General features: G+C 31.3%; 64 protein-coding genes, 8 tRNA genes and 2 riboswitches (2 of these 74 running past the window's edge). Of the genes, 65 read left to right on the top strand and 7 right to left on the bottom strand.

The annotated features are described in order from the left end of the window. Positions 1-483: the 5' portion of a sulfite exporter TauE/SafE family protein gene (locus tag GSH19_RS00915; protein ID WP_237026035.1), read on the bottom strand. The gene continues 366 nt to the left of window position 1, outside the view; 483 of the gene's 849 nt are visible here — the first part of the coding sequence; its start codon is at positions 481-483; its stop codon lies beyond the left edge, outside the window. Positions 484-622: 139 nt separating this feature from the next. Here GSH19_RS00915 and GSH19_RS00920 point away from each other — a divergent pair, with 139 nt between their 5' ends. The 16 genes from GSH19_RS00920 to rpoC all read left to right on the top strand — a co-directional run bounded on the left by GSH19_RS00920 (position 623) and on the right by rpoC (position 16,778). Further along, a complete protein-coding gene (locus GSH19_RS00920; protein WP_237026036.1) occupies positions 623-1,285 on the top strand; it encodes a phosphatase PAP2 family protein in 663 nt (220 codons plus the stop codon). Between the two features lie 52 nt (positions 1,286-1,337). Continuing rightward, a riboswitch (Lysine riboswitch) is annotated at positions 1,338-1,514 on the top strand. Between the two features lie 85 nt (positions 1,515-1,599). Further along, a complete protein-coding gene (locus tag GSH19_RS00925; protein ID WP_237026037.1) occupies positions 1,600-3,069 on the top strand; it encodes an amino acid permease in 1,470 nt (489 codons plus the stop codon). A 19-nt stretch (positions 3,070-3,088) separates the two neighbouring features. Then, positions 3,089-3,721, top strand: a complete 633-nt coding sequence (locus GSH19_RS00930) for a deoxynucleoside kinase (RefSeq protein ID WP_237026038.1) — start codon at positions 3,089-3,091, stop codon at positions 3,719-3,721. Positions 3,722-4,002: 281 nt separating this feature from the next. Continuing rightward, complete coding sequence (gene serS / locus GSH19_RS00935) at positions 4,003-5,277, top strand: serine--tRNA ligase (protein ID WP_237026039.1); 1,275 nt, start codon at positions 4,003-4,005, stop codon at positions 5,275-5,277. Positions 5,278-5,431: 154 nt separating this feature from the next. Continuing rightward, positions 5,432-5,504: transfer RNA gene (locus tag GSH19_RS00940), tRNA-Val, on the top strand. A gap of 2 nt (positions 5,505-5,506) precedes the next feature. Further along, positions 5,507-5,579 (top strand) — tRNA-Lys (locus GSH19_RS00945). 32 nt (positions 5,580-5,611) lie between these two features. Continuing rightward, positions 5,612-5,693 (top strand) — tRNA-Leu (locus GSH19_RS00950). A gap of 15 nt (positions 5,694-5,708) precedes the next feature. Beyond that, positions 5,709-5,782: transfer RNA gene (locus GSH19_RS00955), tRNA-Thr, on the top strand. A gap of 4 nt (positions 5,783-5,786) precedes the next feature. Then, positions 5,787-5,858 (top strand) — tRNA-Gly (locus tag GSH19_RS00960). A 25-nt stretch (positions 5,859-5,883) separates the two neighbouring features. Continuing rightward, a tRNA-Leu gene (locus GSH19_RS00965) sits at positions 5,884-5,969 on the top strand. 18 nt (positions 5,970-5,987) lie between these two features. After that, positions 5,988-6,061: transfer RNA gene (locus GSH19_RS00970), tRNA-Arg, on the top strand. A gap of 5 nt (positions 6,062-6,066) precedes the next feature. Then, a tRNA-Pro gene (locus tag GSH19_RS00975) sits at positions 6,067-6,140 on the top strand. Positions 6,141-6,232: 92 nt separating this feature from the next. Next, a complete protein-coding gene (locus tag GSH19_RS00980) occupies positions 6,233-6,745 on the top strand; it encodes a CtsR family transcriptional regulator (RefSeq protein WP_237026040.1) in 513 nt (170 codons plus the stop codon). 18 nt (positions 6,746-6,763) lie between these two features. Beyond that, positions 6,764-9,241, top strand: a complete 2,478-nt coding sequence (locus GSH19_RS00985) for an ATP-dependent Clp protease ATP-binding subunit (protein WP_237026041.1) — start codon at positions 6,764-6,766, stop codon at positions 9,239-9,241. A gap of 248 nt (positions 9,242-9,489) precedes the next feature. Next, positions 9,490-13,113, top strand: coding sequence for a DNA-directed RNA polymerase subunit beta (locus tag GSH19_RS00990; protein ID WP_237026042.1), 3,624 nt, complete (start codon positions 9,490-9,492; stop codon positions 13,111-13,113). Positions 13,114-13,127: 14 nt separating this feature from the next. Further along, entirely contained in the window at positions 13,128-16,778 is a 3,651-nt protein-coding gene (rpoC, locus tag GSH19_RS00995) for a DNA-directed RNA polymerase subunit beta' (RefSeq protein ID WP_237026043.1), read from the top strand. A 125-nt stretch (positions 16,779-16,903) separates the two neighbouring features. Here the strand turns inward: rpoC and GSH19_RS01000 are convergent, their stop codons facing one another. From GSH19_RS01000 to GSH19_RS07235, 3 genes are all read right to left on the bottom strand, one after another. Continuing rightward, the gene (locus GSH19_RS01000) at positions 16,904-18,181 is read right to left on the bottom strand and encodes a nucleobase:cation symporter-2 family protein (protein ID WP_237026044.1); all 1,278 of its coding nucleotides are present in this window, start codon (positions 18,179-18,181) and stop codon (positions 16,904-16,906) included. Between the two features lie 2 nt (positions 18,182-18,183). Further along, positions 18,184-18,762: a xanthine phosphoribosyltransferase gene (locus GSH19_RS01005; protein WP_237026045.1), complete on the bottom strand. Its 579-nt coding sequence runs from the start codon at positions 18,760-18,762 to the stop codon at positions 18,184-18,186. A 56-nt stretch (positions 18,763-18,818) separates the two neighbouring features. Next, a riboswitch (purine riboswitch) is annotated at positions 18,819-18,914 on the bottom strand. An 18-nt stretch (positions 18,915-18,932) separates the two neighbouring features. After that, a complete protein-coding gene (locus GSH19_RS07235) occupies positions 18,933-19,610 on the bottom strand; it encodes an A24 family peptidase (RefSeq protein WP_370636114.1) in 678 nt (225 codons plus the stop codon). Positions 19,611-19,846: 236 nt separating this feature from the next. Between GSH19_RS07235 and rpsL the strand changes: the two genes are divergently transcribed. The 39 genes from rpsL to GSH19_RS01205 all read left to right on the top strand — a co-directional run bounded on the left by rpsL (position 19,847) and on the right by GSH19_RS01205 (position 42,211). After that, entirely contained in the window at positions 19,847-20,260 is a 414-nt protein-coding gene (gene rpsL / locus GSH19_RS01015) for a 30S ribosomal protein S12 (RefSeq protein WP_237026047.1), read from the top strand. Between the two features lie 28 nt (positions 20,261-20,288). Then, positions 20,289-20,759 (top strand): 30S ribosomal protein S7, encoded by a 471-nt coding sequence (gene rpsG / locus GSH19_RS01020; protein ID WP_237026048.1) that lies wholly within the window; start codon positions 20,289-20,291, stop codon positions 20,757-20,759. A gap of 99 nt (positions 20,760-20,858) precedes the next feature. After that, positions 20,859-22,958 (top strand): elongation factor G, encoded by a 2,100-nt coding sequence (gene fusA / locus GSH19_RS01025; protein ID WP_237026049.1) that lies wholly within the window; start codon positions 20,859-20,861, stop codon positions 22,956-22,958. A 304-nt stretch (positions 22,959-23,262) separates the two neighbouring features. Beyond that, positions 23,263-23,571 (top strand): 30S ribosomal protein S10, encoded by a 309-nt coding sequence (rpsJ, locus tag GSH19_RS01030; RefSeq protein ID WP_237026050.1) that lies wholly within the window; start codon positions 23,263-23,265, stop codon positions 23,569-23,571. Positions 23,572-23,601: 30 nt separating this feature from the next. Further along, positions 23,602-24,237, top strand: coding sequence for a 50S ribosomal protein L3 (gene rplC, locus GSH19_RS01035; RefSeq protein WP_237026051.1), 636 nt, complete (start codon positions 23,602-23,604; stop codon positions 24,235-24,237). Between the two features lie 17 nt (positions 24,238-24,254). Further along, positions 24,255-24,878 (top strand): 50S ribosomal protein L4, encoded by a 624-nt coding sequence (gene rplD / locus GSH19_RS01040; protein ID WP_237026052.1) that lies wholly within the window; start codon positions 24,255-24,257, stop codon positions 24,876-24,878. Continuing rightward, entirely contained in the window at positions 24,878-25,165 is a 288-nt protein-coding gene (rplW, locus tag GSH19_RS01045) for a 50S ribosomal protein L23 (RefSeq protein ID WP_237026053.1), read from the top strand. The genes rplD and rplW overlap by 1 nt, the downstream gene beginning before the upstream one ends. Positions 25,166-25,187: 22 nt before the next feature. Continuing rightward, positions 25,188-26,027, top strand: coding sequence for a 50S ribosomal protein L2 (gene rplB / locus GSH19_RS01050; protein ID WP_237026054.1), 840 nt, complete (start codon positions 25,188-25,190; stop codon positions 26,025-26,027). 47 nt (positions 26,028-26,074) lie between these two features. Beyond that, positions 26,075-26,350 carry a 30S ribosomal protein S19 gene (rpsS, locus tag GSH19_RS01055; RefSeq protein ID WP_237026055.1) on the top strand — a complete coding sequence of 92 codons (276 nt, stop codon included), beginning with the start codon at positions 26,075-26,077 and terminating at the stop codon, positions 26,348-26,350. Between the two features lie 16 nt (positions 26,351-26,366). After that, positions 26,367-26,714, top strand: coding sequence for a 50S ribosomal protein L22 (gene rplV, locus GSH19_RS01060; RefSeq protein WP_237026056.1), 348 nt, complete (start codon positions 26,367-26,369; stop codon positions 26,712-26,714). A gap of 21 nt (positions 26,715-26,735) precedes the next feature. Next, positions 26,736-27,401, top strand: coding sequence for a 30S ribosomal protein S3 (gene rpsC / locus GSH19_RS01065; protein WP_237026057.1), 666 nt, complete (start codon positions 26,736-26,738; stop codon positions 27,399-27,401). 2 nt (positions 27,402-27,403) lie between these two features. Further along, on the top strand, positions 27,404-27,838 hold the full coding sequence (gene rplP, locus GSH19_RS01070) for a 50S ribosomal protein L16 (RefSeq protein ID WP_237026058.1): 435 nt from the start codon (positions 27,404-27,406) through the stop codon (positions 27,836-27,838). Further along, positions 27,828-28,022 carry a 50S ribosomal protein L29 gene (rpmC, locus tag GSH19_RS01075; RefSeq protein WP_237026059.1) on the top strand — a complete coding sequence of 65 codons (195 nt, stop codon included), beginning with the start codon at positions 27,828-27,830 and terminating at the stop codon, positions 28,020-28,022. Before rplP ends, rpmC begins: the two co-directional genes overlap by 11 nt. A 29-nt stretch (positions 28,023-28,051) precedes the next feature. Further along, a complete protein-coding gene (rpsQ, locus tag GSH19_RS01080) occupies positions 28,052-28,318 on the top strand; it encodes a 30S ribosomal protein S17 (protein WP_237026060.1) in 267 nt (88 codons plus the stop codon). Between the two features lie 53 nt (positions 28,319-28,371). Further along, a complete protein-coding gene (gene rplN, locus GSH19_RS01085) occupies positions 28,372-28,740 on the top strand; it encodes a 50S ribosomal protein L14 (protein WP_237026061.1) in 369 nt (122 codons plus the stop codon). A 31-nt stretch (positions 28,741-28,771) separates the two neighbouring features. Continuing rightward, positions 28,772-29,080 (top strand): 50S ribosomal protein L24, encoded by a 309-nt coding sequence (gene rplX, locus GSH19_RS01090; protein ID WP_237026062.1) that lies wholly within the window; start codon positions 28,772-28,774, stop codon positions 29,078-29,080. 28 nt (positions 29,081-29,108) lie between these two features. After that, positions 29,109-29,651 carry a 50S ribosomal protein L5 gene (gene rplE, locus GSH19_RS01095; RefSeq protein WP_237026063.1) on the top strand — a complete coding sequence of 181 codons (543 nt, stop codon included), beginning with the start codon at positions 29,109-29,111 and terminating at the stop codon, positions 29,649-29,651. Between the two features lie 21 nt (positions 29,652-29,672). After that, positions 29,673-29,858, top strand: coding sequence for a type Z 30S ribosomal protein S14 (locus GSH19_RS01100; protein ID WP_237026064.1), 186 nt, complete (start codon positions 29,673-29,675; stop codon positions 29,856-29,858). A 29-nt stretch (positions 29,859-29,887) separates the two neighbouring features. Next, the gene (rpsH, locus tag GSH19_RS01105) at positions 29,888-30,286 is read left to right on the top strand and encodes a 30S ribosomal protein S8 (protein ID WP_237026065.1); all 399 of its coding nucleotides are present in this window, start codon (positions 29,888-29,890) and stop codon (positions 30,284-30,286) included. Positions 30,287-30,314: 28 nt separating this feature from the next. Continuing rightward, positions 30,315-30,854 (top strand): 50S ribosomal protein L6, encoded by a 540-nt coding sequence (rplF, locus tag GSH19_RS01110; RefSeq protein ID WP_237026066.1) that lies wholly within the window; start codon positions 30,315-30,317, stop codon positions 30,852-30,854. 22 nt (positions 30,855-30,876) lie between these two features. Next, positions 30,877-31,239, top strand: coding sequence for a 50S ribosomal protein L18 (gene rplR, locus GSH19_RS01115; RefSeq protein ID WP_370636115.1), 363 nt, complete (start codon positions 30,877-30,879; stop codon positions 31,237-31,239). Between the two features lie 19 nt (positions 31,240-31,258). Beyond that, positions 31,259-31,762 carry a 30S ribosomal protein S5 gene (rpsE, locus tag GSH19_RS01120; RefSeq protein ID WP_237026068.1) on the top strand — a complete coding sequence of 168 codons (504 nt, stop codon included), beginning with the start codon at positions 31,259-31,261 and terminating at the stop codon, positions 31,760-31,762. Between the two features lie 18 nt (positions 31,763-31,780). Continuing rightward, a complete protein-coding gene (gene rpmD / locus GSH19_RS01125) occupies positions 31,781-31,963 on the top strand; it encodes a 50S ribosomal protein L30 (protein WP_237026069.1) in 183 nt (60 codons plus the stop codon). 32 nt (positions 31,964-31,995) lie between these two features. Beyond that, entirely contained in the window at positions 31,996-32,430 is a 435-nt protein-coding gene (gene rplO / locus GSH19_RS01130) for a 50S ribosomal protein L15 (protein ID WP_237026070.1), read from the top strand. Next, entirely contained in the window at positions 32,430-33,743 is a 1,314-nt protein-coding gene (gene secY, locus GSH19_RS01135) for a preprotein translocase subunit SecY (RefSeq protein WP_237026071.1), read from the top strand. The genes rplO and secY overlap by 1 nt, the downstream gene beginning before the upstream one ends. Positions 33,744-33,764: 21 nt before the next feature. Beyond that, on the top strand, positions 33,765-34,427 hold the full coding sequence (locus GSH19_RS01140) for an adenylate kinase (protein ID WP_237026072.1): 663 nt from the start codon (positions 33,765-33,767) through the stop codon (positions 34,425-34,427). A gap of 100 nt (positions 34,428-34,527) precedes the next feature. Next, entirely contained in the window at positions 34,528-34,746 is a 219-nt protein-coding gene (infA, locus tag GSH19_RS01145) for a translation initiation factor IF-1 (RefSeq protein ID WP_237026073.1), read from the top strand. Positions 34,747-34,782: 36 nt separating this feature from the next. Further along, positions 34,783-34,902, top strand: a complete 120-nt coding sequence (gene rpmJ / locus GSH19_RS01150; RefSeq protein ID WP_237026074.1) for a 50S ribosomal protein L36 — start codon at positions 34,783-34,785, stop codon at positions 34,900-34,902. A 25-nt stretch (positions 34,903-34,927) separates the two neighbouring features. Beyond that, positions 34,928-35,290 carry a 30S ribosomal protein S13 gene (gene rpsM / locus GSH19_RS01155; RefSeq protein ID WP_237026075.1) on the top strand — a complete coding sequence of 121 codons (363 nt, stop codon included), beginning with the start codon at positions 34,928-34,930 and terminating at the stop codon, positions 35,288-35,290. 27 nt (positions 35,291-35,317) lie between these two features. After that, a complete protein-coding gene (rpsK, locus tag GSH19_RS01160; protein ID WP_237026076.1) occupies positions 35,318-35,707 on the top strand; it encodes a 30S ribosomal protein S11 in 390 nt (129 codons plus the stop codon). 66 nt (positions 35,708-35,773) lie between these two features. Beyond that, entirely contained in the window at positions 35,774-36,730 is a 957-nt protein-coding gene (locus GSH19_RS01165; RefSeq protein ID WP_237026077.1) for a DNA-directed RNA polymerase subunit alpha, read from the top strand. A gap of 18 nt (positions 36,731-36,748) precedes the next feature. Further along, the gene (rplQ, locus tag GSH19_RS01170) at positions 36,749-37,132 is read left to right on the top strand and encodes a 50S ribosomal protein L17 (protein WP_237026078.1); all 384 of its coding nucleotides are present in this window, start codon (positions 36,749-36,751) and stop codon (positions 37,130-37,132) included. Between the two features lie 160 nt (positions 37,133-37,292). Further along, positions 37,293-38,132, top strand: coding sequence for an energy-coupling factor transporter ATPase (locus GSH19_RS01175; protein WP_237026079.1), 840 nt, complete (start codon positions 37,293-37,295; stop codon positions 38,130-38,132). Beyond that, positions 38,111-38,977 (top strand): energy-coupling factor transporter ATPase, encoded by an 867-nt coding sequence (locus GSH19_RS01180; protein WP_237026080.1) that lies wholly within the window; start codon positions 38,111-38,113, stop codon positions 38,975-38,977. The genes GSH19_RS01175 and GSH19_RS01180 overlap by 22 nt, the downstream gene beginning before the upstream one ends. 2 nt (positions 38,978-38,979) lie before the next feature. Further along, positions 38,980-39,768 carry an energy-coupling factor transporter transmembrane protein EcfT gene (locus GSH19_RS01185; protein ID WP_237026081.1) on the top strand — a complete coding sequence of 263 codons (789 nt, stop codon included), beginning with the start codon at positions 38,980-38,982 and terminating at the stop codon, positions 39,766-39,768. Positions 39,769-39,778: 10 nt separating this feature from the next. Then, positions 39,779-40,579, top strand: a complete 801-nt coding sequence (gene truA, locus GSH19_RS01190) for a tRNA pseudouridine(38-40) synthase TruA (protein WP_237026082.1) — start codon at positions 39,779-39,781, stop codon at positions 40,577-40,579. 120 nt (positions 40,580-40,699) lie between these two features. Then, the gene (gene rplM, locus GSH19_RS01195; RefSeq protein ID WP_237026083.1) at positions 40,700-41,143 is read left to right on the top strand and encodes a 50S ribosomal protein L13; all 444 of its coding nucleotides are present in this window, start codon (positions 40,700-40,702) and stop codon (positions 41,141-41,143) included. A 13-nt stretch (positions 41,144-41,156) separates the two neighbouring features. After that, positions 41,157-41,549, top strand: coding sequence for a 30S ribosomal protein S9 (gene rpsI, locus GSH19_RS01200; RefSeq protein WP_237026084.1), 393 nt, complete (start codon positions 41,157-41,159; stop codon positions 41,547-41,549). Between the two features lie 80 nt (positions 41,550-41,629). Continuing rightward, entirely contained in the window at positions 41,630-42,211 is a 582-nt protein-coding gene (locus GSH19_RS01205; RefSeq protein ID WP_237026085.1) for an ECF transporter S component, read from the top strand. Between the two features lie 29 nt (positions 42,212-42,240). On the opposite strand, the gene GSH19_RS01210 is transcribed toward GSH19_RS01205, so the two are convergent. Continuing rightward, positions 42,241-42,510, bottom strand: a complete 270-nt coding sequence (locus GSH19_RS01210) for a DUF2187 domain-containing protein (RefSeq protein WP_237026086.1) — start codon at positions 42,508-42,510, stop codon at positions 42,241-42,243. 117 nt (positions 42,511-42,627) lie between these two features. Here GSH19_RS01210 and GSH19_RS01215 point away from each other — a divergent pair, with 117 nt between their 5' ends. From GSH19_RS01215 to rlmD, 10 genes are all read left to right on the top strand, one after another. Continuing rightward, positions 42,628-43,239 (top strand): glycoside hydrolase family 73 protein, encoded by a 612-nt coding sequence (locus tag GSH19_RS01215; RefSeq protein ID WP_237026087.1) that lies wholly within the window; start codon positions 42,628-42,630, stop codon positions 43,237-43,239. Between the two features lie 22 nt (positions 43,240-43,261). After that, a complete protein-coding gene (locus tag GSH19_RS01220) occupies positions 43,262-44,299 on the top strand; it encodes an ATP-grasp domain-containing protein (RefSeq protein ID WP_237026088.1) in 1,038 nt (345 codons plus the stop codon). 111 nt (positions 44,300-44,410) lie between these two features. After that, positions 44,411-46,648 (top strand): DNA helicase PcrA, encoded by a 2,238-nt coding sequence (pcrA, locus tag GSH19_RS01225; RefSeq protein WP_237026089.1) that lies wholly within the window; start codon positions 44,411-44,413, stop codon positions 46,646-46,648. Positions 46,649-46,674: 26 nt separating this feature from the next. Beyond that, positions 46,675-48,702, top strand: a complete 2,028-nt coding sequence (gene ligA / locus GSH19_RS01230) for an NAD-dependent DNA ligase LigA (RefSeq protein ID WP_255700219.1) — start codon at positions 46,675-46,677, stop codon at positions 48,700-48,702. Positions 48,703-48,704: 2 nt separating this feature from the next. Further along, positions 48,705-49,853 carry a CamS family sex pheromone protein gene (locus GSH19_RS01235; RefSeq protein ID WP_237026090.1) on the top strand — a complete coding sequence of 383 codons (1,149 nt, stop codon included), beginning with the start codon at positions 48,705-48,707 and terminating at the stop codon, positions 49,851-49,853. Positions 49,854-49,871: 18 nt separating this feature from the next. Further along, the gene (gene gatC / locus GSH19_RS01240) at positions 49,872-50,174 is read left to right on the top strand and encodes an Asp-tRNA(Asn)/Glu-tRNA(Gln) amidotransferase subunit GatC (RefSeq protein WP_255700220.1); all 303 of its coding nucleotides are present in this window, start codon (positions 49,872-49,874) and stop codon (positions 50,172-50,174) included. Continuing rightward, entirely contained in the window at positions 50,174-51,634 is a 1,461-nt protein-coding gene (gene gatA / locus GSH19_RS01245; protein WP_237026092.1) for an Asp-tRNA(Asn)/Glu-tRNA(Gln) amidotransferase subunit GatA, read from the top strand. Before gatC ends, gatA begins: the two co-directional genes overlap by 1 nt. Before the next feature lie 3 nt (positions 51,635-51,637). Continuing rightward, the gene (gatB, locus tag GSH19_RS01250; RefSeq protein ID WP_237026093.1) at positions 51,638-53,059 is read left to right on the top strand and encodes an Asp-tRNA(Asn)/Glu-tRNA(Gln) amidotransferase subunit GatB; all 1,422 of its coding nucleotides are present in this window, start codon (positions 51,638-51,640) and stop codon (positions 53,057-53,059) included. 14 nt (positions 53,060-53,073) lie between these two features. Next, the gene (locus GSH19_RS01255) at positions 53,074-54,081 is read left to right on the top strand and encodes a diacylglycerol kinase (RefSeq protein WP_237026094.1); all 1,008 of its coding nucleotides are present in this window, start codon (positions 53,074-53,076) and stop codon (positions 54,079-54,081) included. Between the two features lie 47 nt (positions 54,082-54,128). Further along, the gene (gene rlmD, locus GSH19_RS01260) at positions 54,129-55,493 is read left to right on the top strand and encodes a 23S rRNA (uracil(1939)-C(5))-methyltransferase RlmD (RefSeq protein ID WP_237026095.1); all 1,365 of its coding nucleotides are present in this window, start codon (positions 54,129-54,131) and stop codon (positions 55,491-55,493) included. Between the two features lie 48 nt (positions 55,494-55,541). Here rlmD and GSH19_RS01265 read toward each other — a convergent pair whose 3' ends face one another. Both GSH19_RS01265 and GSH19_RS01270 read right to left on the bottom strand, forming a co-directional pair. Next, positions 55,542-56,876, bottom strand: a complete 1,335-nt coding sequence (locus GSH19_RS01265) for an APC family permease (protein ID WP_237026096.1) — start codon at positions 56,874-56,876, stop codon at positions 55,542-55,544. A 63-nt stretch (positions 56,877-56,939) separates the two neighbouring features. Further along, positions 56,940-57,671, bottom strand: partial view of an APC family permease gene (locus tag GSH19_RS01270; protein WP_237026097.1) — the 3' portion only. It continues 591 nt past the right edge of the window; only the last 732 of its 1,323 coding nucleotides appear in the window; its start codon lies off the right edge, out of view; its stop codon occupies positions 56,940-56,942.

A 57,671-nucleotide genomic window follows, 5' to 3' on the forward strand; every position in this document is an offset into this window, starting at 1 on the left:
TGGAACATTTTGAATTTTATAATTAATTGTTTGATTTGAATTTTTATCATAATACGAACTATTAAGTTTTAATTTTTCCGCTAATTTATCGTCTTTATCACTAATTTCATCTTTTTGTTTTTTTAATTTTTTAATCATATTAAACCCAGAATAAAAAAGTAATAATCCAAATAAAACGTAAAGAAATACGGGATTAAAAAGACCAGTTAATAAAGCACCTGCAATTGCACCAGTTGTAGTTGCAATTTCTAAAAACATGGCTACTCTTAAATTTAAAATATTATCTTTTAAATAAGCAATTGTTGACCCAGAGCTTGTTGCAATAACTGCAATAATACTGGCTCCAATTGCATATTTTATGTCTAAACCGAAACCAATTGTTAAAATTGGAGTAATGATCATACCGCCGCCAATTCCGAGGATTGAGCCTAAAATTCCTACGAAGATTCCAACTAGTAGCATGATTAATAGTGAATAAATCATCATAAGGTCTCCTTTTATATTTATATTCACATTTTAAACTATATTTTTAAAATTTGATAATGATTTTGTTAATTACAACCATTGTTTTATAAATATTATGATATACTTTTCACTACATATTAATCGGAGGTAATTTTAAATGATTGAAAGAGACATTAGTCGTCCGTTTAGATTTATTTTTTCTGTAATTCTAACAATTGTCTTAGCGGTTGCTGTAAAAATAAATGCAGGATATCTAAATTTTTTAGATTCTTCTGTTAGAGGAACACTTCAGAGTCATCATTCTAATTTTCAAGATATCTTATATAAGTCTATTAGTTTTATAGCAAGTCCTAAAATGACGCTACTGTGGGTTTTTATAATTGCATTTATTTTATGGGGATTTAAGTTTAAACTACCAGCAGTATTTTCAATTGGACTAGTTTTAGGTGGAGATTTTATTGGCTTTATTCTTAAAGAAATTATTCAAAGACCAAGACCAACATTACATTTACCATCTGATGATGGATATAGTTTTCCAAGTGGACATACATTAGGATTTGTATTATTGGCTGCAGTGTTTTGGGTAGTTATTATTCCATTGATAAAAAAACAATTTACTAGATTTATTCTTAAATTGTTTGTTTTGATTTTGGTTATTTTAGTAATGATTTCAAGAATTTATTTAAGTGCACATTTCCCATCTGATACTGTTGCTGCATTTTTAGTTGCTTATGCATGGTTGCAGTTTAGTAAAGCATTTTATATTAGACATTCAAGAAAAATGAGTCAGATGAAAATATTTAGAAACTCGTATTTTTAATTTGTAATAATTAATTAAATTAGTTATAATCTAATCTGAAATTAAATAAAAAATTTAAAGAAGAGGCGCATTTCACATTAGTAAAATTTATGAAATGGAATTACATTTATGATTAAATTTAAAAGGGTGCATTGCCGAAATCAGTTGATTTAATTCAATTAATTGGTTGGGTCTTGATTTAATAAATCAAGGACTGTCGCATTTTTTAATGCGAGGAGCTTTTATTATCAATTTTATCTCTTGATACCCTCTCTTTTTGGAGGGTATTTTTTTATTTTGATACAGGCTTTTTTCTGAATTTAAGGAGGATTTTTATGTCTGCAAAAAAGAATGAAAATGCAGCAACTGAAGTAAAAAGAGAATTGAAATCAAGACATATTTCGATGATTGCACTAGGTGGTTGTATTGGAACAGGGTTATTTGTAACGAGTGGTGCAACAATTCATGATGCTGGTCCTGGTGGAGCGTTAATCGCATATATTTTGATGGGAGCAATGGTTTACTTCTTAATGACTAGTTTAGGTGAAATGGCAACAAATATGCCTGTTTCAGGCTCATTTTCAGTCTATTCTGCTAAATATGTTGATCCTGCGCTAGGATTTGCGATGGGATGGAACTATTGGTTTAACTGGGCAATTACTGTAGCAGTTGATATTTCTACAGCTGCGTTAGTTATGAAATTTTGGTTACCGGATGTACCAATGTGGATTTGGAGTGCAATTGCTTTAGGTTTAATTTTTTCTATCAATATTATGTCTGTTTCTGCTTTTGGTGAAACAGAATTTTGGATGTCTTTAATTAAAGTAGTGACAATTATAATCTTTTTAGTTGTTGGAGTTTTAACAATTTTAGGAATTATGGGTGGTCATGCAGTCGGGTTTAGTAATTTCACTTATAAACAAGCTCCATTTGTTGGTGGAATTCCTGCGATTATATCAGTCTTTGTAGTTGCTGGATTTTCATTCCAAGGAACTGAATTGGTTGGAATTACAGCTGGAGAAACTGAAGATCCACATAAAAGTGTTCCAAAAGCAATTCATGAAGTATTTTGGCGTATTATTTTATTTTATATTTTTACGATTGTTATAATTGCAGCGATTATTCCATATACTTCTCCAGATTTATTAGGTTCTAGTGAATCTAATGTGGCAATTTCGCCATTTACAATTGTTTTTCAAAGAGCTGGATTAGCTGGTGCAGCAAGTATAATGAATGCTGTTATTTTAACTTCAGTAATTTCTTCTGCAAATTCTGGAATGTATGCATCAACTAGAATGCTATATTCAATGGCCGATTCTAAGGATGAAAAATATGCTCCTAAAATATTTGCTAAAACATCCAAAAATGGAATTCCTATTTATGCTTTATTAGCTACAACATTAGTTTCATTATTAACTTTCCTTACAAGTTTTATTGGACCTAAAATTTATATGTGGTTAGTTGCAGCATCTGGTTTGACTGGATTTATTGCTTGGATGGGAATTGCAATTTCACACTATCGCTTTAGAAAAGCTTTTGTAAAACAAGGACATCAATTAAATGAACTTAAGTATCATGCAAAATGGTTCCCATTGGGTCCAATCTTAGCTTTGTTGTTAAGTTTGGTTGTGATAGCTGGTCAGAACGTAAATGCATTTGCTAATTTCAATTTATTCGAAATTGCGATAACATATATGAGTGTCCCACTAGTGGTTATTTTATATTTAGGATACAAATTTATTAAAAAGACTAAAGTTGTACCACTTGATGAAGTTGATGTGTCACCAAGTAAGGTAGAAAAATAGACAAATAGGAGTTTTTATTATGATCGTCCTTTCAGGTACAATTGGTGCCGGCAAAACATCATTAACTAATTTTTTAACTGACCATCTTAATTCAACTGGATTTTATGAATCAGTGGATGATAATGAAATATTGCCTTTATTTTATAAAGATCCAAAAAAATATGCTTTTTTATTACAAATCTATTTTTTAAATAAAAGATTAGATGCAATTAAAGAGGCAAATGGTAATCATTTTAATGTAATGGATCGTTCAATATATGAAGATTCACTACTGTTTCATTCTAATGCTGATTTAGGGCGAGCTACTGAAGTTGAGGTAGATACTTATGATTCATTGCTAGATAATATGATGGAACAATTAGAAAATTCCAATTATCAAAAGAATCCAGATTTACTTATCTATATCGATATTTCATTCGAAACAATGTTATCAAGAATAAAGAAAAGGGGTCGTTCTTTTGAACAAATTGATAATGACCCAAGTCTTTACGATTATTATAAAACTTTGAATAGTCGCTATAGTGAATGGTTTGATAATTACAATTATTCACCTAAATTAAAAATTGATGGTGATAAATATGATTTTGTTGAAGATTCTGAAGCAAAAGAACAAGTTATAAAAATGATTGATGATAAGTTAAAGACAATTTAAGATAATTTGGTTGTTATTTGATTTTAAATGTAATAGTATTAATTACAAATAGAAAAACAATATGTGCCAAAGTAGATTTTCAGAGAAGTAGCGGTTAGTGAAAGCTATTAAGTCGAAATTCCAGTACATTAATTCAATGGGCAGTTAATCCTGCACGGTTAATAACCGTTACCAATTATACGAGGGCTTATTTAGTTAAGAACTTGGGTGGTACCGCGAAAAGACATTCGTCCCAATTATTGTGGATGAGTGTCTTTTTTATTATAAGGAGGAAAATAAATATGTTAGATATGAAAATGATTCGACAAAATGTAGAATATGTAAAAGAAAAGTTAGCAACAAGAAACGTTGATGCTAGTACAATTGATGAACTAATAAGTTTAGATGAAAAAAGAAGAGATTTAATTGTAAATACTGAAAAATTAAAAGCTGAAAGAAATGAAGTTTCAGATAAAATTTCTCAATTAAAAAGAAATAAAGAAAATGCTGATGAACAAATTACTAGAATGAGAGAAGTTGGACAACAAATAAAAGATTTTGATGCTCAATTATTAGAAGTTAAAGAAAAACAAAACAATATTGAAACTCATCTTCCTAACATTCCAGCTGATGATGTACCAGTTAGTTTAACTGAAGAAGGCTCAATTGAATTAAGAAAAATTGGAGAACCAAGAAATTTTGAGTTCAAACCAAAAGCTCATTATGAAATTGGAGAAGATTTAAATATTCTTGATTTTCAAAGAGGAGCTAAAGTTTCTGGATCAAGATTTTTATATTATGTTGGAAAAGGTGCAATGCTTGAAAGAGCAATTTATAATTACTATCTAGATCGAAATGATGCAGCTGGATACACTGAAGTGATTCCACCTTATATGGTTAATTCAGAATCGATGTTTGGTACAGGTCAATTTCCAAAATTCAAAGAAACTCAAGCCGGTTTTGAAATCAAAGATACAGATTTGACAATGATTCCAACTGCTGAAGTTCCATTGGTTAATTATTATCGCGATGAAATATTATCTGATGAACAACTACCAACCAAATTCACTGCGTTATCACCAGCTTTTAGATCTGAAGCAGGAAGTGCTGGTAAAGATACTCGAGGACTAATTAGACTACATCAATTTAATAAAGTTGAAATGGTTCAATTTACTAAACCAGAAGATTCATGGAATGCTTTGGAAGAAATTACAGCACATGCTGAAAGTTTATTAAAAGAATTAGAAATTCCTTATCATGTTATCGAATTAACAACTTCAGATATGAGTTTTACAGCAGCTAAAACATATGATTTAGAAGTATGGATGCCAGAGCAAAATCGTTATCGTGAAATTTCGAGTTGTTCAAATACATTAGATTTTCAAGCAAGAAGATCACATATTCAATATCGTGATGAAAATGATCAATTACAATATGTTCATACACTAAATGGTTCTGGATTAGCTGTAGGTAGAACAGTTGCTGCAATTTTAGAAAACTATCAAAATGAAGATGGTTCAGTTAATGTTCCTAAAGTTTTACAACCATATATGAATGGATTAGAAAAAATTCAATAAATTGAAAAAAAGTATAGCTTTTTAAATATGTTTAAGATATAATAATTAATGTACTTCAGAAGAGGTTGTTAATAACGTTTTGAAAAGTTGTTGACAGTAAAGTTTTTATTTGTTACTATTAAGTAGTTGCGTTGATATATGTAACTACTTCAATGGGGGATTAGCTCAGTTGGGAGAGCATCTGCCTTACAAGCAGGAGGTCACAGGTTCGAGCCCTGTATCCCCCATTGAGCCGTTAGCTCAGCCGGTAGAGCATCTGACTTTTAATCAGAGGGTCGGCAGTTCGAACCTGCCACGGCTCATTGCCAGAGTAATTAAATAAAAACTTTTTCATGCGGGCATGGCGGAACTGGCAGACGCGCTAGATTTAGGTTCTAGTGTCTTAGGACGTGGGGGTTCGAATCCCTTTGCCCGCATTGTTTCATTTTTTTGCCGACTTAGCTCAGTTGGCTAGAGCGCATCACTAGTAATGATGAGGTCGGGCGTTCGAATCGTCTAGTCGGCATATTGCGGAAGTAGCTCAGGGGTAGAGCACAACCTTGCCATGGTTGGGGTCGCGGGTTCGAATCCCGTCTTCCGCTTTTTTTGTTTATATTATATTAGTTTGCCGGGGTGGCGGAATTGGCAGACGCACAGGACTTAAAATCCTGCGGTTAGTGATAACCGTACCGGTTCGATCCCGGTCCTCGGCATTTTTTCATATTATATATGCACCTATAGCGCAACTGGATAGAGTGTCTGACTACGAATCAGAAGGTTGTAGGTTCGAGTCCTACTAGGTGCATTTTTCGGGAAGTGGCTCAGCTTGGTAGAGCACCTGGTTTGGGACCAGGGGGTCGCAGGTTCGAATCCTGTCTTCCCGATAGTATATAAAATCGGAATTAGAATTTATTCTAATCCGATTTTTTTGTTTATTAAGCATTTATGCTTTTCTTTTTTTATCTTTCTTTGTATAATGAATGTCAACATTAGTCAAAGTTGGGGTGAGTTATCTATTATGGAAGGTAAAAATGCTTCTGAGGTAATTGAAAATTATTTAAAGAGCCTTTTCGAAAATGATGACTGTGAATGGATTGAAATATGTAGGTCTGATGTCGCTGATTTATTTGATGTTGTACCTTCTCAAATAAATTATGTGATTAAGACAAGATTTTCCATTCAAAACGGATACTTAGTTAAAAGTAAACGTGGAGGAGGAGGGTACATCAAGATTGAAAAAGTTAATATAGTAGATAATTTTTCATTTCTTGATGATTTGATACAATATGTTGGAAATTCGATTTCGCAACAAGAGAGTTTCAAAATTTTGCAAACTTTATTTAATAATCAATTAATAACTAATCGTGAAAAAACACTATTATCTGTTAGTTTAGATAAAAGAATTTTTTCAAAAGAACCAATTGATGAGAATAAGATAAGAGCAAAAATTTTGATTTCTATAATTGAAAGATTAAAATATGAATGTTAAATAGAGGAGGAATTTTTAATGGATAATTTGTATACTCCTAGTGCGCAAAATGTTTTGAATATTGCACAAGTTCAAGCGAGATTTTTTAAACATCAATCGGTTGGAACAGAACATATTCTATTGGCGCTAACAATTGAAAAAAGTGGTGTTGCTTACTCAACAATCCAACAATTAGCTTTAACTCAGGATGATGTAAGAGATGAGATTGAAACACTTGTTGGTTATGGTAATTTAGATGCTGATAAAGACACTTATTTACAATTTTCACCAAAAACTAAAGAGTCATTAATGCTTGCTAATGACCTATCAAAAAAATTGGGTTCTAACCGAGTTGGAACTGAACATTTACTTTTAGCTATTACAGCTGATAGAAATACTTTTGCTTCAAAAATACTTGTAGCATTAGGTATTGATGGCGATAAAATTAGTCAAGTTATGCTAAGAAAAATGGGTGTCCCAGAAATTTTCAAGAGTGTAAATGCAACTGAAAGTAATAATGGAAACCAAGATAGTACTTCAACTCTAGACGAATTTGCTAGAGATTTGAATAAAATGGCACGTGATAATCATTTGGATCCAATTATTGGTCGTGATAAGGAAATTAAGCGTGCAATTCAAATTTTAAGTCGTAGAACCAAAAATAATCCGGTTTTAATTGGTGAACCTGGTGTAGGTAAAACTGCGATTGCTGAAGGACTAGCCCAAAAAATTATTAATAAATTGGTACCAAGTGACATGCTTAATAAAAGAGTTATGATGCTTGATATGGGTAGTTTAATTGCAGGAACAAAATATCGTGGTGAATTTGAAAATAGATTGAAAAAAATCATTCAAGAAATTAAAGATAGTGGAGACGTTATCTTGTTCATCGATGAATTGCATACATTGATTGGTGCTGGTGGTGCTGAAGGCGCAATTGATGCGGCTAATATTTTAAAACCAGCATTAGCTCGTGGTGAAGTTCAATTAATTGGTGCTACAACACTAGATGAATATCAGAAGAATATTGAAAGTGATGCTGCATTAGAAAGAAGATTTGCAACTATTACGGTTGATGAACCAACCGTTGATCAAGCAAAACAAATCCTTTCTGGGTTACGTACTAAATATGAACAACATCATCAAGTTAAAATTACTGATGAAGCAATTGAAAGTGCAGTTGATTTATCTAATAGGTATATTACTGAAAGATTTTTACCAGATAAGGCAATTGATTTAATGGATGAAGCTGCTGCAAAGGTAAGAATCGAGAGCTTAGATACTAATGATAAACTACCTAAAATGGAGTCTGAATTAAACGAAATCATCGATGAAAAGGAAACTGCAATTAATGAACAAAGATTTGATGATGCAATTGAGATTAGACAAAAAGAAGCACAACTTAGAACTGATATTAATGATTTAAATAAATCAAATAGTTTAGATAAAAAAGATAACAAAGCAAAATTAACCCTTAAAGAAACAAGTGAAGATGTAGCTAAGATTGTTTCTGAATGGACTGGAATTCCAGTTACTAATTTAAAAGCTAATGATGCAAAGAAATTGGTTAATCTTGAGAAGACACTTCATAAAAATGTTATTGGACAAGATGAAGCTGTTACTGCAGTGGCGAAATCTATTAGACGTTCAAGAAGTGGAATTAAAGATCCTAATCGACCAATTGGTTCATTTATTTTCCTTGGACCAACTGGGGTTGGTAAGACAGAGCTTGCTAAAGAACTTTCAAAAGAAATGTTTGGATCACAAGATGATTTAATTAGAGTTGATATGTCTGAATATATGGAAAAATATTCAACTAGTCGATTAGTTGGTTCAGCACCAGGATATGTTGGATATGATGAAGGTGGACAATTAACTGAAAAAGTTAGAAAGAAACCTTATTCAGTTGTTTTATTTGATGAAATTGAAAAAGCTCATCCAGATGTATTTAATTTATTATTACAAGTTTTAGATGATGGTTATATAACAGATTCTAAAGGACGCAAAGTTGATTTTAGAAATACTGTAATTATTATGACTTCTAATTTAGGTGCAACAGTGTTGCGTGATAAGAAAACAGTTGGTTTCGGATCAGAAGAAGAAACTGAGAGTTATGATGCTATGAAGTCAACAATTCAAGAGCAAATGAAGAAATACTTTAAACCTGAATTTTTAAATCGAATTGATGAAACAATTATTTTCCATTCATTAAATAAAGATGAATTACATCAAATTGTTAAATTAATGACTAAAGATTTAATTAAAAGAATTGAAGAAAAAGGAATTAAAGTTAAATTAACTTCATCCGCAATTGATTTAATTGCTGAAAAAGGATATCAACCAGAATATGGTGCTCGTCCTATTCGTCGTACAATTCAAAATGAATTGGAAGATGAACTTAGTGAAAAAATTCTTGCAGGTGAATTTAAATCAGGTGATAGTATCACAATTGGTGCCAAAAAAGGATCAATTACCATGGCAATTAGTAATCAAAAAGAAAAAGTTTCGATTAAATAAAAGAGTGATTTTAATCACTCTTTTTTATTTGACATTAATTTTTAAAACAAGTATACTTAAAAAGTATTTATTTTGAATTGAATGGATCTTTACAATCTATTGTCTGTAAAGGTCCTTTATATGGAACCAAAAATGAGAAAAATATTGTCATTTTTGGATTTTTTTTGCTTAAAAATCAATTATTTAGTTAAATAATCGTGTTTTGTAAGCAAATTGTAATATTTCAATTCTTTGAATTTTTAGGAGAGGTGAATAACTTGGCAGGACAAATTGTTAATTTCGGAAAACACAGAACTCGTAGAAGTTATGCCAGAATCAAGAAGATCTTGGACTTACCAAATTTAATTGAAGTTCAAACAAATTCTTATAACTGGTTCTTAGATCAAGGTCTAAGAGAAATGTTTAAAGACATCATGCCAATTGATGATTTTCAAGGTAAGCTTTCATTAGACTTTGTTGATTATCAATTATTAGAACCAAAATATACTGTTGATGAGGCTAAAGATCATGAAGCCAATTACTCAGCACCATTACACGTTACTTTAAAATTAACTAATCATGAAACTGGTGAAATTAAAACTCAAGATGTATTCTTTGGTGATTTCCCATTGATGACAGATCAAGGTACTTTTATTATTAATGGAGCTGAAAGAGTTATTGTTTCACAATTAGTACGTTCTCCAGGAGCTTACTATAGTTCAGAACCCGATAAGAATGGTAGAAATATTTTTGGTGCAACAATTATTCCTAACCGTGGTGCATGGATGGAATTTGAAAATGATGCAAAAAATGTTTCTCACGTAAGAATTGATAGAACAAGAAAATTACCATTAACTGAACTAGTTCGTGCATTAGGATTTGGTTCTGATGATGAAATTGTTGATATTTTTGGTAATACTAATGATAGTCTTGCATTAACAATTGAAAAAGATGTTCACAAAAATGCTGAAGATTCACGAGTTGAAGAATCACTAAAAGATATTTATGAAAGACTTCGTCCAGGAGAACCTAAAACTGCTGATTCATCAAGAAACTTATTAACTACAAGATTCTTTGATCCTAAACGCTATGATATGGCTCCTGTTGGAAGATACAAAACCGATAAAAAATTAAACTTAAAACATCGTTTACTTGGTTTAACATTGGCTGAAACATTAGCTGATCCAGAAACTGGAGAAATTATTGCTAAAAAAGATGATGTAATTGATCGTGATTTATTGAAGACTTTAAGTGGCTACTTAGATAATCATGAATTTAAATCATACACATTTAATCCTTCTGAAGAAGCTGTAGTTACTGAACCAGTATCTGTTCAAATCATTAAAGTATATTCTGAAAAGGATCCTGAAAAAGTCGTTTCAATGATTGGAAACAATAATGAGGATCGCACTTATAAACATATTACTGTTTCAGATATTTTTGCTGAAATCAATTACTTCTTAAACTTACAAGAAGGAATTGGAGTTACTGATGATATTGACCATTTAGGTAATCGTCGTGTTAGATCAGTTGGTGAATTATTACAAAATCAATTTAGAATTGGTCTTTCAAGAATGGAACGTGTGGTACGTGAAAGAATGTCAATTCAAGAAATTTCTACAGTTACTCCACAACAATTGATTAATATTCGTCCAGTTGTTGCATCTGTTAAAGAATTCTTTGGTTCTTCACAATTGTCTCAATTCATGGATCAAACTAATCCACTTGGTGAATTAACTCATAAACGTCGTCTTTCAGCCCTTGGACCTGGTGGTATTACCAGAGATCGTGCTGGATATGAAGTTCGTGATGTTAACTATACCCACTATGGTCGTATCTGTCCGATTGAAACTCCCGAAGGTCCAAATATTGGATTGATAAATAGTTTATCTAGTTATGCACGTGTTAATGAATATGGATTCATTGAATCACCATATCGTCGTGTTGATTGGGAGACTCATAAAGTTACTGATAAAATTGATTACCTTACTGCTGATGATGAAGATAATTTCGTTATTGCACAAGCTAACTCAATTTTAAATGAAGATGGTACATTTGCTAATGACACAGTAATGGCTCGTGATAAGTCTGAATATGTTGATACAAATGTTCAAAATGTTGATTACATGGATGTTTCACCTAAACAAGTAGTTGCTGTTGCAACTGCATGTATTCCTTTCTTGGAAAATGATGATTCTAACCGTGCTCTAATGGGTGCTAACATGCAACGTCAAGCAGTTCCATTGATTCAACCACATGCTCCACTTGTTGGTACTGGGATTGAATATAAAGCTGCACATGACTCTGGAGTTGCAAAAGTTGCTAAATACTCTGGAATAGTTGAATATGTTGATGCTGATGAAATTCGCGTTAGACGTGATGACGATGCATTAGACACTTACAAATTAATGAAATTCCAACGTTCTAATGGTGGAAAGAACTATAATCAAACACCAATTGTTCATGTTAATGATCGTGTAGATGCTGATGAAATTTTAGCTGATGGTCCTGCAATGGAAAGTGGAGAACTTGCTTTAGGACAAAATCCAGTTGTTGCTTTCATGACTTGGCAAGGTTATAACTTTGAAGATGCTATTGGTATTAATGAAAGATTAGTTAAAGAAGATGTTTATACTTCAATTCATATTGAAGAATATGAATCTGAAACTAGAGATACTAAATTAGGACCTGAGGAAATGACAAGGGAAATTCCTAATGTTGGAGAAGATTCTCTTAAAGATCTTGATGAAGATGGAATTATCCGTGTGGGTGCTGAAGTTCATGATGGTGATATTTTAGTTGGTAAAGTTACTCCAAAAGGGGTTACAGAATTATCATCTGAAGAAAGATTATTACACGCCATTTTTGGTGAAAAAGCTCGTGAAGTAAGAGATACTTCTCTTAAGGTACCTCATGGATCAGATGGAATTGTTCAAGATGTAAAAGTATTTACAAGAGAAAATGGTGATGAATTATCACCAGGTATTAATAAATTAGTTCGTGTTTATATTGCTCAAAAACGTAAACTTCAAGTTGGAGACAAGATGGCCGGACGTCATGGTAATAAAGGTACTGTTTCAATTGTTATTCCACAAGAAGACATGCCATACTTACCAGATGGTACTCCAGTTGATATTTTATTAAGTCCCATGGGTGTTCCTTCACGTATGAATATTGGACAAGTTATTGAACTTCATTTAGGTATGGCTGCTAGAAAACTTGGTATCCATGTTGCTAGTCCAGTATTTGATGGTGCACGAGATGAAGATGTTTGGGATGCAGTTAAAGAAGCCGGAATGGATTCAGACGGTAAGAGTGTAGTTTATGATGGTCGTACTGGTGAACCTTTTGATAAGAAAATAGCTGTTGGTGTTATGAATTATCTTAAACTTAACCATATGTCTGAAGATAAAATTCATGCTAGAGCAATTGGACCTTACTCATTAGTTACTCAACAACCTCTTGGAGGAAAAGCTCAATTTGGTGGTCAAAGATTTGGTGAAATGGAAGTTTGGGCTCTTGAGGCTTATGGAGCAGCTCACACATTACAAGAGATCTTAACTTACAAATCTGATGATGTTGTTGGACGTGTTAAAACTTATGAAGCAATTGTTAAAGGTGAACCAATTCCAAAACCAGGTGTTCCAGAATCATTCCGAGTACTTGTTAAAGAATTACAAGCATTAGGTCTAAATATGGAAGTATTGGATTCAAACCAAAATAATATTGATTTACGTGATATTGATGAAAGTGATGAAAATGACGTTGTTAACGTTAATGCTTTAAGTCAATTAAATGAAAATAAAGATGAAAATACCCAAGATAAAAATGAAACACAAGAAACAGTAGATCATAATTTGAATTCTTCTGATAATGATAGTAATAACGAATAAAGGGGGTATCTTCAATGGTTGATGTTAATAAATTTAATAGTATGCAAATTGGTTTAGCCTCACCAGAGACAATGCGTAGCTGGTCATTTGGTGAAGTTAAAAAACCAGAAACTATTAACTATCGAACTTTAAAACCAGAAAAAGATGGTTTGTTTGATGAAAGAATTTTCGGTCCCACAAAAGACTGGGAATGTGCGTGTGGAAAATATAAACGTATTAGATATAAAGGAATCGTTTGTGACCGTTGTGGAGTTGAAGTTACAAGAGCTAAAGTACGTCGTGAAAGAATGGGGCATATTGAACTAGCTGCTCCAGTAACTCACATTTGGTACTTTAAAGGAATCCCAAGTCGTATGGGATTAGTATTGGACATGAGTCCAAGAGCACTTGAAGAAATTATTTACTTTGCTTCATATGTTGTTACTGATCCAGGTAATACACCAATGGAACCAAAGCAACTATTAGCAGAACAAGATTATCGTGATAAGAAGCGTGAATATGGTAATCGTTTTGAAGCTAAAGTTGGTGCAGAAGCAATTAGAACTTTACTTGATAATGTTGATATTGAAAAAGAAGTTGATGAACTTAAGACTGAACTTAAAAAGGCTACTGGTCAAAAGAGAACAAGAGCTGTTCGTCGTCTAGATATTTTAGAAGCTTTCTTAACATCAGGTAATAAATTGTCATGGATGGTAATGGATGCAATTCCTGTTATTCCACCTGATTTAAGACCAATGGTTCAACTAGAAGGTGGCCGTTTTGCTACTTCTGATTTGAATGATTTATACCGTCGTGTAATTAATAGAAATAATCGTTTAAAACGTTTACTTGATTTAAATGCACCTGGTATTATCGTACAAAATGAAAAACGTATGCTACAAGAAGCAGTTGATGCATTAGTTGATAATGGTCGTCGTGGTCGTCCAGTTGCTGGTCCTGGTAACCGTCCATTGAAATCACTTTCTCACTTATTAAAAGGTAAGCAAGGTCGTTTCAGACAAAACTTACTTGGTAAACGTGTTGATTATTCTGGACGTTCAGTTATTGATGTAGGTCCTAATTTACAAATGAGTCAAATGGGACTTCCAGTGCAAATGGCCTTAGAATTATTTAAACCATTTGTAATGCATGAATTGGTTAAACGTGATTTAGCTTCAAATATTAAAAATGCTAAGCGTCAAATCGAAAGACAAGATGATTCAGTATTTGAAGTATTAGAAGATACCATTAAAGAACATCCAGTTCTATTGAACCGTGCACCTACACTTCATAGACTTGGTATTCAAGCTTTCGAACCAGTTTTAGTTAGTGGTAAATCAATGCGTCTTCATCCATTAGTTTGTGCAGCTTATAATGCCGATTTTGATGGAGACCAAATGGCAATTCACGTTCCATTATCAGATGAAGCGCAAGCAGAAGCACGTCTTCTTATGTTAGCTGCTGGTCATATTCTTGCTCCAAGAGATGGTAAACCAGTTGTTACACCATCACAAGATATGGTTATTGGTAACTACTATCTAACAATGGAAGAAGAAAACCGTGAAGGTGAAGGAATGATCTTTAATGATCCTGATGAAGTTAAAATGTCATATAGTGACGGATTAACTCATTGGCATTCAAGAATTGGTATTAAAGCTAGTGCTTATGAAAATAAACCATTCACTGAAGATCAAAAAGATAAAATTCTTGTTACTACAGTTGGAAAAGTTATTTTTAACCAAATCCTACCTGAAAAACTTGTTTACTTGAATGAGCCAACATCAACCAACCTTAATGGTTATGTTCCAGATAAATTTTTCTTAGAAAAAGGTCAAGATATTAATGATTATCTAGCTAATGCTGAAATCATTTATCCATTTAATAAGGGATTCTTAAGTGATATTATTGCTGAAGTTTACAATCAATATAAAGTTACTGAAACTTCTCTATTATTAGATAGAATTAAGGATTTAGGTAATGATAAATCAACTAAGTCTGGATTAACAGTTGGTATTACTGATATTACTAACTTAACTGAAAAGCCAGAAATTATTGAAAAAGCTCATAAGCAAGTAAATACAATCACTAAACAGTTCCGTCGTGGATTGATTACTAATCAAGAAAGATATGAACGTGTTGTTGGTGTATGGAATGATGCAAAAGATGAAATTCAAAATAAATTAATGGTAAGTTTTGATCCTCAAAACCCAATCTTTATGATGAGTGATTCTGGAGCTCGTGGTAATATCTCTAACTTTACTCAATTAGCTGGTATGCGTGGATTGATGGCATCACCTAGTGGTGAAATTATGGAACTACCAATTACTTCTAATTTCCGTGAAGGACTCTCTGTCTTAGAAATGTTTATTTCAACCCATGGTGCCCGTAAAGGTATGACTGATACAGCCTTGAAGACTGCCAACTCTGGTTACTTAACTAGACGTTTAGTTGATGTTGCACAAGATGTAATCATTCGTGAAAAAGATTGTGGAACTGATCGTGGATTAGTTGTTAGTGCTTTAACAGAAGGTAATGAAGTTATCGAATCATTATATGACCGTATTTTAGGTCGTACTGCAATGAAGACAGTTAAAGTACCAAATACTGATGAAATCATTGTTAAGAAAAATGAAATGATTGATGAAGAAAAAGCACAAAAAATCATTGATGCTGATATCGAATCAGTTTCAATAAGATCTGCATTTACTTGTAACGCTGTTCATGGAGTATGTGAAAGATGTTATGGTAGAAACTTAGCTACTGGTGATGAAGTTGAAGTTGGAGAAGCTGTTGGTACAGTTGCTGCACAATCAATTGGAGAACCAGGTACTCAGTTAACTATGAGAAACTTCCATACTGGTGGTGTTGCTGGTAATGCCGATATTACTCAAGGACTTCCTCGTGTTCAAGAAATTGTTGAAGCTAGAAATCCAAAAGGTAAAGCTGTTATTTCTGAAGTTACCGGTATTGTTGAATTAATTGAAGAAAATCCTGCTGAAGGTGTCAAAGAAGTTACTATTAAAGGTGACGCCGACACTAGAACTTATAAGGTTCCAATTAATGCAAGAATGAAAGTAGCAGAAGGTGATACTTTACATCGTGGTAATTCTATCGATGAAGGTTCAATTGATCCAAAAGAAATGCTTAAAGTTCGTGACGTATTATCAGTTGAAACATACTTGTTAGGTGAAATTCAAAAAGTTTACCGTCGACAAGGTGTAGAAGTTTCAGATAAGCATGCTGAAATTATGGTAAGACAAATGTTACGTAAGGTTAGAATCATGGATCCTGGTGATACAGACATTCTTCCTGGTACTTTATTAGATATTAATGAATTTAAGGAAAGAAACAAGAATGCAATTGTTTCCGGACAAATTCCTGCTACTGCAAGACCTGTTCTTCTTGGTATTACTAAAGCTGCACTTGAAACCAACAGTTTCTTATCAGCTGCTTCATTCCAAGAAACAACTCGTGTATTAACCGATGCTGCTATTCGTGGTAAAGTTGATCCTCTTGTCGGACTTAAAGAAAATGTTATTATTGGTAAATTACTTCCAGCTGGTACAGGTGTTTCACAATATGAAAATATTAAGCCTGAAGAAGTTGTTAGTGCTAATCCAAGTGGAGTTTATTCTATTGGAGATCTTGAAAAGAAGATGGAAGAAGAAGACTCAAATAATAAGTAACAATAAAAAAGACCCTTTAATTTTTAAATTAAAGGGTCTTTTTTGGTTATATATTTAAATAGAAAAAGCAATTTTTCGATTAAGTATCAAAAAATTGCTTTGAATAAATTATAGTACAATCAACTTTACTCTTTTTTAATACCATTAAATATTAAATTCAAGATTGCTGATGTAAAACTGGCGATAACAATTCCGTTTCCAAAAAATAATTGAAATGAAGTCGGTAGTTGAGAAAAAATATTAGGATAAATTGTAACTCCTAAGCCTAATCCAATTGATAAAGCAACAGTTAATAAATTTCCATCATTTGAAAAATCAATTTTTGAAAGCATTTTTATGCCTTGAACACTAATCATTGTAAACATTACTAACATTGCTCCACCCAGTACTGGAGTAGGTATAATTGTTGCAACAGCTCCAGCCTTTGGTAATAAACCGAGGACAACTAAGAATCCTGCTGAAAAATATAATGGTTTTTTACTTTTAATTCCTGATATTTCCATAAGGCCAATATTTTGAGAAAATGTAGTATAAGGAAAAGTGTTGAATAATCCTCCAAATATTTGAGCTAAACCTTCAGAACGATATCCTCGTTTTAAATCACTAGATGATAATTTAGTTTTAGTTAAATCGCTAATAGCGAAATAAACACCTGTTGATTCAACTAAAGAAACAATTGCAATAATTATCATAGTCAAAGATGAAGACCATTCAAATTTAGGAGTACCAAAATAAAATAATTGCGGTAAATGAATCCATTTAGCTTCTGAAATTGGAGATAGATTTACCATTCCAAAAATGTTAGAAGAAAGTGTTCCTACTAAAATTCCAATTAAAACTGCAATAGATTTGATGAATTTTTTAGCAAATCTTTGTACTAAAATAATAGTTAAAATAGTTATGAATCCTAATAATAAATTGGTTGGATTACCAAAGTTATTACTATTTGAATTACCGCCACCAATATTTTGAATTGCAACTGGAACTAGAGTTAAACCAATTACAGTTATTAACGATCCCGTAACAACACTTGGGAATAATATTCTTATTTTTGAAAATACACCTGATATTAATAGGACGAAAATTCCAGCAACTATAATTGCTCCATACATTGTATTAATGTCGAAATTTTTTCCAATCATTTTTAATGGTTCGACAGCTTGTACTGCACATCCTAGAATAACAGGTAATCCAATACCAAAATACTTATTTTTGAATAATTGTAAAAAGGTTGCAATTCCACACATGAAGATGTCAATTGAAATTAAATAAGTCATTTGTTCTTGAGTAAAATTCAATGCAGTACCAATTAATAAAGGAACTGCAACAGCACCAGAGTACATTGCAAGTAAATGTTGTAAACCGAGAATAGAATTTTGAAAAATATTACTATTTTTATTCATTTTTAATCATTCTCCATAAATGTGCATTTACCGTTTTCTAAAGATTTAATTCGTGCTAATGATTCAACTTCATAACCATTATCATTTAACCATTTTCTTCCAGGTTGAAATGATTTTTCAATAACAATTCCAATACCAGAAATATTAGCTTTAGCTTCATTAACGATTTTGATTACGCCTTTAGTAGCCTCACCATTAGCTAGAAAGTCATCGATAATTAAAATATTATCGTCTTGATCAATAAAATTCTTATCGATTGAAATTTTATTATTGGCGGTTTTTGTAAATGAGAATACATCTGCTTCATACATTGGTTCATTTAAAGTAGCTGACTTATTCTTTCTTGCAAATACAACTGGAACATTTAAAGCTAATCCGGTTGTTAGTGCAGGAGCAATTCCTGATGTTTCAACAGTAATAATTCTAGTAATGTTTTTATCTTTAAATTTTCTTGCAAATTCTTTACCAATTTCATTCATTAAATTTGGATCGATTTGATGGTTCAAAAAGGAATTAACCTTTAAAATATCGTCTGATATAATTTTTCCATCTTGCTTAATTCTGTCTTCTAATAATTTCATAATAGGGCTCCTTAATTAAAAAAACATCTCTTCACTTGATTGAAAGTAAAAAGATGTTTTTCATTCTTTTTACTTATAGACCGAAATTAAGGTTTCGGGTAGATACAGCTGACCGATTACAGCCTTATATAAGTAGTTTTATTATTTTTAAATTTAACATTTTTTTAAGGCTAATACAATGAAAATTTTAGATAAGAAAGCACTAAAAATACGATAGTTCCGAAGTATATAAAAGGAATGAATGGAATAATACGTAATTTATTATTTAAAAGGAGATATATTAAAGCAGACAAAGAGCTAATAAATATGATAATTGAAGCGTTTAATAAATTAAAAATAAGAATAAGAACTATAATTAAATCAATATCACCATTACCTATTTTATTATCTAAAAATCCTAGCTTAGATATCAGTAAACCAATGATGCAAGTAATTAATACTTCCAAATAATTAAAGTTAGTATTAATTATTGCTATTATTATTAATAACCAACTAAATTGGCATGGGAATCTTTTGGTTAATATATCTGAAATACTTATTAAATGTAAAATGGTAGTTACTGAAAAAAATAGAATATTTTCTGTCATATAAAAAATTAAAGTATTTATTCCATAAATAAATTCAAATAATGGAAAGTATGATGGAATTTTTATTTTACAATTTAAACACTTTCCCCTAAGCAAGATATAGCTTAAAATCGGAACTAAACAATATTCAGGTATTTGTTGATTACAGCCTAAGCATTTCGACCTTTCAAATATAAACGATTCTTTTCTGATTATTCTTTCAACCATTAAATTGAGAAAGGAACCAATTACAGTTCCAATTATAAAAATATAAATTATCATTATTGATTATCCTCCAAATGATAAATACGAAAAATAGGCAAGTAAGATTGACACTTTTAATGAACGGTGTTATGATTTTTAAAGTGCTTTGAAACAGGTTACCAATGTAACAATCATGCTGATTGTTTATGAAGTACAAATGGATGAATACACATCCGGTTTTTTTATACAAAAAAATGAACCACCTGGATGTGTGGACTTAAAATTTGAAAATATATGAAAGGAGGACTTTTTAGATGCCTACTATTAACCAATTAGTTCGTAAAGGTCGTAAATCTATAAGTTCTAAATCAAAATCCCCAGCCTTAGGCTATGGATATAACAGTTACAAGAAAAAACCAACTAGTAACGCTGCTCCTCAAAAACGTGGAGTTGCAACTCGTGTTGGAACAATGACCCCTAAAAAGCCTAACTCAGCTTTACGTAAATATGCTCGTGTTCGTTTATCAAACTTAATCGAAGTAACAGCATATATTCCAGGTATCGGTCATAACTTACAAGAACATAGTGTTGTTCTAGTTCGTGGTGGTCGTGTTAAGGATTTACCTGGAGTTAGATATCACGTTGTTCGTGGTGCTCTAGATACTGCTGGTGTTAGTGACCGTCGTCGTGGTCGTTCAAAATATGGTACTAAGAAACCTAAGAAATAATAAATAAGCTTAAGAGGAGGATCTTTTAATGCCTAGAAAAGGAAAAATTCAACAAAGAGAAATTCTTCCTGATCCTATCTACAATTCAAAGTTAGTTTCTAAACTAATTAACCACTTGATGTTAGATGGTAAAAGAGGAACTGCATCACAAATTTTATATGGTGCATTTGATATGGTTAAGGAACAAACTGGTAATGATCCAGTTGAAGTATTTGAAGAAGCAATGAACAACATTATGCCTGTACTTGAAGTTAAGGCTCGTCGTGTTGGTGGATCTAACTACCAAGTTCCAATCGAAGTACGTCCTGGTAGAAGAACTACTTTAGGTCTACGTTGGATCGTTAGTTACTCACGTTCACGTGGTGAACACACAATGACTGAACGTCTTGCAAAAGAAATTATTGATGCTTCAAACAATACTGGTTCAGCTGTTAAGAAACGTGAAGATACACATAAAATGGCAGAAGCTAACCGTGCATTTGCACATTATCGTTGGTAATCTACTGTTAAAAAAGCAGACTAATAATTACTTATTGATAGGTGGCTAAATATTTAGCCACCTTTTTAAAAGAAAGTTATCGAGGGGAGATAAACTTATATGGCTAACAAGCGTGCATTTCCGCTAGAAAAAACCAGAAATATTGGTATTATGGCTCATATTGACGCTGGTAAAACTACTACTACTGAACGTATCTTGTATTATACTGGTAAAATTCATAAAATTGGTGAAACTCATGATGGTGGTTCACAAATGGATTGGATGGAAGAAGAACAAGAACGTGGAATTACAATCACATCAGCTGCAACTACTGCTGAATGGAAGGGTGATCGAGTAAACATTATCGATACTCCAGGACACGTGGACTTTACTGTTGAAGTTGAACGTTCACTTCGTGTTCTTGATGGTGCAATTGCAGTTTTAGATGCTCAAGCTGGTGTAGAACCACAAACTGAAACTGTTTGGCGTCAAGCTTCTGATTACTCAGTTCCTAGAATTGTTTTTGTTAACAAAATGGATAAGTTAGGTGCTAACTTTGATTATTCTGTTCAAACAATTAAAGATCGTTTAGGTGCAAATGCACAACCTGTTCAAATGACAATGGGTGCAGAAGATAACTTTATCGGATTAATCGATTTAATCGAAATGAAAGCTAATGTTTATGATGAAGATAAACTTGGTGAAGCTTGGGATATCATTGATATTCCAGACGATTACAAAGAAGAAGCTGAAAAACGTCATAATGCATTAATTGAAGCTGTTGCTGATACTGATGATGATATTATGGAAAAATTCTTAGGTGAAGAAGAAATTACCACTGATGAATTAAAAACAGCAATCCGTAAAGCTACCCTAAATCTTGAATTCTACCCAGTATTTGGTGGTACAGCATTTAAGAATAAAGGTGTTCAATTATTAATGGATGGTGTTCATGATTACTTACCATCTCCATTAGATGTTCGTCCTTACAAGGCTACTGATCCTGAAACTGAAGAAGAAATCGAATTAAGAGCTGATGATAGCAAACCATTTGCTGCCTTAGCATTTAAAATTGCAACTGATCCATATGTAGGTCGTTTGACATTTATTCGTGTTTACCGTGGTACTTTGGCTTCTGGTTCATATGTATTGAACTCAACAAAAGACAAACGTGAACGTGTAGGTCGTTTATTACAAATGCATTCAAACCATAGACAAGAAATCCCAGAAGTATTTTCTGGTGATATCGCAGCTGCAATTGGTTTGAAGAATACTACTACTGGTGATTCACTAACTGATACTGATCATCCTCTTAACTTGGAATCAATGGAATTCCCAGAACCAGTTATTCAAGTAGCAGTTGAACCAAAAACAAAAGCTGACCAAGATAAAATGAATGTTGCTTTACAAAAACTTTCTGAAGAAGACCCAACTTTTAAAGCTGAAACTGATAAAGAAACTGGTGAAACAATTATTGCCGGTATGGGAGAACTTCATTTAGATATTATTATTGAACGTATGAAGCGTGAATTTAATGTTGTTGCATCTATTGGTGCTCCTCAAGTTTCATATCGTGAAGCATTTACAAAAACTGTTGATGCTGAAGGTAAGTTTGTTCGTCAATCTGGTGGTAAAGGTCAATATGGACATGTTTGGGTTGAATTCTCACCTAATGAAGAAGGTGCCGGATTTGAATTCGAAGATGCAATTGTTGGAGGAGTTGTTCCTAGAGAATACATTCCATCAGTTGAACAAGGGCTAAAAGAAGCTATGGAAAATGGTGTTCTTGCTGGATATCCATTAATTGATATTAAAGCTAAATTATATGATGGTAGTTACCATGATGTCGATTCCTCTGAAGCTGCTTACAAAATTGCTGCATCAATGGCTCTTAAAGCAGCTGCTAAAAAAGCAGCAGCAGTTATTCTTGAACCATTAATGAAAGTTGAAATTGTTGTTCCTGAAGAATACATGGGTGATGTTATGGGACAAGTTACTGCTCGTCGTGGACGTGTTGATGGTATGGAAAATCGTGCTAATGCTCAATTGATTAATGCATATGTTCCATTATCAGAAATGTTCGGTTATGCAACTGAATTACGTTCAGCTTCCCAAGGTAGAGGTACATTTACAATGACATTTGATCATTACGAACCAGTACCAAAATCAATTCAAGAAGATATCATCAAGAAAAACGGTGGTAATTCAACAGAAGAATAAAAAATATTTTTTAGTAGATGATTGTTAAAAAAACAGTCATCTATTTTTTTGTTATTTTATATAAAATGCTTTATAAAACTAAAAATTTTTTATATTATATTTTTAGATAAAACCCTTGAAATTAAAGGTTCTATCTAGTATTATAAAATAGTACTTGTTTTTAGGGACTAGTATATCTACTTTAAAACGTACAGACAGCTGCGATGTGAAAGGTTGCGACACACCCGGCCGCTTTGCCATGTGGGTGCGGCGGTAATTTTCACGGAGTTAGTCATATTTTAAAAATTGACGAGGAGGGAACACAATGGCAAAACAAAAAATTCGAATTCGCTTGAAAGCTTACGAACACCGTATTTTGGACCAAGCTGCAGAAAAAATTGTTGAAACAGCAAAAAGAACTGGTGCTACAATTTCTGGTCCAATTCCATTGCCTACAGATCGTGCATTATACACTGTCTTGGCATCACCATTTAAATACAGTAAGACACAAGAACAATTTGAAATGTTAACACACAAACGTTTAATTGATATTTTGAATCCAACACCAAAGACTGTTGATTCATTAATGAAATTAGATTTACCAAGTGGTGTTGATATCGAAATTAAATTATAATTATAAATACACAATATCGGAGGTGTACTCATGACTAGAAAAGGAATCTTAGGTAAAAAAGTCGGTATGACTCAAGTGTTTACTGAAAACGGTGAATTAGTTCCCGTTACAGTTGTTGATGTAACTCCAAACGTTATTACTCAAGTTAAGAATAATGATGTTGATGGTTACGAAGCAATTCAGTTAGGATTTGACGAAAAACGCGCTGTTTTAAGTAACAAGCCAGAACAAGGTCATGTTAAAAAAGCAAATACTACTCCTAAGCGCTTCATCAGAGAAATCAAGGATGTCGACTTAGGTGAATATAATGTTGGTGACGAAATCAAAGCTGATATATTTGAAGCTGGAGACATCGTTGACGTAACTGGAAAAACAAAAGGTCATGGATACCAAGGTAACATCAAAAAAGATAACCAAAGTAGAGGACCCGAAACTCATGGTTCAAGATACCATCGCCGTCCAGGTAGTTTAGGTATTATTATTAACCGTGTTGTAAAAGGTATGAAATTACCAGGAAGAATGGGTAACAATCGTGTTACTATTCAAAACCTTGAAATTGTAAAAGCTGACGTTGAAAACAATGTTCTTTTAATTAAAGGGAATGTTCCTGGTGCTAATAAGACTTTAGTAACAGTTAAAAATGCTGTAAGTACATTAAACAAATAAGAAAGGAGGAACCATAAATGACAAGCGTTAAATTATTCAAACAAGACGGTAGTCAAAACGGAACTGTTGAATTAAATGATACAATTTTTTCAATCGAACCTAATGACAACGTTGTATATGATACTGTTGTGATGCAAAGAGCTTCACAACGTCAAGGAACTGTTGGAGTTAAAACCAGAGGAAATGTTCGTGGTGGTGGTAAAAAGCCATGGCGTCAAAAAGGAACTGGTCGTGCTCGTCAAGGTTCTACAAGATCACCTCAATGGGTTGGTGGTGGAACAGTATTTGGACCAGTTTCACGTTCATATGCTTACCATTTGCCTAAAAAAGTTACACGTTTAGCTGTTAAATCAGTTTTAAGTGAAAAAGTAAGTTCTGATAAATTTGTTGTTGTTGATGATATCAATTTTGATGCACCAAAAACAAAATCTTTTTCAGAAATGCTTTCTAAATTAGACGTAACAACTAAAACACTAGTAGTTTTAGAAGATAAAAACAGTTTTGCTGCTCTTTCTGCACGTAATCTTGAAAATGTTCAAGTAATCGATGCTAAGGGTGTAAATACACTTGATGTAATGAACAGTGATAAGGTTGTTATTACTAAAGCTGCTCTTTCTCAAGTAGAGGAGGTGCTCGTATAATGGAAGCACGCGAAATAATTTTACGTCCCGTTATTACAGAAGCTTCAACTGATGTAATGGATGACAAAAAATATACATTTGATGTTGATGTTCGAGCAACTAAAACTCAAGTTAAAAAAGCAATTGAAGAAATTTTTGATGTTGAAGTTGTAAAAGTTAACATTATGAATGTTAAAGGAAAATTAAAGAGACAAGGTAGATATGTTGGACGTACAAAGAAACGTCGTAAAGCAATCGTTAAATTGTCAGCTGAATCTAACGAAATTAAATTATTTTCAGAAGAATAAACTAGTATAGGAGGGAAATACCGTGGCTTTAAGAAAGTATAAACCAACGACAAATGGTCGTCGTAATATGACTAGTGCAGACTACAGTCAAATTACTACTAACAAGCCTGAAAAATCTTTACTGGAAGCAAATCCTTATAAAGCTGGTAGAAATAACTCAGGTCGTATGACTGTTCGCCATCGTGGTGGTGGAAACAAACATAAATATCGTGTTATCGATTTTAAACGTAATAAGGATAATGTTCCTGCAAAGGTTACTACTATTGAATATGATCCAAACAGATCAGCAAATATTGCTTTAGTTGTATATGAAGATGGTATCAAATCATATATCATTGCTCCTAAAGGATTAAAAGTTGGAGATGTTATTGAATCTGGTTCAGATGTAGATATTAAAGTTGGTAACACATTACCAATTAAAGATATTCCAGTTGGAACAACTATTCATAATATTGAATTAAAACCTGGTAAGGGTGCACAACTTGTTCGTTCAGCTGGTGCATCAGCTCAATTATTAGGTAATGAAGGTAAATATTCATTAGTTAAACTTACATCTGGTGAAGTTAGAATGATTCTTTCAGTTAACCGTGCAACTATTGGTGTTGTTGGTAACGAAGAATATTCTTTAATTAACTGGGGTAAAGCTGGTAGAACTCGTTACCGTGGTCAACGTCCTCATGTTCGTGGATCTGTAATGAATCCTAATGATCACCCTCATGGTGGTGGTGAAGGTAAAGCTCCAGTTGGTTACCCATCTCCATTATCTCCTTGGCATAAGAAAACTAATGGTAAGAAGACACGTTCTAAGAAGGCTCGTTCAGACAAGTTTATTGTACGTCGTCGTAAGACTTCTAAGAGATAATCAATTAATTAAAAACTAATCATTTTAATCGAAGAGGAGGTTTCAAAATGAGTCGTAGTTTGAAAAAGGGACCTTTTGCTGATCAATCTTTATTAAAAAAGATTGATGCTCAAAAAGATTCAGAAAAAAAATCAGTAATTAAGACATGGTCACGTAGATCAACAATTTTCCCAAGTTTTATCGGATTTACAATTGCTGTTTACAATGGTAGAAATCACGTTCCAGTTTATGTTCAAGAAGATATGGTTGGTCATAAATTAGGTGAATTTGTACCAACTCGTACTTTCCATGGTCACGGTAGTGACGATAAGAAAACTAAATAAGCAAGGAGGATAACTAATGGCTGAACAAGTTACATCAGCAAAAGCTACTGCTAAAACTGTTCGTATTGCTTCTAGAAAGGTCCGCCTTGTTGTTGATCTTATTAGAAACAAAAATGTGGCTGAAGCACAAGCAATCTTGAAGTTCACTCCAAGAGGTGCATCACCAGTAGTTGAAAAAGTTTTAATGTCAGCTGTAGCAAATGCAGAAAATAATTTCGATTTAGATCGTCAAGATTTAGTTGTTAGTGAAGTATTTGTAGATGAAGGACCAACTTTAAAACGTTTCCGTCCTCGTGCAAAAGGTTCTGCTTCACCAATTAATAAACGTACTAGTCATATTACTGTCGTAGTATCAGAAAAATAAAATTAACAGGAGGGATCTAACGTGGGTCAAAAAATTAATCCTAACGGTTTACGAGTTGGTGTAATTCGTGACTGGGAAGCAAAATGGTTTGCAAATAACGATAAATTCGCTTCTTTCTTACATGAAGATATTAAAATCCGTAAATACGTTGCAAAGAGACTCGCTGACGCTTCCGTTTCATCAATTGATATTGAACGTGCTGCAAAGCGTGTAAATGTTTCAATTAATACTGCTAAACCAGGAATGGTTATCGGTAAAGGTGGAGCAGAAGTTGAAAGTCTTCGTAAAGAATTAAATAAACTAACAGGTAGAAGAGTACACATTAACATTGTGGAAATTAAAAAACCTGATCTTGAAGCAAATCTTGTTGGTGAAAACATTGCTAAACAATTAGAAGGCCGTGTAGCTTTCCGTCGTGCAATGCGTCAAGCAATGACAAGAGTTATGCGTTCAGGAGCAAAAGGTGTTAAAACACAATCATCTGGTCGTTTAAACGGTGCTGATATGTCACGTGTTGAAAGCTATTCAGATGGAAGTGTTCCATTGCACACATTAAGAGCTGATATTGATTACTCATGGAATGAAGCAAATACTCAATACGGTCAAATCGGTGTAAAAACATGGATTTATCGTGGTGAAATTCTTCCAGGAGAAACAAAAGAAAAAGCTGAAGAAGGAGGGAAATAAGCATGTTAGTACCAAAACGTGTTAAGTACCGTCGTCAACATCGTGGTAAATTACGTGGTCACTCAAAAGGTGGAAACGAAATTACATTCGGTAATTGGGGACTTCAAGCTGTTGAATCACATTGGATTACCAATAGACAAATTGAAGCTTGTCGTATCACAATGAACCGTTACATGAAACGTGGTGGGAAAGTTTGGATTAAGATTTTCCCTCACAAATCATATACTGAAAAAGGTATTGGTGTACGTATGGGTAAAGGTAAAGGATCACCAGCTGGATGGGTATCACCTGTTAAGCGTGGAAAGATTCTTTTCGAAGTAGGTGATGTTTCTGACGAAGTTGCTCAAGAAGCTCTACGTCTTGCATCAATGAAACTCCCTATTCGTACTAAGATTATTAAACGTGAGGAAGTAGGTGGCGAATCAAATGAAGGCTAAAGAAATAAATGAATTAACCACTGACGAAATGTTTGCTAAAGAACAAGATTATAAAAAGGAATTATTTAATCTTCGTTTTCAATTAGCTACTGGTCAATTAGAAAATACTGCAAGATTAAGAACGGTTCGTAAAACAATCGCTAGAATCAAAACAGAATTAAGACAAAAAGAAATTAACAAATAAAGAATACGATGAAAAGGAGGAATTTGTATATGAGCGAAAGTCGTAATGAACGTAAAGTATACAGAGGTCGTGTAATTTCTGATAAGATGGATAAGACAATTACTGTTGTTGTTGAAACAACTAAAACTGATCCAACTTATGGTAAACGTATTAAGTATTCAAAGAAATACAAGGCTCATGATGAAAATAATACCGCTAAAATGAATGATATTGTTGAAATTATGGAAACAAGACCATTGTCAGCTACAAAACGTTTCCGTTTAGTAAAAATCGTTGAAGAAGCTGTTATTATTTAATTAGTGACGTTTTTATCGTATTCTAATTTTTTAATTGAAGGGAGGACACTGTCGTGATCCAACAAGAGAGTCGTTTGAAAGTTGCAGATAATTCTGGTGCCCGTGAACTTTTAACTATTAAAGTTTTGGGTGGATCTAGTCGTAGATATGCTGGAATTGGTGATACAATTGTTGCTACTGTTAAACAAGCAACACCAGGTGGCGTTGTCAAAAAAGGAGACGTTATTAAGGCCGTTATTGTTAGAACAAAGTCTGTTGCTCGTCGTAGTGATGGTTCATATATTCGTTTTGATGAAAATGCTGCCGTATTGGTAAATGATGATAAAAGTCCTAAAGGTACTCGTATCTTTGGACCTGTTGCTCGTGAATTGCGTGACAACAAATTTATGAAGATCGTTTCCTTAGCGCCTGAAGTACTTTAATTCTATTGGAAAATAAGGAGGTGCCAGATAAATGTTCTTAAAAACTGGTGACAAAGTTCGCGTAATTAGTGGTAAAGATAAAGGAAAAGACGGTAACGTTAAAAAGATTCTTGCTGATAAGAATCGTGTTGTTGTTGAAGGTATTAACATCATTAAAAAACATCAAAAAGCTTCACAAGCAAATCCACAAGGTGGAATTCAAAGTGTTGAAGCAGCAATTGATGCTTCAAATGTTATGTTAATTGATCCATCAACAAATGAAACAACAAGAGTTAGTTTTGAAGTTAAAGACGGCAAAAAAGTTCGTATTTCTAAGAAAACTAATAAATCAATCGATTAAGAATTAATGAAAGGAGGAAACTTAATACATGACTACTCGTTTAGAAGAAAGATATAAATCAGATATTCTTCCAGCACTTGTTGAAAAATTTAATTATTCATCTGTTATGCAAGCACCAAAGATTGAAAAAATTGTCCTAAACATGGGTGTTGGTGATGCTGTTACAAATGCAAAAAACTTGGATGAAGCTGTTCAAGAACTTACTTTGATCTCAGGTCAAAAACCATTAGTTACAAAAGCAAAGAAATCAATTGCTGGATTCCGTTTACGTGAAGGTATGCCAATTGGTGCTAAAGTAACTCTTAGAGATGAAAGAATGTATGATTTCTTAGATAAATTAGTTAATGTTGCATTACCTCGTGTTCGTGACTTTCACGGTGTAAGTAATCGTGCCTTTGATGGTCGCGGTAACTACACACTAGGTATTCGTGAACAATTAATTTTCCCTGAAATCAACTATGATGATGTTAATCGTGTTAGAGGTTTAGATGTTGTTATCGTAACAACTGCTAACAATGATGAAGAATCACATGAATTGTTATCACAATTTGGAATGCCTTTTGCTAAATAGGCTATTATAGGAGGTTTTACATTGGCTAAAAAATCATTAATTGAAAAAAGTAAGCGTACTCCAAAATTTTCATCACAAGCTTATACTCGTTGTGAAAATTGTGGTAGACCACGTGCAGTATACCAAAAATTCCATTTATGCCGAATTTGTTTAAGAAACCTTGCTCACAAGGGTCAAATTCCTGGAATGAAAAAATCTAGTTGGTAAAATAAAACAAAAAAAGGAGGGTCACGTTAATGTCTATGACAGATCCAATTGCAGATTTTCTAACTCGTGTTCGTAATGCTAACTTAGCTCGTCACGATTCTGTTGAAATTCCTGCTTCAAACATTAAACGTAATATTGCTGAAATCTTAAAGCGTGAAGGTTTTGTACGCGACGTTGAATATATTGAAGATGATAAACAAGGTGTTATTCGTTTATTCTTAAAATATAGTAACGATAATCAACGTGTTATTTCAGGTCTAAAAAGAATTTCAAAACCCGGTTTACGTTCATACGTTAAATCAGATGATGTTCCTAAAGTTTTAAATGGTTTAGGAATCGCAATTATCTCAAGTTCAAATGGTGTTATGACTGATAAAGAAGCTCGCGACAAAAAAGTCGGTGGCGAAGTATTAGCATACGTTTGGTAATTTTTTTAAAGAATCGGAGGTGTAGAAATTGAGTAGAATTGGTTATAGAACAGTAGTTTTACCAACTGATGTTGAAGTTAAACAAGATGGAAATAACGTTACTGTTAAAGGGCCTAAAGGTGAAATGACTGCTGAATTTTCTGATATGATTGCAATGAACATTGAAGGAAATGAAGTTAATTTTGAACCAACTGGTAAATATGACAATAAAATGCGTTCAATGCATGGTACTTCACGTGCTAACTTTAACAACATGGTTCAAGGTGTTTCTGAAGGATTCGGTAAAAACCTTAAATTGGTTGGAGTTGGTTATAGAACACAACTTAAAGGTAATGTTTTAGAACTTAACGTTGGTTATTCAAATCCTGTTAACGTTAACGTTCCTGAAGATTTAAAAGTTGAAGTTCCAGATACAACCAGTATTAAAATTTCAGGTATTAATAAGCAACATGTTGGAGATTTTGCTGCTAAAATCCGTGGAATTCGTTCACCAGAACCATACAAGGGTAAAGGTATTCGTTATGAAAATGAACACATTGTCCTTAAAGAAGGTAAAACTGGTAAATAATATTTAATAATAAAACATAGAGGTGACTATTTTGATTACAAAACCAGACAAAAATAAGACACGTCAAATAAGACATTCACGTGTCCGTCGTAATATTTCTGGTACTGCAGAGTGCCCACGTTTAAACGTATATCGTTCAAATAAAAACATCTACGCTCAAGTTATTGATGACGTAGCGGGTGTAACGCTAGCTAGTGCCTCAACACTTGATGTTGAAACAAATGGTAGCAAGACTGAACAAGCTGTTAAAGTTGGTTCACTTGTTGCTGAAAGAGCCAACAAGAAAAACATTAAAAATGTTGTTTTTGATCGTGGAGGATATTTATACCATGGTCGTGTTAAGGCTCTTGCAGATGCAGCTCGTGAAAATGGGCTAGAATTTTAAAAAGGAGGAACACTAAAACATGGCAAAATTTATTAATCCAGATAAATTGGAATTAGAAGATAACGTCGTTGCAATTAACCGAATTACTAAAGTTGTTAAAGGTGGACGTAGAATGCGTTTTGCTGCATTAGTAGTTGTTGGTGACAAAAATGGTCATGTAGGTTTCGGTACAGGTAAAGCTCAAGAAGTACCTGAAGCTATAAGAAAAGCAATTGACGATGCTCGTAAAAACTTAATCGAAGTTCCAATCGTTGGAACAACATTACCTCATCAAACAATTGGCCGTTTCGGTGGTGGAAAGATTCTATTGAAACCTGCTGAAGAAGGTTCTGGTGTTGCAGCTGGTGGTGCCGTTCGTTCCGTTATGGAATTAGCTGGTGTTAATGATGTTACTAGTAAACGTTTAGGTTCAGATACTCCTATTAACGTTATTAGAGCAACATTTGAAGGCTTAAAAGAAATGAAGAATGCTGAACAAGTTTCATCATTACGTGGTGTTTCTGTACAACACTTAACTGATTAATTAAGGAGGGGTTAGAAGATGGCTCAATTAAAGATAACTTTAGTTCACAGTGCTGCTCACCGTCTCCCCAAGCAACGTAAGATTGTTAAAGCGCTTGGATTAGGTAGAATTAATAGTAGTGTGATCAAACCTGATAACGAGGCAACTCGTGGAGCATTATTTAAAATTGCTCATTTAATCAAGGTTGAACAAATAGATTAATTAATAAGAAATAGATAAGGAGGTGCGATTTCATGAAATTAAACGAATTAAAATTTGCAGAAGGTTCACGTTCAGTTAGATCTCGTAAAGGTCGCGGTCGTTCTGCCGGACAAGGTAAAACTTCTGGTCGTGGTCAAAAAGGTCAAAAAGCTCGTAGCAAAACACGCTTAGGTTTTGAAGGTGGTCAAATGCCACTTTATCGTAGAATTCCAAAACGTGGTTTCACTAACTTTAATCGTAAAGAATATGCTGTAGTTAATACTGCAACTCTTAACATTTTTGACGAAGGCACTGAAGTAACACCAGAATTACTTGTTAAAAATGGTGTTATCAAAAACCTTAAATCAGGTGTTAAGATTCTTAACGAAGGAGAAATCAGTAAGAAATTAACAGTTAAGGCTCACAAATTTTCTGGTAGTGCAAAAGAAGCTATTGAAAATGCTGGCGGTAAGACTGAGGTGATCTAATGATTTCTACCTTAAAAAATGCTTTAGGACAAAAGGATATAAGACAAAAAATTCTGTATACTATTTTTATGTTGGTAATCTTCAGATTGGGTGCTTATATTACCGTTCCTGGAGTAAATGCAAAAGCATTAAATGAAGTTGCATCATCTGGTCTAGTTAATGTTCTAAATATTTTTAGTGGTGGAGGATTATCAAATTATTCCTTATTCGCCATGGGAGTTTCACCTTATATCACTGCGCAAATTGTTGTACAATTATTGAAGATGGATATCGTTCCACGTTTTGTTGAGTGGGATAAACAAGGTGAAGTTGGTAGAAAAAAATTAGATAATGTTACTAGATGGTTAGGTATTGGTTTAGCATTCGTTCAATCAATAGGTATTACTGCTGGTTTTAATCAATTGAGTAGTTTACATTTAGTTAAAAACCCTGGGGTTTCAACTTATGTAAGTATTGGATTAATTTTAACTGCAGGTACAATGTTAACCGTTTGGATGGGTGACATGATAACTTCAAAAGGTGTTGGGCAAGGAGTTTCAATGATTATCTTTGCTGGAATTGTTGCTAAAATGCCTGATGGAGTTATGAGTGTTTATAAACAATATGTTGAAGGTACTCCTGCAAATGAATTATGGAAACCTATTTTGTTTATAATCGCATTAGTTTTAGTTATTTTAATAATTGTTACGATTGTTACTTGGTTCCAACAAGCGGAAAGAAGAGTTAAAATTCAATATACTAAACGAGTTACAGGGGCACCTGAAAACAGTTATTTACCTTTGAAAATAAATGTTGCTGGTGTTATTCCCGTTATCTTTGCTAGTGCATTTATTTCTACTCCTCAAACAATATTATTGTTTTTCGCTAAAAACTCATCCTCTGCTGGATGGTACGAATTTTTACAAAAATTGTTTAATATGCAAACTCCACTTGGAGCTACATTTTATACAGTTCTTATAATTGCCTTTACTTTCTTTTATGCTTTTGTTCAAGTAAACCCTGAAAAGTTAGCTGAGAATTTACAAAAACAAGGTAGTTATATTCCAGGTGTTTGGCCTGGTAAAGGTACACAAAATTATGTTTCTAATTTACTAATGAGATTAAGTTTCGTTGGTGCTATCTTTATTGGAGTCGTTGCCTTGATTCCTTTAATTGCTCAAAGTACTTGGAACCTAAATGAATCTATAGGACTTGGTGGAACTAATTTGTTAATTATAGTTGGTGTTGCAATTCAAACTATGAGTCAAATTAGAGGTATGATGATGAAAAGAGAATACGTTGGATTTATTAATACCGATAATTCAAGTAAATAGATAAACGAAGGAGAATGTATAATGTCTGTTAATTTATTATTAATGGGTCTTCCGGGCGCAGGTAAAGGTACACAAGCAGCTAATATTGTTGATAAATATGATATACCTCATATTTCAACAGGGGATATCTTTAGAGCTGCAATTTCAAATAAAACACCAATGGGTATTGAAGCAAAGAAATATATCGATAATGGTGATTTGGTACCGGATGATGTAACTTGCGGTATTGTTGAAGATCGATTAAATCAAGCTGATACTAAAAATGGTTATTTATTAGATGGTTTTCCAAGAAATATTAATCAAGCTAACAGTTTAGAGGTAATTACTAATAAACTTGATAAAAATTTGGATGCAGTCATTGAAATAAATGTTGATCCAAAAGTTTTGGTTGAAAGACTCTCAGGAAGATTTATTTGTAAAAACTGTGGTGCAACTTATCATAAGTTATATAAAAAGCCTAAAGTTGATGGAACTTGTGATGTTTGTGGTGGACATGAATTTTATCAACGTAGTGATGATGAACCAGAAACCGTAAAAAATAGATTAGATGTTAACATCGAATTGAATGCTCCTTTAATTGATTTTTATAAAGAGCGTAATTTATTGTTTACAGTAAATGGAGATCAAGATATCGCAGCAGTTACTAAAGATATAGATAAAATTCTTTCTAATTTAGATAGTTAGTTATTGATTTTTGTCCTAATTGAACGGAATCTATTATTGTGATAGTCTATAAAATGTATATTTCGCAATTTTATTAAAAATTAAAGTTGGAGGATTGTCTGTGTCTAAAGATAATGTAATTGAAATTGAAGGTAAAATTCTTGAAACTTTACCAAATGCGATGTTTAAAGTTGAGTTAGAAAATGGTCATGAAATTTTAGCCCATGTTTCGGGTAAAATAAGAATGCATTACATCCGTATTTTACCTGGTGATAAGGTAACGGTTGAAATGTCACCATACGATTTAAGTAAAGGTAGAATTACTTATCGTTTTAAATAGGATAATAATTTTACCGTCATTTTAGGAGGTAATAAAATGAAAGTACGCCCATCAGTAAAACCAATGTGTGATAGCTGTAAAGTGGTTAAGAGAAATGGCCGTGTAATGGTTATTTGTTCTGCTAACCCTAAGCACAAACAAAGACAAGGTAAGTAATTTAAAAAAATGGAGGTGAATGTTAATGGCTCGTATTGCTGGAATTGATTTACCACGTGATAAAAGAATTGTTATTGGATTAACATACATTTATGGTGTTGGAAATACTACTGCTAAAGATGTATTAGCTAAGGCTAATGTTTCTGAAGACATTAGAGTTCGTGATTTAACACCTGATCAAGAAGATAAAATCAGAGAAGCAATTGATACTTATGTAATCGAAGGTGACTTACGTCGTCAAGTAAGCATGAGTATTAAGAACCTTCAAGAAATTGGTTCATATCGTGGAATGCGTCATCGTCGTGGTTTACCTGTTAGAGGTCAACACACTAAAAATAATGCCCGTACACGTAAAGGGAAATCAACCCCAATTACTGGTAAGAAATAATAAATAATAAAGGAGGTTATCAGTTTTATGGCTAAACCTAAAAATACTCGTAAACGTAGAGCAAGAAAGAATGTTGAAGCTGGTGTAGCTCACATTCATTCAACTTTTAATAATACTTTAGTAATGATTACCGATACTCAAGGTAATGCAATTGCTTGGTCATCAGCTGGTGCGTTAGGTTTCCGTGGAAGCCGTAAGTCAACACCATTTGCTGCTCAAATGGCATCAGAAGCTGCTTCAAAAACTGCTATGGAACATGGTATGAAGTCTGTTGAAGTTGCTGTTAAAGGTCCTGGTTCAGGTCGTGAATCAGCAATTCGTGCTTTACAAACAACTGGTTTAGAAGTAGCAGCAATTCGTGATGTTACTCCTGTACCACATAATGGTTCTCGTCCACCAAAACGTCGTAGAGTTTAATATTTAAGAGACCTTTATATATAATATTGTAGACTCAAAATGCGTTTTGAAAGGGGTAGAAACATAATGCTTGAATTTGAAAAGCCTAATATTCATAAAATTGAAGAAACAGATAACTATGGTGAAATAGTCGTTGAACCACTTGAACGTGGATATGGTACTACTTTAGGTAATTCTCTTAGAAGAGTTTTACTTGCTTCTTTACCTGGAGCAGCAGTCACTAGCATTCAAATTGACGGTGTTTTACATGAGTTTTCCACTGTTAAGGGAGTAAGAGAAGATGTTACTCAAATCATTTTAAATTGCAAAAAAATTGCTTTAAAAATTGATGGTGAGGAAGATGAAAGTAAAAACAAATCAATGAGTATTGATGTAACAGGTCCAGCTAATGTTACTGCAGGTGATATTATGGCTGATGGCGATGTAACAATCATTAATCCTGATTTACACATTGCTACTGTTGCTGAGGGTGCTACATTTCATATGACTATGACTGCAGACGAAGGTCGTGGATATGTTTCTGCTGAAGAAAACAAGGCTCGTAACGATGGTATGCCAATTGGCGTTTTACCTATTGACTCCATTTATACCCCAATTGAACGTGTTAACTATCAAGTTGAAGATACACGTGTTGGACAAAGAGATGATTATGACAAATTAACTTTAGATATTTGGACTAATGGTTCTATTAGTGCTAGTGATTCAGTAAGTTTAGCTGCTAAAATTTTAAATCAACATCTAGAAATGTTTGTAGATTTAACTGATCGTGCTAAAAATGCAGAAGTTATGGTCGAAAAAGAAGAAGGCCATAAAGAAAAAATGCTAGAAATGTCTATTGAAGAATTAGATTTATCTGTTCGTTCATATAATTGTTTAAAACGTGCAGGTATTAACACTGTTCAAGAGCTAACAAATAAATCAATGGCTGATATGATGAAAGTTAGAAATCTTGGCCGTAAATCTCTTGATGAAGTTGGAGTAAAATTAAATGCTCTTGGTTTGTCATTAAGAAAAGAAGACTAAAAAGGAGGACATTCATTTATGAGTTATCGTAAATTACAACGTACAAGTGCTCAACGTCGTGCTTTACTTCGTAATCTAACAACTGAATTAATTGTAAACGGTAAGATTGAAACTACTGAAGCTCGTGCTAAAGAAGTTAGATCAACTACTGAAAAAATGGTTACTCTTGGTAAACGTGGAGATTTATCATCACGTAGAAAAGCTGCAGCCTTTGTACAAAATACAGTTGCTGATATTAAAGAAGACGGCGATGATATTAAAGTAACTAATGCATTACAAAAACTATTTAGTGAAATTGCTCCTAAATATGCTGACCGTAATGGTGGTTACACTCGTATTTTAAAAACTATGCCTCGTCGTGGAGACGGTGCACAAATGGTTATTTTACAATTTGTTGATTAATAATCAATTAATTATATAGCTTAATAATTTCACTATAGAATCACTGAGATAAAGGTATAAAGCGTTATGATGATGGATTTCCAAGTCTAGCTTGAATGTAAACTTGTTTACGCGCCTTTTTCTTAAGTGATTTTTTTATACATAATAATTAATTTTAGGAGTGATTATCATCGATAATAATGTTTTAAAATTAGAAAAAATATTTTATAGATATCCAGATAATAAAAAGGATATATTAAAAAATTTAAATATTGAAATTGAAAATGAAAAATGGATTTCTATTATTGGAATGAATGGCAGTGGGAAAAGTACAATTGCTAAAATAATAGATCTATTAATTAAACCAGATAAAGGTAATGTTTTTATTAATCATCAAATTGTTGATGATACTAATTTTAATCAATTACGCATGAATATTGGGATTGTTTTTCAAAATCCAGAAGATCAATTTGTTGGTTCTACTATTGAAACTGATGTAGCTTTTGGATTGGAAAATAGAAATATTGATAATAAAATAATGAGAAAAATGGTGGAGAATGCATTAAAAGAAGTTAATATGTTCGATTTAAAAGATAGTCCTGCTGAGTCTTTGTCTGGAGGTCAAAAACAAAGAGTTGCTATTGCTGGAATTATTGCAATGGATCCTAAAATTATTATTTTAGATGAGTCAACAAGTATGTTGGATCCTGCATCAAAAAAAGATATTATTAAATTAATTAAAAAATTAAAAGAAATTCATCATTGGACAATTATTTCAATTACTCATGATGTTGAACAGTATTCTGTTTCTGATAAAATAATAGTTATTGATAAAGGTGAAAAAGTTTATGAGAATACACCTAAAAATTTATTTAATAATCAAGAAATAATTAAAAAATTTAATATAGAAATACCATTTTCTGAATATTTAAGCAATAAATTAGAATTAGATACTTTTAATTATTCAGAAAAATATCTTGATGAAGATGAGATGATAAAATGGATAAATCAATCAAAATAAAACATTTAGATTATGTATATCAAAGAAACACCCCATTTGAAAAAAAAGCTCTGGATAATATTTCTGTAGAAATTCCAAAAGAAGAAATTACAATGATAATTGGAAAAACTGGAAGTGGTAAATCTACTTTTATAAAGCATTTGAATGGACTCTTAATTCCAAGCGAAGGATCTTTAGAAATTAGTGATTTGACTGTAAATTCTGATGTTAATAAAAAAGTTTTGACAGTTTTAAGAAAAAAGGTAGGACTTGTTTTTCAATTTCCAGAAAAGCAATTATTTGAAGAAACTGTTATTAAAGATGTCATGGTAGGACCTAAAAATTTTGGATTGTCTGATAGTGAATCTTTAAGCAATGCACGAGAGTATTTAACCAAGGTAGGAATTGGTTCAGATTTGTATAATAAATCTCCTTTTGAAATTTCTGGCGGTCAAATGCGAAGAGTTGCAATTGCAGGTGTATTGGCAATGAATCCAGAAATATTAGTGTTAGATGAACCAACAGCTGGTCTTGATTCAATTGGAAGAAAAATGATAATGAAACTTTTAAGAGATTTAAATAAAGATAATAAAATAACCATTATTATGGTAACTCATGATATTAATGTTGTATCAGAGTATTCTGATAATGTAATTTATTTCAAGGAAAATAAAATTGCTAAATATGGCCCAACAAGGGATATATTGTATGATGAAAATATTTATTCTCTTAATAGTGGATTAATTAAACCTGATGTTGTTAATTTTTTTAACAAATTAGATAAAACAAAATTAAAAATTCAAAATAAACCAATAACAACTGATGAATTGATTAAAGTTATTAATGAAAATATTGATAGGAGTTAATGATGGATAAAATATTATTTGGAAAATATGTCCCAGGAAAATCATTTATTCATGAATTAAATCCAGCTTGTAAAATTATTATTAGTTTTATTTTAATTTTAACAACGTTAATGACACATAATTTTATTCAATACGCCTTTTTATTAGGCTTATTATTTGTTCTAATTAAAATTTCAAAAATTTCAATTAAATTTTTTTTATCTGGTGTTAAACCTTTATTATGGATAATAATTTTAACTGTTATGATTCAACTTTTTTTTAGCAGTAAAGGTCAAGTTATTTTTTCATTTAGCTTTATAAAAATTACTGACTATAGTTTATTCAATTCAGGACTAATTTTTTTACGGTTTTTAATAATTATTATTGCCTCGACTCTACTAACTCTAACAACTAATCCAATTGAAATATCCGATGGAATTTCAACTATTCTTTCGCCATTAAAGAAGGTTCATTTTCCTGTTGAAACTGTTTCAATGATGATTTCTATTTCACTTAGATTTGTTCCAACTTTATCTGAGGAAACAAAAACCATACTAGAAGCTCAAAAATCTAGAGGAATCGATTTTGATACAGGTAAATTAAGTAAAAGAATAAAAAATATAATTTCTTTAATCATACCGTTATTTGTCAGTGCATTGAGGCATGCTGAAGGATTAGCTAATGCAATGGAAGCAAGAGGATATTCGACTGAAATTAAACGAAGTCATTACTTAGAATACAAATGGAATTTAAAAGAAACGATTTCATTAATATTTATAATACTTATCGGAATAATTATTTGGTTAATGTAGGAGTTATAATATGGCAAGATATAAAATAATATTTGCATATGATGGAACAAGTTTTGCTGGATTTCAAAAGCAACCAAATCAACGAACTGTTGAAGGTGTCATTGAAAAAGCAGTTAATAAAATGGCAAAGAAAAAAGAAAATATAATTGGAATCTATGCATCTGGGAGAACAGATGCTGGAGTACATGCTTTAGCTCAGGTAGCTCACTTTGATTTTCCATTTGAAATAACTGAAATTGGAATGCTAAAGGGTTTAAATAGTTTAATGCCATTAGATATTCAAATAAATGATGTAAAAATTGTGTCTGATGATTTTCATGCTAGATATCAGGTTACAGGGAAAAAATATATTTACAGAATTGATTTAGGTGAATTTACTAACCCATTTAAAAGAAATTACACAACTCATTGGAGATTTCCATATAATTTAAAAGATATTAAACTTGCAATCAATGATTTGATTGGTGAACATGATTTTTCAAGTTTTGTTGCTTCTGGTTCAAAAGTTAGTTCAAATATTAGATATATTTATGATGCAAACGTTAATTATGATGAAGCAAACAATGAATTAATATTTCAATTTTATGGAAATGGTTTTTTATATAATCAGGTGAGAATAATGGTCGGTGTTTTAATGCAAATTGGACAAGGAAAAAGGCCAGTTAGTGATATCCAAAGGTTACTTAAATTAAAAAATCGACAAGAAGCAAGATTAACAATGGGTGCAAGTGGATTATATTTAAAAAAAGTATATTATCCAGGAGATGATCCAGAGCATGCAGTACCAAAAACTAGAAGGGTTATAAGTTAAATATTGTTTGACTTTTTATAAAAATATTTGTATCATGATAGTTGGTATTGTTTGCCCCACGATAAGCCCCGGAAACTTATTAGGTGTCGAACAAAACACAGATACATGGAGGAATAAAAAGTGCGTACAACATACATGGCTAAACCAGGCGAAGTAGATCGTAAATGGTACATTATTGATGCAACTGACATCGAATTAGGTCGTTTATCAACTGTTATTTCATCTATCTTACGCGGTAAAAATAAACCAACATATACACCACACGTTGATACTGGTGATAATGTTATCGTTATTAATGCATCAAAAGTAAAACTTTCAGGTCGTAAAGCAACTGATAAAATTTACTACCATCACACATTATACATGGGTGGTCTTAAATCAATCACAGCTGGTGAAATGCGTGCTCAAAAGCCTGACAGATTAATTAGATTATCTGTTAAAGGTATGCTTCCTAATGGTTCATTAGGTCGTCAAGTAGCAAAGAAATTACACGTTTATGCTGGTTCAGAACATAACAATGAAGCTCAAAAACCAGAAATTCTTGATATTAACAACCTAATTTAAGGAGGAAACTTAATTGGCACAAGTACAATACATCGGCTTAGGTCGTCGAAAAAATTCAGTAGCTCGTGTACGTATTACACCAGGTACTGGTAAAATCGTAGTTAACGGTAAAGCAGTTGAAGAATATATTCCATTCCCAAACTTGGTTGCAGTTATTAACCAACCATATGATGTTACTGAAACTCTAGGAAACTATGATACTTTCGTTAATGTTAACGGTGGAGGATTCTCTGGACAAGCTGGTGCAGCTCGTTTAGGTATTTCTCGTGCTTTATTAGAAGTAGATCCTGACTTTAGAGAAGCTCTTAAAAATGCTGGATTACTAACTCGTGATTCACGTATGAAAGAACGTAAAAAACCAGGTCTTAAAAAAGCTCGTAAAGCTCGTCAATTCTCAAAACGTTAATATATATTTATTATCGATTAAAAACACTCCACATTTTTTATGGAGTGTTTTTTATTACAATATTAAATGAGGTTAATTAAATGTATAATAAATCAAAAAATTATAAAATGATTATTTTATCATTATTTATTGCAATTCTATTGTTACAAACAATAATTCCTGGTATTGGATATATTCAATTAGGACCATTAAGTATTTCTGTAATACCTATTACAGTTGTTGCAGTTACTTTATCACTTGGTTTAAAAGAAGGATTAATAATTGGTTTTTTATGGGGATTCATTGTTTTTATAAGAGCTTTTTTTTGGCCAACTAGTTTGATTGCACAAATTGTTTTTGTTAATCCAGTTATTTCAATTATTCCTAGAATGTTAATTGCGTTGTTTTCGTATATTGCTTTTAAATATTTATCAAATAAAATATCTATAAATTATAAGTATATGATTAGTGGGATTGTAGGTTCTTTAACAAATACTATTTTTGTTTTATCATTTATCTACTTTTTTTATAAAGATAAATCAACTGTTCTTTATGGAGTTAGTACTGATCACTTGTTACCATTTTTATCTGGAATTGTTTTAACAAATGGTGTTCCAGAAATGATTATTGCAGCTGTGTTATTACCTTTAATTATGAAGGTATTATCACGGATTATTAAATAAAAAAGCTTACTATTATTAATAGTAAGCTTTTATTTATCTTCATCAGAGTTATCTTTTTTTAGTTGTTCTCTTGGTCCTTCTTTAATCATTGTTAGATTTTGCCAATTAACAACTGTACTGTTATGGTATTTGTCCAATATTTCAGGATCTAAAGATTTGAAAGTAACCATAAATGAATTTGTATATTGTTTTTCAATTATTCCAGTAAAATCTTCTTTTTCAAGTTTAAATCCGACTTCATCGCCAATTTCAAATTGTGATTTTTCGGTACTTGTTTGTTCATCTGGTTTTTTAGGCATTTTTCCACCTCCATGAAAAGTCTGCTTACAGAAATATATATTAAAAAAGGTGTTTTGTCAATCTTATGAGTATATGTAGTACAATAATCATTAGTAAATATTAATTGGAGGTTGATTTTGAAAAAGAAAAAAAAGAATGGTTCTAATATTCCAAAATACTTTTTAATTTTACTGATTTTAATTAGTAGTTTAGTAACAATAATTAAATTTTCTGGTGATAGAAATGTTGAACCAACATATGAATATAAAAATAAAAACTTGAGTTCTCATAAAATAAAATTTATTAATACGATACTACCTGAATCTAAAAATGTACAAAAAAAATATCATATTCTTCCAAGTATAACAATTGGACAGGCCATTTTAGAATCTGATTGGGGAGAAAGTACTTTATCAAAAAAATATCATAATTTATATGGAATTAAAGCTAATCATCCAAAGGATTCTTATGTTATTTTAAAGACTAAAGAATATAAAAATAATAAAGCGTATTATAAAAAAGCAAAATTTAAAAAATATCATAATTATAATGAATCAATTGATGATCATTCGAAATTATTAAAGTATGGAACATCTTGGAATAGTAAGCAATATAAAGAAGTTATTAATGCAGTTCATTTTAAAAAGGCTGCTTTAGAATTACAAGAATCTGGTTATGCAACTGATCCTGTTTATACAAAGAAATTAATTATTTTAATTCAAAAATATAAATTAGATCAGTTTGATTAATCAAGAATGGAAGGTTAAATATATGAATATTAAAACAATTGGAATTATTGGTAATAATGCAACTAATTATAATTTTGCACAATCATTAATAAAAAATGGTTATCAAATATACTTTTATTTGACTGATGCTGATTCTAGATTAGAAAAAATTTCAAATGAAGTTACAATAGGAAAAATTAGTGATCAAAAAAAATTAGAAGAATTTGCTGACAAGTGTGATACCGTAATTTTTAATACAAGAATTATTAATAGTGAAATTTTAAGTAATTTGAAGGAAAAGACATTTTTACCTCAAAAGACTGATTTAATTGATTTATCAGATGATCGTTTGTTATTGAATGCTTTTTTAGATAATCTTAATGTTAATTTTTATCCTTATTCTACAATAGTTTATTTAGAGGATATTTATGATGAGATAAAAAAAATTGGATATCCAGCAATTTTAAAGACTAATCATCCAAATGATTATAATTATGATTTTGAAATTAAGGATGAGGCTGATATTCCTCATGCTTCAAAATTATTAGAAAAAGATGTCTGTGTCTTAGAACCATATTTTTCAAAAAAAAAATATTACGAACAAACAATTATTAAAAGTGATGATGGTAGTTTACAGTTAATGCCGATCAATCATCTTAATTTTAAAAATCAAAAAATTGATTCGATTGAATCAATTGATAACTTGGAATCTGATACAAAAAATGAAATTCAAAAGACAAGTAATAAGATTGCAACCGCAATTGATTATACTGGATTATTATCAATTGTTTTCTTTGTAACTGATCAAGGTTTTATTTATATAAATCGTTTGAAATATGATTTTGATTTATCATCAATTATATATAAAGATTCAGTAAAAATAGATATTTTTAATCAAATAATACGATCTATACAAAATTATGATTTAAAAGAAAAGAGTGAATTATTAGATATTTCATTAATTCCGTTTGAAAAAATTACTAAATCTGATTTTATTTCTAAAAATCAAAATTTTGATTTTCATTTCGAATATCAAGATCGATTTAATCAAGGATATTATTTAATAAATCACTCAGAATAATTTATTAATACTTATCAATAAATTTATCTTAAAAAAAATGAAGTTGGTAAAATTGCGATTAAATTTTTGTTATAATAAATGTAGATTTTACATGAGAGGGTTGTATTACACGTGTCAGAAAATAGCTTACTAGATAAAATGAATCAAGAACAAAAAGAGGCGGTTCAACAAACTGATGGACCGTTATTAATTATGGCAGGTGCAGGAAGTGGTAAGACCCGAGTTTTAACACACCGAATCGCATATTTAATTGAAGAAAAGAATGTAATGCCATGGAATATTTTAGCAATTACATTTACTAATAAAGCAGCTCGTGAAATGAAAGAAAGAATAAATGGGTTATTGGATCAAGGTGGAAATGACGTTTGGGTTTCTACATTCCATGCTTTTGGAGTAAGAGTTTTAAGAAGAGATATTGATAAATTAGGTTATAACCGTTCTTTTTCTATAACAGATAGTAGTGAACAAAAGACTTTAATTAAAAGAATTTTAAATGATTTTGATTTAGATCCTAAGAAAAACGATCCTAGAGCTATTTTGGGGGCTATTTCAAATGCAAAAAATGATTTATTAACTCCTGAAGATCATCAAAAAACAATTTCTTTAAGTAATCCTTTTGAGAAAGTTGTTAGTGAAGTATATTTTGAATATCAAAAAAGATTAAGAGAAAATGAATCAGTAGATTTTGATGATTTAATTATGCTTACTCTTAATTTATTTGAAAGTAATCCTGATATATTAGCAAGGTATCAAGATAAATTTAAATACATTCATGTAGATGAATATCAAGATACTAATGAAGCACAATATAAACTAGTGCAGATGTTAGCTAAAAAGTATCAAAATATATGTGTAGTTGGTGATGCAGATCAAAGTATTTATGGTTGGCGTGGAGCTAATATGAATAATATTTTGAATTTTGAAAATGATTATCCTCAAGCACATGTAACGATGTTAGAACAAAATTATCGTTCAACTAAAAATATTTTGGATGCTGCAAATTCAGTTATTCAAAATAATAGTGAAAGAAAAGATAAAAATTTATGGACACAAAATAGTCCTGGGGAAAGAATTAGTTATTATCGTAGTCAAAGTGAAAGTGATGAAGCACGATATGTAATTTCCAAAATTAAAGAAGAAATTGAAGCAAACAATTATTTTTATAATGATTTTGCAATTCTTTATCGAACTAATGCTCAATCTCGTGTAATGGAAGAAATGTTTTTAAAATCAAATATTCCTTATACGATGGTTGGAGGACATAAATTCTATGAACGAAAAGAAATAAAAGATGTTCTATCTTACTTAACTTTAATTGCTAATCCAAGTGATTCTCTTAGTGTTGAACGTGTTATAAATGTTCCCAAACGTGGGATAGGTGCAACAAGTTTTGAAAAATTTAGAAACTTTGCTCAAGAAAACGGATGGAGTTTACTTGAAGCTACTAAAAATATTGATTTGTGTAATGATATTGCTACAAGAACTAGAAATTCAATTTTTAATTTTGGTAAATCAATTAATGATGTGGCAAATTTGAAAAATGATTTAACTGTAACTGAAATTACTGAAAAGATATTAGATACTACCGGATACTTAGTTGAATTGAAAAAAAATCAAACACTTGAAGCTCAAACTCGAGTAGAAAATATTGAAGAATTTTTATCAGTTACACAAGATTTTGATAAAAAAAGAGATGGAAATGATTTAGATACTCAACTTGTTGATTTTTTAGCAGATTTAGCACTTGTTTCAGCACAAGATGATGTTGATGAAGAAACAAAACAAGTTACAATGATGACTTTACATGCTGCTAAAGGTTTAGAGTTTCCAGTAGTCTTTATGTTAGGAATGGAAGAAGGGATTTTTCCGCTTGGCCGTGCTAGTCAAGATGAAAATGAACTTGAGGAAGAGAGAAGATTAGCATATGTAGGAATTACTAGAGCACAGACAAAGCTATATATGACAAATGCATTTTCTAGAATGTTATATGGAAAGATGCAAAACAATCCTGAATCTCGTTTTATGTCGGAAATTGATAAAAAATTAATGAAGAGTGATAACGAAGGATTAAATAATAATTCTTCATCTTTTGATAAGAATAGTGTAAGAAGTCAAAGAGCTTTTTCTACCCCTTATAAACGACCTAGTAAAATTATGGAAAAACCAAAAGAAACTGGGGCAAATAAGAAGAGTTGGAATATTGGAGATAAGGTTGAACATAAAGCGTGGGGAGAAGGTACAGTTGTAAAGGTTAATGGTACTGGTGAGGATATGGAATTGGATATTGCATTTCCAGAAAAAGGTGTTAAACGACTTTTAGCTGCTTTTGCTCCAATTAGTAAAAAATAAAATTTAATTTGAGGAGAATTAATATAATGGATTTTATTTCAATCGATCAACTTGATAAAAATGAAGCAAAAAAAGAAATAGATATGTTAATTCCCAAATTAAATGCCTGGTCACAAGAATATTATGAAAATGATAATCCTAGTGTCGAAGATGCGACCTATGATAAATATTATGATCAACTTTTAAAAATCGAAAACAAATTTCCAGAACTAATAATTGATAATTCACCAAGTCAAAAAGTTGGTGGAAAAGTTAATAATGATTTTAATAAGGTTGTTCATGATATACCGATGCTTTCTTTAGGTGATGTTTTTTCTGTTGAAGAATTAAAATTATTTTTAGATCGGTTAAAAAAAAGTCAGCCTCTGTCTGAGCAGTATAATTGTGAATTGAAAATAGATGGATTAGCAATTTCACTAATTTATAAAAATGGTAAATTAATTCAGGGATCTACTAGAGGAAATGGTCAAATTGGTGAGGATATTACTAATAATTTAAAGACGATTAAATCGATTCCTAAAACTTTAAATAAGGCAATTGACATTGAAGTTCGTGGTGAATGTTATATGCCAAAATCTTCTTTTCTAGCGTTAAATGAGCAAAGACAAGCTGAGGGGCAAGCTCCATTTGCCAATCCAAGAAATGCTGCTGCTGGAAGTTTAAGACAGTTAGATCCAAGTGTTACTAAAAAGAGAAATTTAAGTACATTTATGTATAATGTTTCAAATTATAATGATATTGAGGCAGATACACAATCAGGATTGTTGAAAGAATTAACAGAACTTGGATTTAATGTTAATCAAGAATTTAAAGTTGCAGATAAACAAACAGATATTGATCAATATATTAATCAATATCAAGACAAAAGAAATGATTTACCATATGAAATAGATGGAATTGTAATTAAGGAAAATCAATTAAATTTACAATCACTTATTGGTAATACTATAAAGGTACCAAAGTGGGCAATTGCTTATAAATTTCCTCCAGAAGAAGTGTATACACTTATCAAAGATATTGAATGGACAGTTGGTAGAACAGGAGTTGTTACTCCAACAGCTGTAATGAATCCAGTGCAGTTAGCGGGATCTACTGTTTCGAGGGCTTCATTACATAATTTTGATTATATTAAAAAGAAAGATATTAGGATTAATGATACAGTAAAACTTTATAAGGCTGGAGATATAATTCCAGAAATTGAATCATTTGATCCAAGTAAGCGACCAAATGATAGTAAAAAGTATATAATTCCTAGTGAATGTCCATCATGTGGTTCTGATTTGGTACACTTACAAGATGAGGTAGCTTTAAGATGTATAAATCCTAAATGTCCAGCTCAGTTATATGAGCAGATTAATCATTTTGCTTCTAGAAATGCAATGAATATTGATGGATTAGGTCCAAAAATTATTAATCAATTATTTGAAAAAAAATTAGTTAACGATGTAGCTTCTTTATATACATTAAAATTTGAAGATTTAATTGAATTAGAAAAATTTGGTGAGAAATCAGCTAATAATTTATTAGGTTCAATTAATGATAGTAAAAATAATTCATTAGAAAGATTAATTTTTGGATTAGGAATTAGAAATGTCGGAACAAAAGCTGCTAGGTTAATCGCTGAACATTTTAATAATATTGAAAATATAATTAATACAAATAGTCAAGAAATTGAAGAGATTGATTCTATTGGACATACTATTGCTGAATCTGTTTTTACTTATTTTAATAAAGAAACATCAAAAGAATTAATTAACGAATTAAGAAGTAATGATGTGAACTTAAAATATCTTAGTGAAAATAATGATAATATAGTTGATAATTATTTTAATCAAAAGACAGTTGTAATAACTGGGAAATTAATTGATATGAAGAGAAGTGAAATTAGTGATTGGTTAATTAAGCATGGTGCGAATGTAACTTCTACAGTTTCAAAGAAAACAGATTTATTGATAGTTGGTAAGGATGCAGGTAGTAAGTTAGCTAAAGCAAAAGAATTATCAGTTACAATTTGGAATGAGAATCAATTTATTAATGAAATGAATAAATATTAAAGATGAATGGGGGAGTTAAATTGAAAAAATTAAAATTATCCATTTCGATACTAATGTTGACTTTTGTATTAGTTGCTTGTGGATCAGTTGATAAAACAACTACAACAAAAAATACTAGTGGCAATGGTAATCAAAAAACTGAAATAACTGGACAAAATAGTAGCAAGTATTATAAAACAGTTTTAAAAAATGGTAAATATCAGGTAAGTAAATCTAGAGGAGTATCAACTCAGCAAAATTCAAATAATTTTAATTTAAAGAGTTTTGATAAAGGAATGTTAGATATTTCAAAAAAAGTTTTTTCAACTGATAAATATGTATTCCAAGAAGGACAATATATTTCAAGTGAAAGAACACAAAATTGGTTAGGAAGATATTCTAAAAAGAATCCTTCAGGATTAAATCCGAAAAAGGTTAAGGGGAAATTAGTCCCAGAATATATTCAACAAATTAATGAACAAGATTATTTAGTTCCTGTTGGTAAAAACCTTTCTTTAGGTGGTATGACAATTGGAATTGGTGTTAATTCAATTTATTATTATCAAAAGGAACAGTATGGTGCAACATATGAAAAGAAATTAACTAATGATCAAATTAAATATCAAGGTAAGTTAGCAGCACAAAAGATATTAAATAGATTAAGAAAAAATAATAAATTAAAGAATATTCCAATTGTTTTTGCTTTATATAAACAAGCTCCAGATGATAGCCTAATTGGTGGTAATTTTTATGCTTATTCAGTTAATAAAAATGGAGCTAATAAGATTAGTAGCTGGAATAAAGTAAATCAAAAAAAATATGTTTTCCCAATTGCTGATGGTGAAAAAAGTCCAAATTCAAATGATGCATCATCATTTAATGAATTTAAATCACAAGTACAAAATTATTTTCCAAATTTAAGTGGAATAACAGCTCAAGCACAATATAATGATGGAGCTTTAACAGGGATGCATGTAAATGTTAATACTCAATTTTATAGTCAAACTGAAGTAACCTCATTTACTCAGTATTTACAAACTGCAGCTCAAAAATATTTACCTGCAAATGCTCCAATTGATATTACGGTTAGTTCTGCTCAAGGAGTTCAAAGCTTCTTATCTAGAGGAAGTAATGATCGTTCCTTTACATTCCATATTTTTGATAGCTTTTAATAGAATGGAGATTTAATTATGAATAAAGTAACAAAAGAAGAAACACAACACGTTGCGAATTTATCTAAATTAGCATTAAGTGATGAAGAATTACCTAAATTTAATGATCAATTAAATTCAATGCTTGGATTATTTGATGAACTATCTGAAGTTAATACTAATGGAATTGAACCAACCTTCACAGTTAGTGATCAAATAGATATTACAAGAGAAGATGTTGCTGATAATTGGAATCAAAAGGATGCATTATTAAATAATGCGCCAGAATCTGTAGATGGATTAATTCGTGTTCCTGCAATTATGGATGGGAGTGATGAATAATGAATTATTTTGATAAAGATTTAACAAGTATACATCAACAACTAGTTGATAAAGAAATTACAGCTGAGGAATTAACTCGTCAAACTTTGGATAATATAAAAAAGCAAGACCAAGATATTAATGCTTTTCTTGCTTTAAGTGAAGTTGCAATTGATCAGGCTAAAAAAATTGATCAACAAGGAATTGATTCAAATAACATATTATCTGGAATTCCAATAGCGATTAAAGATAATATCGTTGGGACAGATTTAAAAACTACTGCTGCATCTAAAATGCTAGAAAATTTTCAATCTGTTTATGATGCAACTGTAATTAACAAGTTGAAAAATTTAAATAGTGTCGTAGTTGGTAAAACAAATATGGATGAATTTGCAATGGGTGGTTCTACCGAAACATCTTATTTCAAAAAAACACATAATCCATGGAATTTAGATCGAGTTCCAGGTGGTTCTTCTGGTGGATCTGCTGCAGCTGTAGCTTCTGGAGAAGTTTTAGCTTCTTTAGGTTCTGATACTGGTGGATCAATTAGACAACCAGCTGCATTTAATGGGATTGTCGGAATGAAACCAACATATGGACGAGTTTCTAGATGGGGACTAATTGCTTTTGCATCTAGTTTTGATCAAATAGGTCCATTAACTAGATCAGTTTATGATAATGCAGTTATGTTAAATGCAATCTCTGGATTAGATGATAAAGATTCTACTAGTTCATCAAAAGAAGTACCTAATTACACAGCTGGAATCAATCAAGGTGTTAAAGGATTAAAAATTGGAATTCCTAAAGAATATATGACTGATGGGGTTTCTAAAGATGTTAAAGATGCTGTATTAAAGGCAGCTGATAAATATCGTGAACTAGGTGCTACTGTTGAAGAAGTTTCATTACCAAATTCTAAATATGGAGTAACAGCGTATTATATTTTAGCTTCCTCTGAAGCTTCATCTAACTTAGAAAGATTTGATGGAATTCGTTATGGATATCGTACAGAAAATGCTAATAATTTAGAAGATATCTATGTTAAAAGTCGTTCAGAGGGATTTGGATCTGAAATAAAACGTAGAATTATGTTTGGAACTTATTCATTATCTGCAGGATATTTTGATGCGTACTTTAATCAAGCTGCAAAAATTAGAACTATGATTATTAATGATTTTCAAAATGTATTTAAAAGTTATGATTTGATTATTGCTCCAACAACACCAACAACTGCATTTAAAATTGGTGAAGAAATTTCTGATCCAGTTACTATGTATATGAACGATACATTAACTATTCCTGTAAATATGGCTGGATTACCGGGAATGTCGATTCCAGTTGGATTTGATAATGATAACTTACCAATTGGAATGCAATTAATTGGTAAGCCATTTGATGAATCAACTATTTATCGTGCTGGTTATGCATTTGAACAAAATACAAATTTTCACAAAAAAACACCAGAATTAGGAGGACATTAAAAAATGAATTTTGAGACAACAATTGGACTTGAAGTCCATGTAGAGTTAAAAACTAAATCCAAAATTTTTAGTCCATCACCTGCAGAATTTGGTGATGATCCTAATTCAAATACAAATGTAATTGATTGGGGATACCCAGGTACTTTACCCACAGTTAATAAAAAAGTGATTGAAAATGGATTAATTGCTGCTTTATCATTACATGCGGATGTTGAAAGACATCCACATTTTGATCGTAAAAATTATTTTTATCCAGATAATCCTAAAGGTTATCAAGTTACTCAATCAGCAACTCCAACTGCTAAAAATGGTTGGATTGAAATTGAAGTTGAAGGACAAAAAAAGAAAATTGGGATTGAAGAAATGCATGTTGAAGAAGATGCTGGTAAAAATACCCACGGAAACAAATTTTCTTATGTTGATTTAAACCGTCAAGGAACTCCTCTATTAGAAATTGTATCAAAACCAGATATTGCATCACCTGAAGAAGCATATGCATATTTAGAAGCATTAAGAGAAAGAATTCAATTTACAGGTATTTCTGATGTTAGAATGGAAGAAGGATCAATGCGTGTTGATGTTAATATTTCAATTCATCCAATTGGTTCAAAAACATTCGGTCAAAAAGTTGAGTTAAAGAATTTAAATTCATTTAATTATGTAAGAAAAAGTTTAGCATATGAAGAAAAAAGACAAGAAAAAGTATTATTATCTGGTGGTAAAATTCAACCGGAAACTCGTCGATTTAACGAAATTAATGGTACAACTGAATTAATGCGTGTAAAAGAAGGTAAAGATGATTACCGTTATTTCCCTGAACCTGATTTACCAAGTTTATCAATTAGCGATGAATGGTTAGAAAAACTTAATCAAGAAATGCCTGAAATGCCTGCTAATCGAAGAAATCGCTATGTTAATGATTTAGGAATAACTGATTATGATGCAATGGTTATTACACAAACTAAGGAAATGTCTGATTTCTTTGATACAATGATTAAAAATAACGCAGATGCAAAATTATCGGCCAATTATTTACAAGGTGATGTAAATGCATATTTAAATGATAATCAGATTAAACTTGAAAATACAAAAATCACTCCAGATGCATTAGCTACAATGGTTAATTTAATTACTGACGGTACAATTTCAAGTAAAATGGCTAAAAAAGTTTTTAAAGCAATTACAGAAGGTCAAGATCCTAAACAATATGTTGAAGATAATGGATTAGTTCAATTATCAGATCCTGCAAAATTACAACCAATTATTGATGATATTTTAAATGCAAACCCTCAATCAATTGAGGACTTTAAAAATGGTAAAGATCGTGCAGTTGGTTTTTTAGTTGGACAAATTATGAAACAGACTAAAGGTAAAGCTGATCCTAAAGTAGTTAATAAGTTATTAATGGAGTCACTAAATAAATAAAGGTGGATTGTCAAATGACAAAACGAGCACGAATTATATATAATCCAACTGCTGGCCGTGAAATTTTGAAGCAAAAATTGGTCGATATAATCAGTGTTTATGAAAAAGCTGGTTATGAAACTAGCATTTTTGCAACAACTCCAGAGCATAATTCTGCTTTAAATGAGGCTAGAAGGGTATCAGAAGATGGATTTGATTTAGTAGTTGCAGCTGGTGGAGATGGTACTATTAATGAAATTATTAATGGAATTGCTCCTTTAGATAAAAGGCCAGAGCTAGCTATTTTACCAGCTGGTACAACTAATGATTTCGCAAGAGCTTTAAAAATACCAAGAGATGATTTAGTTGAGTCAGCAAAAGTTGTTTTGAAAAAAAATGTTTTAAAAATGGATATTGGTAAAACAATCAATGAAAATTCTGTTAAATATTTTATGAACATTGCAGCTGGTGGTTCAATGACTAAATTAACTTATGATGTGCCATCGGACTTAAAAACAATTTTTGGTTATTTGGCATATTTGGTTAAAGGAGCTGAACTTTTACCTCAATTAAGACCGGTTAAAATGCACCTAAAATATGATAATGATCAATATGATGGAAAAGCTTCAATGTTTTTTGTAGCGATGACTAATTCAATCGCAGGATTTGAACAAATTGTTCCTGATGCAGAATTAGATGATGGAAAATTTACTATGATTATTGTGAAAACTGGTAATTTAGTTGAAATATTACAATTAATAACTAAAGTTTTAAATGGTGGAAAACATGTAAATGATCCAAGAATTATTTATAAAAAAACTAATAAATTAGAAGTTAGTTCAGAAGGAAAACCATTACAAATAAATATAGATGGTGAATACGGTGGAGATGCACCGATGACTTTTATTAATTTGAAACAGCATCTAGGAATTTTTTCTAATTTGGATAATGATAAGAAAAAAATAAATAATGGTAAAAATAAAGAAATCGAAAAAGTTAAAGAAGAATTAGCTGAGAAAGTTAATGAATTACCTGAAAAATAAGTTTTGCTATTAAGGCAAAATTTTTTTAGTTTATAAAGGAAGATAATATGACAAATACAGTTCCCGTACAAAAGAATGAAGTAATTGAAGTAAATGTAACTGATTTAACCTATGAAGGATTAGGGGTTGCAAAAGTTGAGCACTTTCCAATTTTTATTGAAAATGCTTTGCCAAATGAAAAAGTTGAAATTAAAGTTATTAAGGTAAAAAAGAATTTTGCTTTTGGTAAACTTGAGAAAATTCTTCAAAGTAGTCCAGATAGAATTAATAACATTGATAAGAGATATATTAATACTGGAATTGCACCATTATCACATTTGTCTTATCCAAAGCAACTGGAGTATAAAAGTAAACAAGTAATTGATTTGTTTGATAAAACAGATTTAAAAGTTGATGTTTTACCTACAATTGGAATGGATAAACCATATCAATATCGTAATAAAGCACAGATACCAGTTAGAAATATTAAAGGTCAATTAGAAACAGGATTTTATCGTAGACATAGTCATGATTTAATACCAATTGAAGATTTTTATATTCAAGAACCAGTTATTGATGATGCAATTTTAAAAGTCCGTGATATTTTACGAAAATATCAAATCATGCCATATGATGAAATCTCTCATAAAGGAATTATGAGAAATATTATGGTTAGAGTTGGTCACTATTCTAGAGAATTAATGATTGTTTTAGTAGTTAATTCTAATAAATTACCTTATCAAGATGAAATTGTTAATGACATTAAAATTGAATTTCCTGAAATTAAAAGTATTATTAAGAATGTTAATTATACTAAAGGCAATAAGTTATTAGGTTCAAAAAATGAAATTTTATTTGGTTCAAAATATATAACTGATAATTTATTAGATAATCAATATAAAATTTCACCAATGTCTTTTTATCAAATTAATCCTGTACAAACAGAAAAAATTTATGAATTGGTTAAACAAAAGGCTAATTTAAGTAAAGATGATATTGTTATTGATGCTTATTCTGGAATTGGAACAATTACACTAACATTAGCAAAAGACGTAAAAGAAATATATGGAGTAGAAGTTGTTGAAGATGCAATTAATGATGCAAAATTAAATGCAAAATTAAATAATATTAATAATGCACATTTTGTTGTTGGAAAAGCAGAAGAACAAATGGAAAAATGGAAAGAAGATGGATTAAAACCTGATGTAGTAGTTGTTGATCCTCCTAGAAAAGGATTAGATCAGCAATTTATTAGCTCTATGGTAGAAATGAATCCAAAAAAAATCATTTATGTGTCATGTAATCCTTCTACATTGGTTAGAGATGCTATAATCTTAAATGAACAAGGATACTCAATAAATGAACCAGTTCAACCAGTTGATCAATTTCCACAAACAACTCATGTGGAATCTATAACAATTTTTGAAAAATAAAAAGTAAAAAAGCACTAAGATCATGTTTCAATAATCTCAGTGCTTTTTTTATTTGTTTTGTTTTTTTATCATAAATTGATGAAAATAATAAATTGGAATACCGATAAAAGTTAATATAAGTCCAAATAAAGCTAATTGAAATTGATTAATGATAGTTGTTACTAAAATGAATAGTCCACCAACCAGAGCAATAATTGGAATTATAGGATACCCAGGAACTTTATAAGGCCTTTTTAATTGTGGTTCTCTTTTTCTAAGAATGAACAGAGCTATAAATAAAAGACAATTGAACATCCAAATAACGAAAACTAACATATCAGTTAATAAATCAAATCCACCAAAGTAAATCATTAAAATTGAAATGAGTAGAATAAATAGACTACCTACATAAGGTGCAGAATTTTTTTTACTTAATTTTTTAAAGTATTTACTAAAAGGTAATGTATCATAAACACCTAAAGTATATGGAATTCTAGGTCCAGTTAAACTATAACCATTGATAGTTCCATAAACTGAAATTAAAATACCAATGGTGATTAATTTACCGCCTAAGTTACCAAATAACTTGGTTGCAACTTGAAAAGCAGTATTATCATTTCCAGCTATTTGTTCAATTGGCATATTTTTTAAGAAAATCCAATTAACTAGTACATAAATAATCATAACAAATGATAATCCAAAAATAATAGCTTTAGGTAAGTCCTTTTGCGGATTTTTCATTTCACCAGCAATACTTCCGATATTAAGCCATCCCTCATATGCAAACATAGTTGCTAATAATCCACCAGAGAAGGCGGTTAGAATATTAGTTTCTGGAGAAGATGTAGCTAATGGAAAGAAAGATACTTTAACGTCACTTGGCATTATTAGTCCAACAATTACAATAATAAAAATAGGAACTAGTTTAAAAATGAAGGTTATAGATTGGACAATTCCACCGGCTTTTGAACCAAACATATTAGTAATAGCTGCAACCGCTGCACAAATTATGGCAATTGGAATTAATAAGGATCCATCTAAATGAAGTAGATTTATAACTTGAGTCGCAAAAATAATTGCTAAAGCTGCAATATTAGCAGGAAAATAAATTAACATTTGAGCCCAACCAAGCAAAAATCCTGTTAATGGACCATAGGTATGTCTTAAATATTCCACACTACCACCAGTTTTGGGTATTGCTGCTCCTAATTCAGATACAGTTAAGCCTCCACAAATAGTTAAGATACCAGCGACTATCCATGCTAGTAAAGTTAAACTGACTGAATGTGTTGCATTAACAACACTAGAAGTTTTAAAAAATACTCCTCCACCAATAACAGTTCCCATAACAGTTGATAGTGAAGCTACGATACCAATATTTTTCTTTAATGAAATTTCAGGCATTAAAAAAACTCCAATCTATTTAAATATGTAAACTAAAAGCATCCATATTATGGATGCTTTTAATTATTTCTTAATCATATGCTTATGGAAGTAGTATACAGGAATACCTACTAATGTTGCAACGATTCCAGTAAATGCTAATCCAGTTTGAGTAAATAATGTGGTAATTAGAATGAAAGCACCACCTAGTAAAGCAATTATCGGAATAACTGGATACCATGGTACTAGATAAGGTCTTTTTAATTCAGGTTCTCTTTTACGTAATATGAATAATGCGATAAATAATAGCATATTAAAAATCCACATAACAAAAACTAACATATCAGTTAAAATATCAAAATCTCCCATGAAAATCATGATTAATGCGACTGCAAAAATAAAAATACCTGATATATATGGAGCTGAAGTTTTTTTAGAAATTTTAGCGAAATATTTACTGAACGGTAAAGTATCATCTTTTGCAAGTGAATATGGAATTCTAATTCCAGTTAGTGTATATCCATTAATTGCTCCATAAACAGAGATTAAAATACCAATTGTAACTAATTTACCACCAAGACCACCAAAAAGAATTGAAGCTACTTGGAAAGCAGTATTTTCATTTCCAGCAATTTGATTTAATGGTAAGTTTTTTAAGAACACAAAATTAATTAATGTATAAATAATCATAATAAATGATAAACCTAGAATGATTGCTTTAGGTAAATCTTTTTTTGGATTTTTCATTTCACCAGCAATACTACCAATATTAATCCAACCATCATAAGCAAACATAGTGGAAAGTAACCCTCCAGA

It is taken from the genome of Lactobacillus sp. S2-2, assembly GCF_021698855.1.
Lineage (GTDB): Bacteria > Bacillota > Bacilli > Lactobacillales > Lactobacillaceae > Fructilactobacillus.

What these genes read in the sequence shown, in the direction of transcription:
- GSH19_RS00920 (WP_237026036.1), top strand. Translation starts at nt 623, where the DNA reads ATGATTGAAAGAGACATTAGTCGTCCGTTTAGATTTATTTTTTCTGTA.
- GSH19_RS00925 (WP_237026037.1), top strand. Translation starts at nt 1,600, where the DNA reads ATGTCTGCAAAAAAGAATGAAAATGCAGCAACTGAAGTAAAAAGAGAA.
- GSH19_RS00930 (WP_237026038.1), top strand. Translation starts at nt 3,089, where the DNA reads ATGATCGTCCTTTCAGGTACAATTGGTGCCGGCAAAACATCATTAACT.
- serS (WP_237026039.1), top strand. Translation starts at nt 4,003, where the DNA reads ATGTTAGATATGAAAATGATTCGACAAAATGTAGAATATGTAAAAGAA.
- GSH19_RS00980 (WP_237026040.1), top strand. Translation starts at nt 6,233, where the DNA reads ATGAATGTCAACATTAGTCAAAGTTGGGGTGAGTTATCTATTATGGAA.
- GSH19_RS00985 (WP_237026041.1), top strand. Translation starts at nt 6,764, where the DNA reads ATGGATAATTTGTATACTCCTAGTGCGCAAAATGTTTTGAATATTGCA.
- rpoC (WP_237026043.1), top strand. Translation starts at nt 13,128, where the DNA reads ATGGTTGATGTTAATAAATTTAATAGTATGCAAATTGGTTTAGCCTCA.
- GSH19_RS01000 (WP_237026044.1), bottom strand. Translation starts at nt 18,181, where the DNA reads ATGAATAAAAATAGTAATATTTTTCAAAATTCTATTCTCGGTTTACAA.
- GSH19_RS01005 (WP_237026045.1), bottom strand. Translation starts at nt 18,762, where the DNA reads ATGAAATTATTAGAAGACAGAATTAAGCAAGATGGAAAAATTATATCA.
- GSH19_RS07235 (WP_370636114.1), bottom strand. Translation starts at nt 19,610, where the DNA reads ATGATAATTTATATTTTTATAATTGGAACTGTAATTGGTTCCTTTCTC.
- rpsL (WP_237026047.1), top strand. Translation starts at nt 19,847, where the DNA reads ATGCCTACTATTAACCAATTAGTTCGTAAAGGTCGTAAATCTATAAGT.
- rpsG (WP_237026048.1), top strand. Translation starts at nt 20,289, where the DNA reads ATGCCTAGAAAAGGAAAAATTCAACAAAGAGAAATTCTTCCTGATCCT.
- fusA (WP_237026049.1), top strand. Translation starts at nt 20,859, where the DNA reads ATGGCTAACAAGCGTGCATTTCCGCTAGAAAAAACCAGAAATATTGGT.
- rpsJ (WP_237026050.1), top strand. Translation starts at nt 23,263, where the DNA reads ATGGCAAAACAAAAAATTCGAATTCGCTTGAAAGCTTACGAACACCGT.
- rplC (WP_237026051.1), top strand. Translation starts at nt 23,602, where the DNA reads ATGACTAGAAAAGGAATCTTAGGTAAAAAAGTCGGTATGACTCAAGTG.
- rplD (WP_237026052.1), top strand. Translation starts at nt 24,255, where the DNA reads ATGACAAGCGTTAAATTATTCAAACAAGACGGTAGTCAAAACGGAACT.
- rplW (WP_237026053.1), top strand. Translation starts at nt 24,878, where the DNA reads ATGGAAGCACGCGAAATAATTTTACGTCCCGTTATTACAGAAGCTTCA.
- rpsS (WP_237026055.1), top strand. Translation starts at nt 26,075, where the DNA reads ATGAGTCGTAGTTTGAAAAAGGGACCTTTTGCTGATCAATCTTTATTA.
- rplV (WP_237026056.1), top strand. Translation starts at nt 26,367, where the DNA reads ATGGCTGAACAAGTTACATCAGCAAAAGCTACTGCTAAAACTGTTCGT.
- rplP (WP_237026058.1), top strand. Translation starts at nt 27,404, where the DNA reads ATGTTAGTACCAAAACGTGTTAAGTACCGTCGTCAACATCGTGGTAAA.
- rpmC (WP_237026059.1), top strand. Translation starts at nt 27,828, where the DNA reads ATGAAGGCTAAAGAAATAAATGAATTAACCACTGACGAAATGTTTGCT.
- rpsQ (WP_237026060.1), top strand. Translation starts at nt 28,052, where the DNA reads ATGAGCGAAAGTCGTAATGAACGTAAAGTATACAGAGGTCGTGTAATT.
- rplX (WP_237026062.1), top strand. Translation starts at nt 28,772, where the DNA reads ATGTTCTTAAAAACTGGTGACAAAGTTCGCGTAATTAGTGGTAAAGAT.
- rplE (WP_237026063.1), top strand. Translation starts at nt 29,109, where the DNA reads ATGACTACTCGTTTAGAAGAAAGATATAAATCAGATATTCTTCCAGCA.
- rpsH (WP_237026065.1), top strand. Translation starts at nt 29,888, where the DNA reads ATGTCTATGACAGATCCAATTGCAGATTTTCTAACTCGTGTTCGTAAT.
- rpsE (WP_237026068.1), top strand. Translation starts at nt 31,259, where the DNA reads ATGGCAAAATTTATTAATCCAGATAAATTGGAATTAGAAGATAACGTC.
- rpmD (WP_237026069.1), top strand. Translation starts at nt 31,781, where the DNA reads ATGGCTCAATTAAAGATAACTTTAGTTCACAGTGCTGCTCACCGTCTC.
- rplO (WP_237026070.1), top strand. Translation starts at nt 31,996, where the DNA reads ATGAAATTAAACGAATTAAAATTTGCAGAAGGTTCACGTTCAGTTAGA.
- secY (WP_237026071.1), top strand. Translation starts at nt 32,430, where the DNA reads ATGATTTCTACCTTAAAAAATGCTTTAGGACAAAAGGATATAAGACAA.
- GSH19_RS01140 (WP_237026072.1), top strand. Translation starts at nt 33,765, where the DNA reads ATGTCTGTTAATTTATTATTAATGGGTCTTCCGGGCGCAGGTAAAGGT.
- rpmJ (WP_237026074.1), top strand. Translation starts at nt 34,783, where the DNA reads ATGAAAGTACGCCCATCAGTAAAACCAATGTGTGATAGCTGTAAAGTG.
- rpsM (WP_237026075.1), top strand. Translation starts at nt 34,928, where the DNA reads ATGGCTCGTATTGCTGGAATTGATTTACCACGTGATAAAAGAATTGTT.
- rpsK (WP_237026076.1), top strand. Translation starts at nt 35,318, where the DNA reads ATGGCTAAACCTAAAAATACTCGTAAACGTAGAGCAAGAAAGAATGTT.
- GSH19_RS01165 (WP_237026077.1), top strand. Translation starts at nt 35,774, where the DNA reads ATGCTTGAATTTGAAAAGCCTAATATTCATAAAATTGAAGAAACAGAT.
- rplQ (WP_237026078.1), top strand. Translation starts at nt 36,749, where the DNA reads ATGAGTTATCGTAAATTACAACGTACAAGTGCTCAACGTCGTGCTTTA.
- GSH19_RS01180 (WP_237026080.1), top strand. Translation starts at nt 38,111, where the DNA reads ATGGATAAATCAATCAAAATAAAACATTTAGATTATGTATATCAAAGA.
- GSH19_RS01185 (WP_237026081.1), top strand. Translation starts at nt 38,980, where the DNA reads ATGGATAAAATATTATTTGGAAAATATGTCCCAGGAAAATCATTTATT.
- truA (WP_237026082.1), top strand. Translation starts at nt 39,779, where the DNA reads ATGGCAAGATATAAAATAATATTTGCATATGATGGAACAAGTTTTGCT.
- GSH19_RS01205 (WP_237026085.1), top strand. Translation starts at nt 41,630, where the DNA reads ATGTATAATAAATCAAAAAATTATAAAATGATTATTTTATCATTATTT.
- GSH19_RS01210 (WP_237026086.1), bottom strand. Translation starts at nt 42,510, where the DNA reads ATGCCTAAAAAACCAGATGAACAAACAAGTACCGAAAAATCACAATTT.
- GSH19_RS01220 (WP_237026088.1), top strand. Translation starts at nt 43,262, where the DNA reads ATGAATATTAAAACAATTGGAATTATTGGTAATAATGCAACTAATTAT.
- ligA (WP_255700219.1), top strand. Translation starts at nt 46,675, where the DNA reads ATGGATTTTATTTCAATCGATCAACTTGATAAAAATGAAGCAAAAAAA.
- GSH19_RS01235 (WP_237026090.1), top strand. Translation starts at nt 48,705, where the DNA reads ATGAATGGGGGAGTTAAATTGAAAAAATTAAAATTATCCATTTCGATA.
- gatC (WP_255700220.1), top strand. Translation starts at nt 49,872, where the DNA reads ATGAATAAAGTAACAAAAGAAGAAACACAACACGTTGCGAATTTATCT.
- gatA (WP_237026092.1), top strand. Translation starts at nt 50,174, where the DNA reads ATGAATTATTTTGATAAAGATTTAACAAGTATACATCAACAACTAGTT.
- gatB (WP_237026093.1), top strand. Translation starts at nt 51,638, where the DNA reads ATGAATTTTGAGACAACAATTGGACTTGAAGTCCATGTAGAGTTAAAA.
- GSH19_RS01255 (WP_237026094.1), top strand. Translation starts at nt 53,074, where the DNA reads ATGACAAAACGAGCACGAATTATATATAATCCAACTGCTGGCCGTGAA.
- rlmD (WP_237026095.1), top strand. Translation starts at nt 54,129, where the DNA reads ATGACAAATACAGTTCCCGTACAAAAGAATGAAGTAATTGAAGTAAAT.
- GSH19_RS01265 (WP_237026096.1), bottom strand. Translation starts at nt 56,876, where the DNA reads ATGCCTGAAATTTCATTAAAGAAAAATATTGGTATCGTAGCTTCACTA.